The following is a 54,348-nucleotide window of genomic DNA, read 5'->3' on the forward strand; positions in this document are numbered from 1 at the left end:
AGCGGCAGAACACCACGGACGGCTTTATGGTCTGTCTCAGAGGCAACACCACCGAAATCAATCCCTAGGAGGCGATATGAGCTTTTTGAACCCCGTCCCCGTCCCGGCGACGTACTACTCCTCGGCAGATGCCGAGGCACCACAACTGGGCGCCGACCTCACCGGCGGCGTCAAGACCGTGCTTAAGGCCTGCCTGGTCACCGGCTACGGCACGAAACCGGGCGCCGGTTGGACCATGACCGGCGAGGAGGATCACAAGGCTGTCTTTACTGCGCCTGACCCCGCGCCGCAAGTATCCCTCACGGTGGACAGCAGCAACGCGCAATGGACGCTGTTTGACCTCCTGTGGCGCGGCCACAAACAGGGTCTGGTGCCGGCCAAGCACGGCTATATCAAGGCGGCACCCCACGGCGACATCAGCCTGCGCTGGCAGCTTGTCGCCACAAAACGCGGCTTTGCCTTTATCCCGGACTATGTGTACAACAGCCAGAGCAACCAAACCATCTGCTACTTTGGCGGTCTCAACCACAACCTCACCAACCCCGCCGGGCAGGACTTTGCCTTCTATTGCAGCACAAGGAACGGCGGTCTTTATGGCTCCGCCCTCATCAACGATTTACTGTCCGGCTCGCCGTGGGCACTTGGCGCCGGAGATCTGGTCGAGGATGGCAACATCCGGGCACTGGCAGGCTTGCGGTCCCTGATTACTGCGGCCACGGGCGGTGCGCAGGCCATACAGCCACAGGCGGGCGTCGCTGCCAAGACCTATGCCGAAATCTACCTCACCCGTGCCCCGCTTATCCTCGGCAAGCTGCCCGGCCTGATCCTGTGCTCGCATTACGACGACGTGCCCGGCATCACCACGATTGACGGCTCACCGCACCGCTGGATCTATACGCGGCAGAACAATCCCTTACGTGAGACTGAAAGCGACATGATCGGACTAGGCCTGCTGGTGAATCTCGACGAATGGGTGTACTGATGATAGACCGTCTCTATTACAGCACCGATGCCAAGCGCAAGGCCTACTTTGCCGGGTTGGAGGATGGCATTGTTACTGCCGGCGGACAAGCCGCGTGCAAACCGCTGCTGGTGCTGGACGCGCATACGATGGAAGTCGTTACCACTGCCCGCTCGCTGGATAACGGGCGCTACCTGGTGCGCGGTCTTGAGGCCGGCAAGGAGTACCTGCTGATGGCGCGCGACACGCAGCGCGGCTATGACCCCTGCTGCTACGACTACATCAAGCCCGCCACTACCCTTGACGGCAACGGACAAGTCGAGTTGTGGGCGTCATGGCTGTAACGCCCGACCGGTTGTCGCTGCCACTGACAGCAGCGGCAACCTCACCACCTGCCGACCACCTGCCGTTACCTCTGGGCGGAACGGCGCCACCACCGCCAAAGCCGCCACCCAAACCACAACCTAAATGGATAAAAATCAGCGGTTGCGCTGTCGTCACGACTGCGCCGACAGTAGATGTGACTGCCTGCCTCGAACAGCACACCCGCGTCGTCCCCGTCGCTACCTGCCTGGCCGCGAACCACACGCCGATGCTGGACGTCGTGCGCTGCCTGACCTTTGCTGTCGCCGGATTACCGTCGCTCACCGCCTGCACCCAGGCCGCAACCACACCGACCTACCGCCTCGCCACCTGCCTGCCGGTCACCCTCAACACCTATCCGCGCCTGGGTAACTGCGCCATCCCCCCAATCGGCACCGCGCCACCGCTTGCCAACTGCGCAAGCGCCATGCAGCCAGGCAACCCCCTGCTCAAAGGCTGCAAAACGCCACGCATCACCATCGCGCCGCCGCTTGTCAACTGCAACCGCCAGTACGGCTGGGGGCCGCTGCTCGCCCATTGCCACAGCCTGCGCTACCAGCGCGCCGTGCGTCCCCCCTGCGAGTACTACCCCATCCCGCTACCGCCACCGCCGCCGGACGTCTCGCCCTGCCGGGTGCGCCCGCCGCCGTACCGCCTGCCGCTGCCGTTTACGCGGCGCCGCATTAACCGCGACCCATCCCGTCTGCTACTGCCGCTGCGCTGCTGGCACGACAGCGACACCACCGACCTGCCCACCCTGCCCGGATACATCATGCACAACCGCATCACTGCCGAATTTAACGGCCAGACCTTACAAATCCTCGCCCTTAGCCTCAAAGCCGACACCGACGGCTACTGCTGGCAGGGCGACCTCACCCTCGCCCCCGCCGACTTCGCCAAGTTGCAAATGGACACACGCAAAGCGGGCGACGAGGCTGTCATCACCCTGCGCATCAACCACCAGCGCTGGGACATCCTCGCCGAAGACTACCGTGACACGCGGCGCTTCATCGGCCACAGCTACACCATTACGGGCAGATCCATCACTGCCAAACTGGGCGCGGACTACACGCAGGGGCGGCATATCAAGTACGAACAAAGCCGCTACGCACGGCAAATCGCCGACGAACAGTTACAGCCGACGCCCTACACCATCGCGGGCTGGGACGCGGTGGACTGGCTCGTCCCCGGTGACAACTACACCGTGAGCGGCCAAACCCCGATTGCCGTCGTGATGGACATCGCGCAGGCCATCGGTGCCTTTGTCGAGAGCCACCCCTATGAGCCGCAACTCTTCGTGCGCCCCGTCTGGCAAAAAGCGGCGTGGGAAAAACCGACACCGGCGCTCACCATTCCGTCCAACCTTATCCTCAGCGTCAGTGGGCAACGCCGCATCAGCGAGCGCTGCAACGGTGTGCGCGTGGTCGGCAAAGGCGCAACCGCCAAAGGCGCGCTGGTATGGCGTGAAGGCACGAACCAGACGCCGGAGGCAGCACTACGCGAACACGCCCTCTACACCGACGAAACCGCACACCGTGCCGCAGGCATCCATGCCCTGTCCGAAACCGGTACGCACAAAATCGAGACCGTCACCTTGCCCTGGGCAGAAAAATACCAACTGCCGCTGGCGAGCCTCGGCGCAGTGTGGGCATTCACCGAAGCGGGGAAAACATGGCAGGGCGTCATCAAGGGTATCCAGGTGGACGTGACACTGGATAACAACGCGCCTGTCGTTACACAAACGCTCACCATCGACCGCTACATGGGGGACTGATATGAACATCCGCCAGCAATTTGAGAGCCTGCTCAACCCCAAACGGCGCATGACCGCGAAAATCACCGGCGGCAAAGGCGCGAACGTGTGGGTAGCCGAGACCCCGACCGGCGCTGTGGTCGTCCTCACCGGACAAGGACAAATCGGGCAGCATGTGTACTACAACGCCTACACCCTGGAAATCGAAGGTGAAGCCCCGGCGGTGACGTGGGCGGAAATCAAGGTGTGATCAGGTGCCGCGTGGGCGTTTCCTGTTTTTCCTCCTCAAATGAGGCGATGATGCGCTTGCTCGCTGTGGCACAATAAGCGGGTACCCTTCCAAAGTACCTACCCATCCACAATACCTATTGCGGCCAAGCCGCAAATCCCAAACTAGTCTAATCGCCGCTTTATGCGGCGATTTTTATCATGGCCTTCAGTCAATCAACTGGAGACTCCCATGCCCAAAAAGCACAACAAAATGGCCATCTGGTACGTCATCAGCGCCGTGCTGCTCGTCGTCCTAGCCATCATCGCCCGCCAGCAAATTGGCCTCTTGCTGCTCAAAACCATCTACATCAGCATCGCTCTTGCCCTTGGCTACTACGCCGACCGCACCATCTTTGCCGCTTATCGCCCGTTTGAAATGCGCCAAGAGCCCATCGTCTTTGCGGCGGTCATGATTCGCCGCGCGTTGCTCGTCTCTGCCGTCGTCCTCGCCTTTGCCATCGGACTGTAATCATGCGGCGCACCCTACAACTCCTCGCGTTTGTCGTCGCGGCGGTCGGTTGCCAATGGGCAACCGCCGCCGATGACTGGCAGACCCGCTCCCGCGTCTGGCAGCGCGACCTCGTCCGCGAAGCGCGCGCCGTCTGGGGCATTGACGCGCCTGTGCCGGTGATGGCCGGGCAAATCCATCAGGAGAGCCTGTGGCGCGCGCACGCCCGCTCCAAGTACGCATCCGGCCTCGCCCAATTTACCCCGGACACCGAAGCGTGGATTAAAGCGGCCTATCCGCAGGCGCTTGCCGTCGGCAATGCCTTTGATCCGCGCTGGGCGATCCGTGCGCTCGTTACCTACGACCACCACCTCTATCAGCGCATCCGTGCAGCCAATGACTGCGAGCGCTGGGCGATGACGCTCTCGGCGTATAACGGCGGCCTCGGCTGGTTGCAACGTGACCAGCGCCTTGCCGCCCAGCGCGGCGCCGACCCGCTGCGCTGGTGGGGCAATGTCGAGCGCTACAGCCGCCGTGCCAAATGGGCGATTGCCGAGAACCGCGGCTACCCGCGCGCCATCATCTACCAGCATCAGGCGCTCTATCGCGATTGGGGCGGGGGGATGGTATGCGCACGCTGACCATCGTCCTGATTGCCACGGGCATCATCGCCACCCTCGGCGGTTATATCCACCGCCTACGCGGACAGCTTGCGAGCGAGCAGGCGACGGTGGCAGCACTCACCGCCGCCAACAAGGCGCTTGCCGATGAGTACGCCGCCGCCGATGCGGCTTATCAGGCGTTAATCGCAACCACGTCGCAAATAGCGACGCAATACCGCCCCGCCATCCACCGCGTGCAACAAGCCCCGGCGCATGACGATGCCCCGGTGGCGCCGGTATTGCGGCAAGCGCTGGAGGATTTGCCATGAGAGCCATTGCCCTGCTGCTTGCCATCAGTCTCACCGCCTGCGCGCGCGACATCCCGCGCTACCACCCCATCGCCGTGCCGACCGGCCTCACCGCGCCGGTTGTCACCCCCGAAAAACCCGACCCGCAGCGCGCGACGCAGCGCGATGTCGCCCGCTACCTCATCGAGCAGCATCAGGCGCTCACCACCTGCAACGCGCGCCTTACGGTCATCCGCCAATGGAGCGAGCAATGGACGAGGCCGACCGCGCCGCAGCGCTAATCGAGGCGACCACTGCCAACGCGCTTGCCCGCATTCAGGCGGCGCAACAGCAGGCCGGACAGGCGGAGTGCGCGGATTGCGGCGAACCCATACCCGCCGCACGTCGCGCCGCCAACCCCGCCGCCATCCGCTGCCGCGAATGCCAGGAAATCTACGAAAGGAGACACCGTGGGAAGCCCTAACATCCCGTTATGGAAGTTTATTTTTGACATTATCCAGACCACATTTACCGTCGGCATCACCATCTACGTCTGGATACTCTCGAAACACAAGGCGAATGCCAGCCGCATTGCCGCGCTGGAAGACAAGGCGACCGAAGAACTCGGCCAGGTCAAAAACCGCCTGACCGAACTGGAAACGCGCCTCGAGCACCTGCCGAACCGGGAAGCCATCGGCAACATCCACAAGCGCCTCGACCGGCAGGCGGAGACCCTGCACAAGATGGAGGGGGCGCTCGATGGTGTCAATGACACCAGCAAACTCATCCTCGAAGTGCTCTTGAAAGGAGACAAATCATGATGCAAGACGCCGTGCGCGCTTACCGCCGCCGCGCCATATTGAGCCTGCTTGAATACGACAGCGACTATCGCCTGTCGCTCGATATGCTCGACCTCTGCCTGGAACAAACCGGGCAGAACATCACCTACGACCAGCTGCAAACCGAAATCGGCTGGCTGGAAGAACAGGGCTATATCAGCCGCAGCCATCCGTCGCCGAACCTGACGATGGTGACATTGACCGACCGCGGCCTTGAAATCGCGCGTGGCAAAGCGCGGGCGCATGGCATCCGTGACCTGCGCCCGTCCGAACTGCGCGACATTGAGGCGCGTCGCTGATGGCGGCAAACAGCATCAAGACGTTGCCGCCTGCGCTCTTGGAACAGTTGCAGGGCTGGCTGCGCGACCCGGCCATCACCCAGCTGGAGGCGACCGAGCGGCTGAATGCCGTCCTCGCCGAGCTGGGCGAAAAACCGCGCAGCAAAAGCGCGGTCAATCGCTATGCGCTGAAAATGAGCGAGGTTGGCGCGAAAATCCAGCAATCGCGCGAGATTGCCGACATGTGGATTGCCCGCTTTGGTAACCAGCCACAAGGCAAGGTGGGCGCGCTTTTGAACGAACTGGTGCGCAACCTCGCCTTTGAAACCGCGTTGCAATTATCGGAAGACGAAGAACCGGCACACCCCGGCCTCTTGAAAGACTTGGCGCAGGCGATAGAAAAGCTGGAGCGCGCATCCACCATCAACGACAAACGCCAGCGCGAAATCGAGCAGGCCGCCTTGGCGCGTGCCGCCGCCGACGTCGAAGCCACCGCCAAATCGCAGGGGCTATCCGATGAGGCGGTCGAACTCATCAAACAGCGCATCTTGGGGGGCTGAGATGGCTGGCGTCCTCCTGCCCTACCAAATGCAATGGATTAACGACCCAACCCCGGTGCGTGTCTACGAAAAATCGCGGCGTATCGGTATCAGCTGGTCAACCGCCGCCGAGGCGGCATTGGTAGCGGCGGCTGCCTCCGGCATGGACGTCTGGTACATCGGCTACAACAAGGACATGGCCGAAGAATTTATCCGCGACAGCGCCGACTGGATTGGCCATTACCAGTTGGTCGCCGAGGCGGTCAGCGAGGAGATACTCAACGACGGCGACAAGGACATCCTGACCTTTGTCATCCGCTGCGCGTCGGGCTACCGCATCACCGCCTTATCGTCGCGCCCCTCCAACCTGCGCGGCAAACAGGGCTACGTCATCATTGACGAGGCCGCCTTCCACGACCAGCTCGACGAACTCATCAAAGCCGCCATTGCCCTGCTCATGTGGGGCGGCAAGGTCGCCATCATCAGTACCCACGACGGCGTCGATAACCCCTTCAACCAGCTCTGCCAGGACATCCGTGGCGGGCGAAAACCCTACGCCCTGCACCGCACCACCTTCGACGAGGCGGTCGCGCAAGGCCTCTACCGCCGCATTTGCCAAGTGCGCGGCATGGAGTGGACAGCGGCGGGGGAGGCGGCATGGACGGCGGGCATCTACGAACAATACGGCGCGGACGCCGACGAAGAGCTGCGCGTTATCCCTTCTAACAGCGGCGGCGCGGTACTCTCGCGCAGCCTGCTGGAGCTGCGTGCCGACCCCGTCCCCATCCTGCGCCTTGCCCAGCCCGACGGCTGGGCAGAATACCCGGCAGAGCTGCGCTCGGCCGATATCGCCGACTGGTGCGAGCGCGAATTGCGCCCGTTGCTGGCCACGCTAGACGGCACGCGCGAACACGTCTTTGGCATGGATTTCGCGCGGCACGGCGACCTCTCGGTACTGGTGCCGCTGCAAATCGCCGCCGATACCCGCCGCCATGTGCCGTTTGCGGTCGAGTTGCGCAACATCCCGCACGCGCAACAGCGGCAAATCGTCTATTACCTGCTCGACCGCCTGCCACGCCTGACTGCGGCGTGGTTTGACGCAAGCGGCAACGGCGAGTACCTCGCCGAGGCCGCACACGACCGCTACGGCAACCGCGTCGCACAAATCAAACTCTCCAACGCCTGGTACAGCGAGCATATGCCGCCGCTGGTGGCAGCACTGGAAGATGACGCGCTACGCATCCCCAAAGACGCCGACATCATCGACGACCTGCGCGCGCTGGAGCGCATCGACGGCGTCATCAAACTGGGACGGCGCAGCGGCAAAGCGGGCGAGCGCCACGGCGACGCCGCCATCGCCCTCTGCCTTGCCTACGCAGCATCCAGGAGTGACACCGTCCTGCCTGTCGAAGTTGTCGTTGAAGACCTGCCGCCACAAGCAACCGCAGACTATCCCGTACCGGTCTACCGGGATTACTGACCTCCAAGGAGCACCACATGTCCATCATTCACGGTACGTTTACCTATGACACCAGCGGCAAGCAGTTATGCTTGCATTCCGAACAGCCCCTGACCGTGCTTGACATCCGCCTGCCGGGTGATACGGCCAGCAGTGTTTATGACAACGACGGCATGGAAGTGCGGCAATACAGCCGCGTGACCCTGTGGCTGGAACAGACGGCTGACGGCACCATGCCGCGTTTGGCGACCGCCACCCCCGCCCCGCCGGCGCGGAGATGTCGCCCGGGCAATGCTCTGCTCAGGCTGCTGTGCCTGCCCTCCTGCCTAGCTCAGGCCGCTGCATTTACCCAAAAACAGCACCAGCAACCCTGCGGCGACGGTGAATATCAGCGCCCGCCCCGTGCTGCGTTCGTGCCAGAGTTTTGTGCTGTTTGGCGCTGCGCCCACCGTCGCATCATGGTCGGTTGGCTGCTGATTGCCACCATCCTGGGCACCCTGTTCCTCGGCAGTCAGTTGCTCTAAATAATCCAGCCCTGCTGCCGTGGGGCCACGGACCACCACATCCAGAATCCGGCCATAATCCTCACGCCGCTTGCTCCGCCGGGTGGCGGCATGCAGCAACCCCCGCTCTTGCAGATAGGCGACTTCGTCAAACATATCGGGGCTGGGCTGCACGCCACGCAGCAGCTGCACATGAATTTTTTGTCTGGGGGTCATGCGGTGTCCGGGGGAAGGGAAAAGGACATCATACCCAATATTTACAACCGCGTTGCAAATGGCGTATAGTGCTTCGCGAGGCGTCGAAAACCTCGTAAACAGCGGTCTCCCGCATCCGACATTGTGGTTTTTTTATGCCCGTATGGGCGACCCTGTTATGCCGGGGGGGCAGAGAATACAACACCCGCAAGGGGAATCATCTCGGCTGACTGTTTACAGCTTTCGAACGCCCCGGCACCCCTACAACAGGGAATCTTCGAAAAACTTAAACAGGAGTCAGTCATGACCAGCTACAAAGAACCCCTGGTTCGCTTCTCCGGTAACCGCCTGATTACCACCTCACTTGCCGTCTCTAATCACTTTCAGCGCAATCATCGAGATGTGCTTACCACTATCCGCTCACTTGATTGCTCGCCCGAATTTAGAGAGCGAAATTTTACGCTCTCCTCGTACACGACCAGTCAGGGCAAATCACAGCCGATGTACGAAATCACCCGCGACGGCTTTTCCTTCCTCTGCATGGGCTTTACCGGCGCGCAGGCGGCGGCGTGGAAAGAAAAATACATTGCCGCCTTCAATGTGATGGAGCAGGAACTGCAACAGCCCGCCAGCCGCCTTGAAACCCATATGGCGCAGCTGGCGGCCGGCATGAACACGCTGCTGGCGCAGAACCGGATGGTGCACAAATACATCGCCCTGCTGGAAATGAACCAGAAGGGCAGGCGCCGCATCAAGCGCGAAGACGAGGCCATCATCCTGCAATTGCGCGACGAGGGCTTGAGCCAGGCCGATATTGCCCGTCTCTTGCGTATTTCCGCCACCGCCGTCAACCGCATCATCCACGGCGAATACCGCTTTTCCGACAGCCCCGCCGGCAAGGGCATCAGCGAGCTGCTCGAAGAAATGCTGGCGCGCGAACAGCAGCAGCTGGCCGCCACCCTCGGCCTGCCGGAGGTGCCCCATGCCTAATGTTTCCCCCGACGACCGCGAAGACGCCCTGCGCATGGCTTCCGCCGTGCTGGCCCTGATTGAAGACCTGACCGCCAACCAGCGCGAAGATACCGTCACCATCCATGCCCCCGGCCTCTACTATCTCGCCAGCCTCACTCGCAGCGAGCTCGACAAGTACTACTGACCGCCCCGACAGCGCCCCTTTGTGGGGCGCTTTTTTTCGCAAACTGCTCTACTCGCCGCCCGGCTCCACCCGCCTTATCCTGCCGCAAACCCCAGGAGCCGTGCCATGTCCCGCAAGAAGAAACCTGCCCGTATCCCCGCCAAACCCACCTCGGCTTCCACCGAGGTGGCCATCGAACGCAACCTGACTACCCTGGAAAGCATCGACAAGGTGCTCACTGACCGCCTTGGCGGCGATAGCAGTGCCTACCGCGACCTGCTCACCGATACTACCGTCACCGGCACATGGACGCAGCGGCAGACGGCGCTAACCAAGATGGAGCGACAGATTGTCCCCTATGACGCCAACAATGCCGCCGATGTCGAGGCGGCAAAGTTTGTCGAGGCACAGTTGAGCCGCATCAACTTCGACCACATCCTCAAGGCTATGCACTGGGGCGTGTTCTACGGTCTGGCCGTAGGTGAAGCGATGTGGGATATTGAGGACGGCAAGGTGGTTTTGGCCGATGTGCTGGTGCGTGACCGTAGCAAATTCAAATTCGACATCAAGCAACAGCTGCTCTACACCGGCAACGGCGGCGACGAGGTCATGCCACCGCGCAAATTCTGGACGTTTTCCGCCGGCGGCGATACCACCGACAACCCCTACGGCTTGGGACTGGCGCACTACCTCTACTGGCCGGTGCTCTTCAAAAAGGCGAACGTGAAGTTTTGGCTGGTCGGCAACGAAAAGGCCGCCACCTCGGTACCGCATGGCAGCTTTGACCCGCGCTCGCCCACCGTTGAGCGCGACAAACAGCAACTGCTTGCCGCCCTGGTCGGCATCAAGAATGCCGCCGCGACAGTGACACCGCTGGGCACGACGATTGAACTGCTCAAGGGAGAATCCGGCAGCGCCGACTACAAGACCCTTTGCACCTACATGGACGAGGCCATTGCGCTCGTTACCCTCGGCCAGGTCATGACCTCGCAGGCTGTCGGCGGGCAGTACAAGGCCGAAGTGCAAAACGAAGTCAAGCAGGACATCATCAAGGCCGACGCCGATCTGCTCTGCGCTTCGTTTAACGCCAGCATTGCCACATGGCTCACCGAGTGGAATTTTCCGGGGGCGCGCCCGCCGAAGCTGTGGCTGCGTACCGAGGAAGTCAAGGACACCGCCACCATCGCCGCCACTTACGCCAAGCTGGCCGTCCTCGGCTACCGCCCGACACTGGAGACCATTGAGGAGACCTTTGGCGGCAAATGGGAAACCATGCAGCCGGTGGCATCAAGCCAAGCCGGAGAATCGGCTACCGACTTTGCCGAAGGAGACGACGAAGCCCCCGATACCGCCGATCACCTCGCCGACCGCCTCGCTCGCGAACTCGCCCCGCACGGGCAGGCGTGGCTGGACAAAATCGCCGCCGAACTCGCCGCATCGGAAACGCTGTTGCAATTCCGTGAGCGGCTGGACGCCCTGGCGCCGCAGCTCTCGCTGGATGATTATGCGGCGGTGCTGGCGCGCGCCTCGACCGTCGCCCATCTTGCCGGGCGCGCTGAAGTGCAGGACGAAGGTAGGGCACCATGACCGTCGCCTACGGCAAACTGCCGTTTGAGGAGCAGCTGCGTTTTTTCCGCAACAAGCTGAACATCCCGACTGAAAGCTATGCCGACATCTACGGCGCCGAACACGACCACGCCTTTGTCGTCGCCGGCGCCAACCGCCTCGACCTGCTGGCGGACTTCCGCACTGCCGTGGACAAGGCCATTGCCGACGGCACCACGCTGGAAGAATTCCGCCGCGACTTCGACGCCATCGTCGCCAAATACGGCTGGGAGTACAACGGCGGACGTGACTGGCGCAGCCGCATCATCTACGACACCAACCTGCACAGCAGCTATCAGGCCGGGCGCTACGAACAGCAGCGCGAGGCCAGCCACTACCGGCCCTACTGGGAATACAAGCACCGCGAGGGACAGCGTCACCCCCGCCCGGAACACGAAGCCTGGGATGGCCTTGTCTTGCACTGCGACGACCCGTGGTGGCAGACGCATTACCCCATCAACGCCTACGGCTGCAAATGCACGGTCATCGCGCACAACGCACGCAGCCTCGCCAAGCGCGGTCTGAAAGTCGGTACCGCGCCGCCAACCGAATATGAAGAGCGGGTCATCGGCAAGAATAGCGCCAACCCGCGCACGGTGCAGGTACCGAAAGGGCTGGACCCCGGCTTTGACCACATCCCCGGTGCCAGCCGCGACAAATCTCCGACACAGTTTTTCTTTGACAAGGCGAAGGGCTTGCCACCGCTGCTCAGTAGCACTTCGGTCTCTTCCCTGTTATCCAATCCCCAGGCACGCGGTATGCTCAACCGTGAAGTCGCGGCCATGGTGGACAAGCTCGTGCGGGATGGCGTATCACGAGGCGCCAGTCTCTCCGTTGGCGCCATCGCGCCGGGCATCATCAAGGCGCTGGATCAGCGCGGCCTGACACCGTCCACATCCGTCATCACCTTGCGCGATCAGGATGTTTTGCACGCGTTACGTCCGGGTAAACACCAGCCCTTGCCAGTGCAATTCTGGCGGGATCTCGCGGATCATCTGATGACCCCGGAACGCGTACTGCTGATGAAAAACGAGAATCCGCCGGTGCTGCTTTATGTGTACGACTTGGGCGGGGACAAGGGCAAGATTGCACTAAAAATGGATTACGACCTTGCAGTCAAAACGCCGCAAGGCAAAAGAAAGGTGAAGGGAAACATTGTGCGCACTGGCTCAATGTTGCTGACACAGGCCGAAATAAACAGCCTCAAAGGAGAAATAGCCATTTGGCAAAAATAAACAGTAACGGGAGCATCAGGACGGGCAGGATTCGAACCTGCACTATGAAGAAAGGCAGCTTGTTGTTTTACCCCGTTGTATAAAACAGCAAACCTTAAGCCAAGCTCCCCACTCACCTTAATTGGGCCCTTCGCCCTAATGCTTGCCTAGAAGTATACGCCAAAAACACACAGGAAATCATGAAGGGCTGCGGTTTGCCTGATTCGAACAGGATCATAGTGGCGATCACTAACCTTTCCAGTAGGAAACCCCCGCAGCCTGTGAATGCGATGCTGTGCCGGGGCGGATTCGAACCACCGTAACCGCACACCAGCCGCGTGAAAGTGCATTCCTGCTTCCAGCGCGTCCTTAAGGTGCCCGTCCCGTCTGCCTGAATGGGGCTCTACGGCGAAGCATCTGCCAGCCATACTACATCCTGAAAAACACCATGCCAACACTCACCATTACCAACCAGCAAATGGTCGCCGCCCTTGCCAAGCTCAAGGTGGCGGGATTTCTCGATAAGGCCTTCTTTTCCGCCATCGGTGAGGCACTGATGATTTCCACCGCCGAGCGTTTCGACCGCGAGGAAGCACCGGACGGCACACCGTGGGAACCTCTCTCGCCCAAGTACCGGCAGCGCAAGATGCAGATTTTCGGCGAGGACAAAATCCTGCGTTTGCGCGGCTATCTGCGCGACACCATCCGCTATCAGGCTTCCGATACCGAGCTGCGCCTCGGCAGCAACCGCGTCTATGCCGCTTTGCATCAATTCGGCGGCCCCTTCCGCGCCTTCGGTACGCATGATGCCGTCATGCCCGCCCGTCCCTATCTCGGTCTCTCGAACGAAGACCAGCAGGAAATCCTCGACACCGTGCAGGATGCCTTTACTGCCATGACGCCCTGAGCGGCGTTTTCAGGCGTTGTATGGCAAAAGGTGGGCAAGTATTGCCGCGCGTCCGTAAAACGCCGCCTGCCCCATTTAGCAAACGCCAGAAAAGCCCATCCGTCCCGCTTGCGTGACCGGCATTTTAACCATCCGGTTGAAATGGTCGCGCAGCTCGCGAAATCCCTGCTGCAATTCCCCAACTTGTCTAGTCGCTGCCCCCATGCGCCGTCCCGATAATCGGCGGCATGGACAGAATCGCAATTTTCAAAACCGGTCACCACGCCGCCACCTCCGGCGAGACGCTTGACGCCACAGCGGACTACGTCCGCGCCATCGCTGCCGCCTACGACCCTGCGCTGCACGAGGCGCCGGTCGTTATCGGCCATCCCAAGGACAACGCCCCGGCTTTCGGCTGGGTGCGCGCGCTTACCTTCGACGAAGGCAGCGGCACGCTCTATGCCGACCTTGCACAAGTCGAGCCGCAATTTGCCGCGCTACTGGCGGCTGGGCGCTTCAAGAAACGCAGCGCCTCCATCTACGACCCCGACCATCCCAACAACCCCACCCCCGGCAAGCCGTATCTGCGCCATGTCGGTTTCTTGGGCGCGCAGCCGCCGGCAGTCAAAGGCCTGGCCGATTTTGCCGCCGCCGCAGCGCCCGTGTACGAATTCGGCGATCCCGCCGCAACACCCCCACCCCCTACGGAGATGCCCATGAATGAAGACGAACTGAAGAAGAAAGAAGAGGAACTTGCCGCGCGCGAGAAAGAGCTCGCCGACCGCGAAGCTGCAGTGAAGCGGCGCGAAGAAGAACTCGCCGCCGAAGAAGCCGCGCGCGAGCAGGCCGAAGCCGATGACTATGCCGAAGGGCTGGTGAAGGCCGGCAAATTGCTGCCGGGTGAAAAAGCCGCCGTGGTCTCGGTACTGCTCACCGGCAAAGACGCCACCTTCGACTTCGCCGAGGGCGGCAAGAGGGTGCAGAAACGCACCAGCGACGGCATTAAAGCCGTGCTCGACCGCCTGCCGGCCACGGTGGACTTCGCCGAACGCACCCCGGAAGACCCGAACAAGCGCACCCTGCCACAAGCGGGCGACGGCAACGACGAAGACAAAGCCGCCGCTGCGCTGGAGAAGAAAATCCAGGACTTCGCCGATAAAAAAGGCCTGACCTTTGCCCAGGCTGCCGCCCAATTCCAGGAGTAACCCATGCCACAAGCCAACATCCTCTCCCTCGGCATCAACCTCAAAGAAGCCGTCAAGCGCGGCCAGCTCGTCAGCATGACCGGCGAACTCGCCACTACCGGCAGCAAAGAACCCATCGGCGTCGCGCAGTACGACGGCAAGGCGGGGGAGCGTATCCCGGCCATCGCCCTCGGCCTTGCCGACATCACCGCCAGCGGCCTTGCCGTCGGCGACGGAGTCAAGGCCAACGCCGGCAATGCGGAAAAGGCCACCGGCGCCGCTGAAGCCTTTGCCATCGTCCACAGCGTCGAGGGCAGCCGCGTCGAAATCTTCATCAAGTAAGGAGCATCCATGTCACAAAGTGAATTCAAGCGCCTGCGCGTCGTTGACACCATCCTCACCAAAGTCGTCCTCGGCTACAACCTCGACCAGGAATTTTCCGGTCACCATCTTTTCCCGGATGTCAGCGTCAGCGCAATGGGCGGCAAAATCATCAAATTCGGCAAAGAATCCTACATCGTCACCGATACCACCCGCGCCCCCGGCGAAACCGTGCGTAGTATCGGCATCATCTATAGCAGCGACGATTACGCCCTCGTCAACCGCCTCCTCGAAGGGACAGTGCCGGAAGAGTTTGCCACCGAGATGAACAAGGTGCCGGGCATCAACGCGCAAACCCTGGCCGTCAATCAGGTCATGCAAAAAATGCGTCTCGAAGGCGAGGTAAAAAAAGCCAAGCTGGCTACTACCGCCAGCCTCTATGCCACCGGCCACACCGAAGCGCTCACCGGCAACGATATGTGGGATAACGCTGCTTCCAAGCCGCTTGACGCCATCCGGGACGCCAAGGCAAAAATCCGCAAGGCAACCGGGCGCTATCCGAATGTGTTGCACCTCGATATCTACGCTTACGAGGCGCTGAAAACCCATCCAAAAATCCTGGAACAATTCAAATACACCGGCAAGACCAGTATTACCAGCGACATGCTTGCGTCCTACTTCGACATTGACACTGTCGTTGTCGCCAAGGCTGTTTCCGTCGCCGACAAGGATGCGCCCTTTGCCGAAGTGTGGGGCAACAACACCATCCTTGCCTACGTCCCCCCTGCTGCCATGCGCGCGCAGGCCGTGCCGTCCTTTGGCTACAACTACGTCCTCACCGGTACGCCCAAAGTGGAAAAGGGCTACTTCGAGAACAGCGACCGCTCGTGGCACTACCCGGTGGCAATGGCCGATCAGGCCGTTCTGACCGATAACAGCGCCGGTTTCCTCTTCACCAACACCGCCACCATCAAGTAAGGAGGCCATATGCGCTATACCGTATTGCAACCCCTGCGCCATAACGGCACACGCTACGAGGCCGGAGACGTGATAGACGACATTGACGATGCCGTTGCCGCCGGACTTATCGAACGCGGCCTTATCCTGCTCGCGGATATCGGCGAGGCCCTGCAACAGGACATCGCCCCGGCGCCGGCCAATGAACCGGAACCGGCCAATGCTCCCCCGGCAGAAGCCCATGAACCGACAGAAGCGGCCAACGACCCCGTAGCGGTAGAGGGCGAACTGGAACTGACGCCGGAAGTCGTCGTCGGCATCCTTTACGAAGAAAAACCGGACCGCAAACCGACGCTGAAAAAGGCCGTTGAAATGCTGGAAAGGCACCGCGACGCCGGCACAACCGAAGACGGCATCCGCCTTACCATCGACCCACAGACGCTCACGCAGGAAATGCTGGATACCGCCTGGATTCTCTACCTCGACCCCGGTGACGCGGCATGACCTACTGCACGCCGCTGGAACTCATCGCCCACGCCAACCGCGCCAGTCTCATCGGGCAGTTGGCGGGCAGCGACTACGCGCCGCTACCCGCCGCCGATGATGTGCAGCAATATTTCACGCAGGGCATCGTTGCGCCGGGCTACGAACAGGCGCTCTCCGACCTGAAAGCGCGCGTCGAGCAGGCCATCAGTCTTGCCGCTGGCGACATCGACGGCTACCTGACGCTATTGCCGGATATGCGCTTTCCAGTGGAAACGCTGAAAGCGGCGTGCATGGACATGGCGCTGTACCGCCTCTTCGACAGCCTTGACGACAAATCTGTGGTCAAGCAGCTCAACGATGCGCGCCACGCCTTCTTCAACCGCCTCATCACCGGCGCCGCCGCGAAAAGACAGGAGACCGCTTACGGCACTGCGCAAACCAGCGGCCCTGACGCCTACTGGACCGACGACCGACTGCGGGGGTACTGATATGACCAATTTCTTCGCCCCGCGCGACACACTCATCCGCCACCTGCGTCTGCTGATTGACAGCAACACCCTGCGCAGCGTCGAAAGCGCCAACGAATTTGCCGACTTGCTCGACGGCAAGCTGCCCTTTGTCCACCGCGCCGCCTATGTGGTTTATGACAAATACAGCAACGTTTCGGTGCAGGGCCGTACGCAGAAAATGACGCAGCATTACACCGTCTATCTCGTCATGCGCCACGCCCGCCGCGCCGAACCCGATATGGAGGCAGGCACCGTCCTGGCCGCGCTGATGGCGCACGTCGAAGGCCTTGCCGTCAGCGACGGCGACACCCACACCAATCCCGGATACGGCAAGCGCTTCACCCTCGGCGTTGCCGACGATGCCTTCTATCGCCCCGATGGCTGGGGCATCTATCCGGCCTCCTTCACCATTGACATCATCAACCTACGGAGCAGTTAAATGCCAACCCTCAACAGCATCCTTAACGACCACGGCTTTATCGGCACTGGTGTGCCGTATTTCATCCCGGACGACCCCAATACCCCGGCGTTTTACCTCGGTAATCCCGTCTCGGCCAAGATCGCGCAGTCCTCCGACGTCAAAACCCGCAAATCGCGGCGTAAACACGATGCCGGTGCCATTCTTGACAGTATCACCACCCCGAAAGCACCGGACGTCACCATTCAAACCGACACCTTCCAGCCGCTCACTTGGGCGATGGCGATGATGGGTAAGGCTGTGGATGTGACCACCACCGTGCAAACCGTCGCTGATGAACCCGTCAAAGCCCGCCTCAGCGGTTACCACAAACTGGCGCATGGCGACATTGACCCCGCTACCGTCGAAGTCAAAAAGGGCGGCTCAACCATCGCGGCGGCCAAGTACACCCTCAATACCGAGGTGGGCCTGCTGCAAATCACTGATGGCACGGCAGCCGCCGAAGGCGACGACATTACCGTCAGCTACAAGACCCTGGCCCTCAACAAAGTGGCCGTGGATGGTGCCCGTGTCAGCAGCTTCAAGGGAGCGCTCATCATCGACGGGCAAAACGAAGTGACCAAGAAACGCGCCAAACTCACCCTGCCGAACGTCTCGCTGGCCGTTGATGGCGAACTGGACTGGTTCAGTGACGACTTCAACAGCGTCACCATGAAAGGCACGGCGGCTGTCGGCAAAAACGGTGAAGCCCCATTTACCATTGAACTGTATGAATAAGAGGCACCCCCATGACTGGATTACCCACTACCACGCCAGCGGAGAACAGTGTGCCGGTGCGTCTCACCGCCGACACCACTATCGGCAATGTACCGATGAAAGCAGGCGCCACCGTCGCCGTCGCTCCCGACACCGCTGACTGGCTGGTGCAACACGGCGCGGCGGCCATCATCCGTGAAGAGCGGAAGGAGGACGGCTATCGAAAGAAGTGAATAACACAGCGCTTATATGAATTTACGTTAGGCGGCTGCAGCAATGTGGCCGCTTTTCCGGCGGCAGGATGGACAGCAAAACCGCCGACCGTCGGCAGTTTCTTACTGTTGTTTTTACCTATCCCTTTGTTTTTTGACGATATGATTTTTTTTGCAGTGCCGACCGTCGGCGTTTTGACTTTCATCACCGACCACGCCGGATGGTTCTCGATGCTCCTGCTCTATCCATTATGGCGGCGTCTGGCTGCGCTGGCATGGATAATGATCCGAGAATGGCTGCGCCCGACGCGCACGATTGTCATCCGCCACTGGCGCGGCAAACCCCTGCCACAGCCCGTTGTCCTTGACCTGAGCAGCAAAGAACCCCTGGTCAGTCAGCTCAAGAAAATAAGGCAGGAGGAGGATTGATGTTTTCCTGCAAAAACCGGCGACGTGCCGCCGCTTTTAATCCGCCATTTTTGGCTATCCTGTTGTTTTTACTGATTGTTGCAAAATAAAAGCGGCGACTGTCGCCGCTTTTGTTGGCATCCCTACTTCTTGCGCGAGACTGAGAGATGCCTTTCCAAAAACCGCCAGCAGATGGCGGTTTTTTTATGTTGCTTCTTCCAATCTATTGTTATTTATAGATTTACTGTTTTGACAAACCGCCAGCGCTGGCGGTTTTTACTTCTTGCGCAGCAGTTTCCGTAAGGATCCTGCCGCCACATCAATCGCATCATCATCCATTTGCGCAGCCAGTAGCATCAGATCCAGTAGCTTAGGGTTGCCAATCTCCTGCACCACCGCCCGCACAGCCTCGCGGCTGCGCAACAGGGCCAATTCTCGCCGCTCCTGCTGCACGCGGCGGTTGACCTCGGCATTCAGCGCCAGCTGGAAACGTTCGTCTTCGGGCACTTCTTCCCCGTCGCGCCAGTAGGGGGCGAGCATATTGGCGCGGAACAGCGCCTGTGCCTGCGCGTCCTGCCGCAGTCCGGTGAGGATGTAAGTCGCATCCGCACCTAGGTTAATGAAATTTCTCAGCACTTTGCCATCTAAGTCTGATGTGCCTTTCTCGTAGCGAATCCATTGCTGGCGCCTTATTCCGCATTTCTCTGCGACTTCTTCTTGGGTAAGTCCCAGTCTAAGCCTTTCTTCTTTAATGCGTTTTTCTTTGCTATCTTTCAATGTAACACCAATGGTACATAAATCATTTGACAATGTACGATGAATCGTACAAACTAACCTTATCCAAACAACAACCCATAAGCGAGAACACAACATGAACGCTCTGGAAATCAAACAAGCCCTTGGCGCCAAAGGCTACAGCCTGCGCATGCTGGCTGCCGCGCTGGATGTGCATCCGGCCACCGTCAGCCAGACCATCAACCGCAACGGCACCAGCCACCGTGTGGCGCGCGCCATTGCCAAGGTGCTGGACTGTGATCTCTATCAGGTTTTCCCCGACTACCGCGACTGCTACCCGATCCCGGAAAAGAAGAGCGAAGTCATAGAAAACCTTAGAAAAATCATAGGGTAATTATAGCAGAAAGCGCTATTTGCAACCACGTTTCAAATAAGGAAGCCACTATGTCCATCAAGCAATTAATCCCCGCTGAGCTGATCGAAACTGACGCCCACGGCAACAACTTCACCACCAGTCTCAAGGTGGCGGCCTATTTCGGCAAAAAACACCTGCACGTCCTGCGCGATATTGCCCACCGTATAGCCATCATCGCCGCCGTTAGCGGGGGCGGCAGTACATCTAAACCTGGATGCATTGAGGGTGAAGGACAATCCAAATCTGGATTGTCCCCGAACGGCGTAATTTTGCGCCGTCAGGCACGACTGCCTGGATTTTGGCTGTCCTCGTATCAAAACGAGCAAGGCAAGACGCAGCCGATGTATCGCCTTGACCGTGATGCCTTTGTCTTCTTGGTCATGCGCTGGAGCGGGGATCGGGCGGCGAAATGCCAGCTGGATTTCCTCGATGCCTTCAATGAAATGGAAGCGCGCCTGCACGCGCAGGAGAACCGCGAAGCAGCCGCCTTCTACCGCCTGCGCGCGCCGTGGCAGCAGGTGGTGGCGGGTACCCTGCTGGGGCGCAGCCGCAGCGAGATTGCTGCCGAAGCAGGCTATGCCTCGCCGCACAGCATCAGCGCCGTGCGCCGCCGCCTGCGTGAGCTGGGCGTGCTGCTTGAGGAAGAAGAGGAAGAACGGGCATGAACGCGGTTGAAGGCTTTTCCAGTACGCAGATGCGCGGCTACGCCGTCTTCAAGGCGCTGTTCGGCCACGAACAGAACGGTATCAGCTGCCAGCAGTTGGCCGAGCGTTTTGACACGGGGCGGGCAGTAATGCTGCGCGATTTGCAAACCCTCGCCGCCGCCGGCCTCGCCGAGCAACTGCCGAACAAGAATTGGCGCGTCTCGATGATGTACGGACGCGAGGCCGTCAAAATTTTCAACGCCATTCAAGCGGCGCGGACACGGCTGGAAGAAGCCAGCAAGCGCTACGGTGTGGATGAAATATCTGAAGAAACGTTTATCCGTTATCAATATTGAAACAGGAGGAATCCCCTATGGCTAAAGCGAAAGAAGTCCAGTTTGCGCAGGCCGCCGCCGCAGATGTCGCCGTCATGCAGGTATACGAGCAGAATGCCCGCCAGCTCAATCAGGAGCAGCTTGGCATGAACCGCCTGCTCGGGCGGATAGAGGCAACACAGGCCATATCCGCCTTTATCGAGACCGTCAGCCTGGCACAGATTGCCAAGATCAAGGAGGAGAAAGGTTATCGCGCCCTGAAGGATCAGGTGATGCTGATCGACGGGGTGGAAGTCCGTCTGGATACTTGGGAAGGCTTCTGCAAAGCACTGGGATCAAGTCGGGAGAACATGGACTTGAAATTAGGAAATTTGCGGGCTCTTGGTGAATCTGCTCTTGCGCGGGCACAAGAACTGGGCATGACCACACGTGATTTACGCAAGCTGCGTCAACTGGATGCCAGTGATCAGAAGGTCGTGATTGGTGAGCTGGAAGCAGCCGTCGGCGACAAGGACGCCATCATCGACCTGATTACCGACATGAGCGCGCGCCACGTCAAGGAGAAAGAAGCGATGCAAAAGGCGCTGGACGAGCAGCGCGCCGAGGCCAAGGCCACCGCCCGCATCCTCGCCGACAAGGACGAGCGCATCAAGACGCTGCAAAAGCAAATTGTCCGGCAGGAGAACCGCACGATGGACGAGCAGCAGGAGGACGACCTGCACGCCCTCGACCTCGCCGTGGTGGAGTTTCTGAAACCCCGCGCCGCGCTGGAGGATGCCATCGCCGCCTGTCTCAACTATGAAGACAACGCTATGCACCTGCACGCCGCCAATGCCCTGCATGAGCTGAAGGAAGCCATCGTGCAGATTCAAATCCGCTTTGCACTGGGTGATGTCACCAATCCGGATGACAGCTGGATGAATGTGACGGAAGAAGACATCCAGGCGGCCAATGAATTGAAGTAGTGATGCTATGAGCGCGGAGTACCTGATGGAACTGATCGCAAAACTCGACGCCGCACCGCACGGCGAGCGTGACGGCCTGGTCTGTGCCGCCGCCGCTGCACTTGGCAAATCCAAAATGACGGTGTACCGCATGCTGAAGAAACTGGGCTGGACGTCCGGGCGCAAGACCCGCACCGACCACGGCAAGAGCAGCATCAGTGATGACGCCATCAAGCAGGTGGCGGCGCTGAAGCGCGCCGCCGACCGCAAGAACGGCAAGGCAATGATGAGCACCAATCTCGCTGTGGAGATTGCCGCCGAAAACGGCATTCTCGATAAAAACTACCACCCCGCCACCGTCAACCGCGTCCTGCGCGAAAAGGGCATGACGCAGGCGCAGATGCGCCGCGCCACGCCGCATGTGACCCTGGCCACCGCCCACCCCAATCATATGTGGCAGGTGGACCCGTCTTTCTGTGTGCTCTATTACCTGCGCGACGGCGGCGGCATGGCGGTAATGGACGAGGCGCAATTCTACAAGAACAAGCCGGACAACTTCGCGAAGATAGCCAGCAAGCGTGTGCTGCGCTATGTCGCGGTGGACCATTGCAGCGGTGCTTTCTACTGCCGTTATTACAACGTCCCCGGCGAGAACGCCGAAACGATGTTTGATTTCCTGATGCATGCGATGGGGCCGAAAGACAAGCAGCACAACCCCTTCGAGGGTGTGCCACGCCTCTTGTACTGGGACAAGGGGAGCGCCAACGGCTCGTCGCTGATTATCAACCTGCTACGCGGCCTCGGCATTGAGTGGCACGCCCACATCAAGGGCAACAGCCGCGCCAAGGGTAGCGTTGAGAAGCACAACGACATCATCGAGCGCGCCTTTGAATCGCGTCTGGCCTTCACCCACATCCAGTCCATTGAGCAGTTGAATGCCTGCTGCGAGCAATGGCAACGCCGTTTTCAGGCCGAGCAGCGACACAGCCGCCACGGCATGACCCGCTTTGCCGCATGGCGCAGGATTACGCCGGAGCAGCTGATTGCCCGCCCACCTTTGGAAATCTGCCGCATTCTCCTCACCAGTGAACCGCAGGAACGCATGGTCGGCGGGAATTACCACATCAGCTTCGCTATTGACGGCTACGGCAGCCAGCAATACCGCGTCGCCGACGTGGATAACGTCCGCATCGGCGAGAAGGTGCTGGTGCAGGTCAACCCCTACGCCGCACCGAGCATTTGGGTATCGCACCCCGACCGCTTTGGCACGATGCAACGCTATGAAATCGCGCCGCTGGCCAAAGACGCATGGGGCTTCACCGCCGATGCTGTGCCGATGGACGGACACTTTCAGCAAGCCCCGCTCACCACGACCGACCGCATCCGTCAGGATCTGGACGAACTGGCATGGGGGACGCGCGACCAGCAGGCCATCGACAAGCTGCGCAACACGAAAAGCGCCCCGGCATTTGGCGGACGTGTGGACACGATGGACTACCTCGGCAAGCCCGCCGCGACACCATCCAAAATCCTGCACATGCCGCGCCACGGCAAGCCGCGTCAGGTTGAGCAGACCGCGCCGCAGGTGCTGGATGTCAATCCCGCCTTTGTCCCCGCAGAGGTCAAGCGCGAGGAGCGGGTGCTGCCCATCATCGAATTCATCCGCTACTGCGCGCGCGAGATGACCATTACCCCGGAACTTAGCGAGGAAATCCGCGCTGCTTACCCGAACGGCCTGCCGGAAAGCGCTTATGAAGACGCGCTCAAGTGCTTGTTGCAACCGAGCCTGCTGGAGGTGACCGCATGAACCTCGCCGCCATCCTCACCGCCTACGGCATCAGCCAGCCGCAGCTGGCCGCCGGGATCATGAAATCCGACGGCAAGCCGTACAGCACTGCCGCCATCAACCGCATTGTCCGCCACGGCGAATACCCGAAATCCGCTGACCGCGACGCCATCCGCGCACAGATACAAGACCGCCTTGCCGCCCTCGGTGTGACCGAGACCGTGGCATGGCCAACTGAAAAAACCAACACATGGGAGTACCCGGAAATGCAAGCCTTAACCCAACAAGCGCGGCAGGCCTTCGGCCTTTTTCGCAGCCCGTTTGTGGATGATGTCCAGACCCGCGAGGACGTCTATTTGAGCGACGAACAGCGCTACATACGCCAAAACATGCTTTTTGCCGCCAAGCAGTCGGGATTCATCGCCATCATCGGCGAATCCGGCGCCGGCAAGACCACGCTCAAGCGCGACCTGATCGAGGGCATCAAGCAGGAGAACGAGTCGGTCATCATCATCCAGCCGCAAAGCATTGATAAAACCCGCCTCACCGTCGCCCACCTGTGCGACGCCATCATTGAGGACGTCTCACAGGGAACGGCCACACCGCGCCGCACGATGGAAGCCAAGGCGCGGCAAATCCAGCGCCTGCTCACCGACAGCAGCCGTGCTGGCAATAAACACTGTCTCATCATTGACGAGGCGCACGACCTCACCATCGCCATGCTGAAGTACCTCAAACGCTTTTGGGAGCTGGAAGACGGGATGCGCCGCCTGCTCGGCATCGTCCTCATCGGCCAGCCGGAACTCAAACTGAAGCTGTCCGAACGCAACGCCGACCTGCGCGAAGTGGTGCGCCGCTGCGAGCAGATTGAGCTGCAGCCACTCAACGCCTACGTTGAGGACTACCTCAAGCACAAATTCAAACGCGCCGGCAAAGACTACGGCGAAATCTTCGCCGCTGACGCGGCAAGTGGCCTGACCCAGCGCCTGACGCGGCAGAACGGCAAGCAAACCGTCTCCATGCTCTATCCGCTGGTGGTCAACAACACCGTGATTTGCGCCCTCAACGAAGCGGCCAAACTAGGCTACCGCCAAGTCACCGCCGATATTTTCAACGCCATTTGAGGAGGCCATATGAATCAAAAAGACCTGGAAACCGTGCTGCAAGCATGGATAAACGCCTCGCTGGAACTGGCCGCAGTGATGGAGGCGCAAGGCATGACACGCATTGCCCCCGTCCTGCAACTCGCCAGCGGCAAAGACGGCGAGCTCTCGCTGCGCATCGTTACCCCCGAAGAGGAGGATGAAGATTGGGAAATGGATGACTTTTGGGAAGACGACGAGGAGGGCGACGCATGAACCGCGCAGATGCCGAGAAGCAATTGTGGGCGGATTACCGCCGCGCGTTACGAGAGCGCGATTACGACCCGCTCACCCCCTACCACGCAGACCTGTACCCCCTCGCAAACAAGCTCAACGCCATGCTGACCGATATCCAAAACCGCATGACGTGTGCGCTGCAAATTGCGCAGGGCATACAGGGCGAAGAACCGCGCGTTGAAGCCGTCCGCAATGAAGGGAAGTGGCAGGGCAGCGTTGTAGAGCTTGCCCTGACCTTTGGTAACAACATCAGGGCGGTGATGAACATCGGCGTAAGCAGTATCCACAGTCTCTTTTATTACGACAGCACTCTTGTAACCGCCAAAACCAGCCGCTATGCCGACATTACCGCCGGCGACAGCATCAGCATCATCGCCCACGGTCACCTTGACTGGCTGCGCGGCGAAAACCATGCCCTGCAACAGTATCTGGCCGAGCGTCGTGCCGCTCAGGCTGATTTGCCTTAACCGCCCATTAAAACCATCTTAACCGGAGACCGAACATGGCCAAAACCAGCAACAAACGCATCAAGGCGGCAACCCTTGAAACCCCGCAAACCCTTGAGCAAACCCAGTCATGGATTAAAGAACTCGGCGACACCCAGCGCGAACACGCGCGCGTTTCCGCCGCCCTCAATGACCAAATCGCCGCGCTCACTGAAGAGCACAAGCCCGCGCTGAACGCACTCGCCGACCGTATCAAAGAACTGCAACAGGGCGTGCAAACGTGGTGCGAAGCGCACCGCGCCGAACTCACCGCCAGCGGCGGCAAGACCGTCAACCTGATTACGGGCGAAGTGAGCTGGCGGCAACGCCCGTCATCCATCGCGGTGCGCGGCGCCGAGGCGGTATTGGAAAGTCTGCGTACCCTCGGCCTGCACCGCTTCATCAGGACGAAAGACGAGGTGAACAAAGAGGCAATGCTCAACGAACCCGAACTGGCGGCGACCGTCGCCGGTGTCAGCGTCATCAAGGGGAAGGAGGACTTTGCCATTACCCCGTTTGAAGTGGAGACGCAGCAATGACCGCCGAAGATCAGCTGGGGCTAGCCGAAGCCCAACTGCTCGGATACGGTCATCATCGTGCAGGATATGGCCTGACGGAGCTGGTTGACGCGATGGGCTTGTCCCTTGCCGAATGGGAACAGCTACAAAGCGACTATGTAATGCCCTATTTAGACGACGATGATCGCGCCACCATCACGCGTCATCTACGAAGCGAGGCAGTAGTCTGATGGGAATCAATCGCGAACACCCGGATTTTAACAGTGCCCTGAACGCTGCCATTGATGCCGTACAGAAACGAGGTGTGGAAATTAGTGATGTTGAAGCCTTCAAGCGCAATGTCGAGGCAATAGAAATCGTAGATACCCAACTACGTTTCAAAATAAAAGACCATGCAGAGGTGCAACAACCATGACTACCCACATCCATTGCAGCATCACCGAGCAGCCGGAGCTTTTCCACCCGATGCTGGGTTTCATGGAAAAAGCGCTGGTCGGTTTTGGGCTGACCTATGACCAGGCCAAAGACTTTTGCGGCAGCGTCATCGCCATCGATCTCAAAAGAGACGTGCAGCACAACGGCGAGCTGGTCTTTACCCGCAACGATGCAGACGGCACCTTCGCCCATACCTTCCTCACGTCACCGGAAGGGCGGGTGATGGACGTGCGCAAAGAGAGGCTGCCGTGAGAGTACGTTGTCCCTGCTGCGGCGCCACCAACAGCCTGGATGCGCTCATCGCTCACGACGATGCCCGCACCGTGCTGATGCTGCTGATCAAACTTGGTGGTGAATTACCCTCCCTGACCATGCGCTATCTCGGTCTGTTTCGTCCGGCACAAACCGAGCTGTCCTTTGCCCGCGTGGCCAAGCTGCTGAATGACCTGCTGCCGGATATGCAGGCGCAGCGCATTGAGCGTGACGGGCGTCTTTATGACGCCCCGCCCGCCGCGTGGGCATGGGCCATGCAGCAAACGCTGGCCGCGCGTGATGCCGGGCGCCTCAACACCCCGCTCAAAAACCACGGCTATCTGTATGAAGTGCTGACCGGCTACCGCTCCGCCGATGGGGGCGTGTCGCCGGTCATGACGGCGACCCCCAACCCGGCGACCCCGCTGACCGGTATCGCCGCCCTCGAAGCTATGAAACGCAGGGGATGATGATGTGGTGCAAGAACTGCCCTGCGAAGTCCACAACGCCATCCTCTACGGCCTGCAAAAGCTGGCGGTGTTGCGCCTCGCCTTTGCGCCCAACGAGCGACAACTGCCGGACACGGCAATGGTTTGGCTGGAAATGGCCGCGCGCAAAGGTGGCTGGATACCGGATGACGCGGCACGGGTGGAGCACGCCTTTGTCCGTCTTGCTATCGAGCTGGACAAATGGCCGACGCCGCACCAGTTTTTTGCCTACCTGCCGCCGCGTCCGGTATTGCCGCCACCCGATACCCCCCGCACTGCCGCCGATTACGCCGACGCTGCGCGTTTCTGGGGCGAAATCGCGCAACAACTGGACTGCCCTCCATCCAAACGCCCCCCACAAATCATCCGCAATGTGGCCGTGTGCGACTTCGCCCAAGCCGGCAGCGTGACGCACACCATCCTGCAAGACTGGCAACAAGGAGACGAACATGACGAAGAAAAAAGCCGCAGACGTCAAGGCCGCTAAAACCCTCGGCGCGCTGGTAGTGGAGCTGATGGATGCCGCCCTGACCCTGGGGCGCGATGACCGCAGCAAGGCACTGGTAAAGCTGCGCAACATCACTGCCGCGCTGCAAGAAGTATGCAAAGACCTGGAGGATTAACATGTATGCAGGCAACCAATCCGCGCGTATCCATATCGGCAAGAAAAAGCTGGGTATGGACGATGACACCTACCGTGCTTTCCTCCTCCGCCTGACCGGCAAGGACAGCAGCAAGCACATGACGATGAGAGAGCGTAGCCGCGTTATCTTTGAAATGACTCACCTTGGCGCCTTCAAGGACGGACGCCGTCCGCTGACCCGCCAGCAACGCGCCTGCATCGCCAAGTGGTACGACCTGCGCAAAATTGGCGCGATAGTAAGCAAGGACAAATCCAGCCTGAACCGCTACGTCAAAAAATTCCTGGGCAAATGGAACGTCGCCGATTTGACGGACGAAGAAACCAACAAGCTCTACAACATGCTGGAAGGCTGGCTGAGTGATGAACGCGCCAAGCGCGGCTTGGGGCAACCATGAGCGGGGACAATTTCAAATGGGGCGTCAGCATCCCCGAACCCCGGTTTGACGTGAGCGGCGAGTTTTTCGCCGCGCTCGCCGATCACCTCCATGCGATCCTGACGAGCGAGGGCATCACCGAAGCCACTGCCAGCAAAGCCATTCACGAAACGCTGGTGCGCCTGTCACAGGCATTCGCCGGCGAAAAAATCTACATCACCAAGAATCCGGCCAACTTCGCGCGTTGGCTGTGCGCGTATCACGACCTGCGCTACATGGACTACCGCGACGTGGACCGCAAATACGGCTGGAGCCAGGGCTACAGCCTCAAAATCAAAGAGAAGATACAGGCATTGATGCAGCGCCGCACGCAGCTGCGTCTGCCGATAGAGAAATCCTAAACGAGTCTGATCGCGGCCAAGCGCCGCTGCATGGATAATCCCGCCTCAAGCAAACGGACGACCGGCGCAGTGTGGGGACACCGCGCCAGCCCTCACAGCGAAAGCACCGCTGCAAGCAAGGCCCGCTCCTCTCGCGAGAGGGCGGCAAGCCTACAAGAAGAATCTCTACACTTGCAAGAGATATCCATGCCGACCAAAGCAGCGCCGCAACCGCGTCCCATCATCCCGTGGATGGGCGGCAAACGCCGCCTCGCCAAACACCTGCTGCCACTCTTCCCCGACCATTCCTGCTACATCGAACTCTTTGCCGGCGGCGCAGCGCTATTCTTCATGCGCGAGACGCCTGCCAAAGTCGAAGTGCTCAACGACATCAACGGCGACCTGACCAACCTCTACCGCGTCCTGCAACACCACTACGACGAATTCATGCGGCAGTTTGCATGGACCCTGACTAGCCGCCAAACCTTCGCTCTGCTGCAAAGCACCCCTCCCGAAACCCTCACCGACATCCGCGCACTCTTCAAAGCCTTCGAACAATCCCCGCTGCAACTAACCTACACCATGAGCCGGACGAAAGGAAAAGCACCCAGTGGCGAACTCGTCATCCGGAACTACCGCTAACAAAAAGAGCCGCCCTCACCGGCGGCCTTTGCCAACATTCGCAACAATGTTTCCATATTTGCGGATTTCCAAAATCCGATTTATAACGCGTTTCGCCCTGAATTATCACGCGCGGGATTACCGTATCATTTCTGTTTGAAGCGACTATACCAAAATCAAGAAACAGCCCTCCGCAGGACGGACTTCCGGCCCGCCCTGCGAAAACCGTTTTGTTTCTTGGGACCGGTCTTCGTGCACGATAAAAATGAATCATAAAAAAACCCGGCGCAAGGCCGGGTTTATTGTTGCCGCAATCAAAGCGTTCAGCTTTGTGCGGTCGCGGTTTTGGCAGCAGATGCCGCAGTATCCGTTTTGGTTGCCGGGGTGTCGCCGCCTTCGCGGTGCAGCAGGCCCTTGACGATTTGCGCGCCGAAGGCAACCGCGCCGATGATGAAGATGACGTCGCCGACGGTGCGGAACCAGCGCAGGGTGTGGATGATCGGGTTCTGTTCGATGAATTCCGCGCTGCGTGCCCACCACAGCCCTTCGTTGATGTTGGCGTTCGCCTGGATGATGCCGATTGGCAGCAGGCTGGTGAAGAGCATCAGGATGAGGCCGAGGTTCATTGACCAGAAGGCGGTAAACATCAGTTTTTCGTTCCATTTCATGGTCGGGCGGATGTAGCGCAGCACCATCAGGGTGAAGCCGAGGGCGAGGAAGCCATAGACCCCGAAGAGGGAAGCATGAGCATGGTTCGCCGTGGTGTTCAGGCCTTGCAGGTAGTAGAGCGAGATCGGTGGGTTGATGAGGAAGCCGAAGACGCCTGCGCCCAGCATGTTCCAGAAGGAGACGGCGATGAAGAAGGTCAGCGGCCAGCGCATCGGTTTCATCCATTCGGCTTTGTGTTGTGCCGTCCAGTTGTCGAAGGCTTCGTAGCCGAGGAGGACGAGCGGCACGACTTCCAGCGCCGAGAAGAGTGCGCCCACGGCCATGATCGGCGTGGTGGTGCCAGCGAAATAGATGTGGTGGAAGGTGCCGGGGATGCCGCCGATGAGGAACATCATCGCGGCAAGCAGCGCGGCGGCGGTGGCGGCGCGGCGGCTGACCATGCCGAGGTTGTAGAAGATGAAGCCGACGGCACTGGTCGCAAAGACTTCAAAGAAGCCTTCCACCCAGAGGTGCACCACCCACCAGCGCCAGTATTCCATGACGGAGATGTGGGTGTGCTCGCCGTAGAACAACGCCGGGGCGTAGAAGAGGCCGATGGCGGCGGCGGCGAGGGTGAAGAGGATGAGCAGGCTCTTGTCGCCGGGGGCTTTGAAGGCCGCCCAGATGCCGCGCAGCATGAGGAGGAGCCAGAAGACGAGGCCGGCAAAGAGTGCCGATTGCCAGATGCGGCCGATTTCGACGAATTCGTAGCCCTGATGGCCGAACCAGAAGTTCAGTTTTTCGTTCATCCAGCCTTTCAGCGCCACGAACTGGCCGAGGAAGGAACCGGCAACGACGACGATGAGCGCCCAGAAGAGCAGATCCACGCCGAGTTTCTGGAATTTCGGATCCTTGCCGCCGTTGATGATGGGCACGAGGAAGAGGCCGCCCGCCAGGAAGCCGGTCGCGATCCAGAAGATGGCGGACTGGATGTGCCAGGTGCGGGTCAGGCTGTATGGCAGCCAGTCGGCAACGGGAATGCCGTAGAAATCTTGTCCTTCAACGGTGTAGTGCGCGGTGAAGCCGCCGAGCATGACTTGCACGAAGAAGAGGGCGGCGACGATAAGCAGGTATTTGCCCAGCGCTTTTTGCGACGGGGTGAGTTTGACCAAAGTCAGCGGGTCCTGGGCGGGGACGGCCGGTTCTTCGTGTTCGTGGTGGGTGAAGAAGGCCCAGATCCAGATGACGCAGCCGATACCGAAGATGAGGGTAACGACGGAGATGATGGACCAGATGACGTTTTCGGCGGTCGGCTGGTTGCCAATGAGCGGTTCATGCGGCCAGTTGTTGGTGTAGGTAACGTTCTGGTCGGGGCGGTTGGTGGAGGCGGCCCAGGCAGACCAGAAGAAGAAGGCATTCAGCTTGGCGCGGCTTTCCGCTTTCGGCAGGGTGTTTTCTTTCATCGCGTAGGCTTCGCGCAGTTTGTGCAGGGACGGATCGTCACTGAACAGTTTGTCGTAGTACGCGGCCACCGCTTCAATGGAACGGACGCGGTCGGCGGAAAGGGTGACTTTGCCGGTTTCCTTGTTGTAGGTGTTCTTGCGGAAGGCTTGCTGGGCGTCGTAGTGCAGGGTGGCCTGATCACGTTCGGAAAGGTCGGCGTAGGATTTGCCGAACTCGCGCTGCGCCTGCTGTTCCAGCCAGCCGAGGACTTCGCGGTGAATCCAGTCGGCCGTCCAGTCCGGCGCCTGATAGGCGCCATGCCCCCACACAGTACCGACGGACATGCCGCCGATGGATTGCCAGGCGGATTGGCCCGCCATGATGTCGGCTTCGGTGTAAAGCACCTTGCCGTTTTCATCAACAAATTCCGCCGGAATGGGCGGGCGCTCGTTATAAACTTCTTTGCCGAAGTAGCCGAGCAGGATAAACGAGCCGATCGTAATCAGGCCGAGCGCTATCCACATTCGCTTGAATTCTTTCATGTTTTACCTCTCTGATGAATGGTGCTTACGGCGGGTGCCGTAATGGAGACATTTTCACAAAGGGGTAATGCGGCGCCCTTGATAAAGGTCAGGGTTGATAAATTTTTTTTAGCGTTTTCCCGTTTTCAAATGATAATTTCAATCATTGGAAATGAACCGGCATTGGGCATCCCGTCTGCCGCGTCTGAAAAAATCACAAGCGGTGCCGCCACACCGACATCCTCGCGGCAGCACGGTTTGCCAAGCTGCTTGATTCGTCAAACAGCCTTATGGTATCTACGCAGCCCTGCGCATTTATAGTCGCTTGGCGGGTGCAGCAGCCCCGCTTGGCACCCCAACCACAAACCACAAGGAAACCACATGAACAGCAGCCAATATCTCGCCTGGATCGAACGAAGCGCCGCCGCCCTTGCCGCAGCGCAAGACGCGCTTACCGCCCTCGACACCGCCATCGGCGACGGCGACCATGGCGCGAACATCCGGCGCGGCTTCGACAAGGCCGCCGAAAAACTGCGTGCCCAGGCCGGGCAAGACCTCGGCAGCCTCGCGAAAGCCACCGGCATGACCCTGCTTTCCTCCGTCGGCGGCGCGAGCGGCCCGCTCTACGGCACCCTCTTCCTCAAAGCCGCACCCGCGCTTACCGGCAAAACCGACATCGACACCGCCACCCTCGCCCACGCCATCGCCGACGGCGTCGCCGGGCTTGCCGCACGCGGCCAGGCGGCAGTGGGCGACAAAACCATGATTGACGTGTGGCAACCCGCCGCCGCAGCGCTGCAACAGGCGGCGGCAGACGGTGCAGCACCGGCAGCGGCCTGTGCCAAAGCCGCCGCCGTCGCGCAGGCAGCGGCGGAAAGCACCATCCCGCTTGTCGCCAGGAAAGGCCGCGCCAGCTATCTCGGCGAACGCAGCGCGGGCCACGAAGACCCCGGCGCGGCATCCAGCGCCATCATCCTGCAAGCGCTGGCCGAAGTGCTGGCCTGACATCCCTTCCCCCGTTTCAGGCCCCGCATTGACGCCGCCTGCTTTTGGCGTTCCGGCTAGGCGCGACGGCACGCGGGGAAACCGCGTCTTTCTTGATTTTGAGATGTTGCGGGCAGCGCCCCTATGGTATCTGCGCCGCTTGCCGGGCTTTTATGCCTGCCGGCGCAGGCGCAGGTTGACCGGGGCGAACGGCGCCGCCTGTTGCCATTCGAGCAGTTGCGAGCGGTCGAGTTCGAGCATCGCCATCAGGCTGACCACGAAGCCTTCACGTCCTTCGCCCGCGCCGCAGAAGGCGGTGAGCGGCTGCCAGCCGGGGTGGTTCCTGAGGCGCGCCTGCATGCTGTCCATGCGTTCGGCGAGCGAGTAGCTTTCGTTTTCGACTTCGTGCGCGCGGCGCAGGTCGTGGCGTTGCCAGAGTTTGCGCAACACGTCCGCCAGTTTGTGCGCGTCCGCTGGCGGCTTGATGACGGGTTGCGCGCCCGCCGGCGGCAGGTGTGCCGAGAGGGCGGTGCCGGCGCCGACGCGCGGCAGGGCGGCGAGGTTTTCCGCCGCCTTGCCGGTTTGAATGTAGGCCAGGATTTGTTCGGCAAGTCGGGCGCGCGGGTCGGCTTCCGGCTCGTCATCGTCGTTACGCGGCGGACGCGGCAGCATCATGCGCGCTTTGATTTCCGCCAGCGTTGCCGCCATGAGCAGGTATTCCGCCGCAAGGTTCATGTCCAGTTCTTCCATGAGATCGAGGTAAGCGAGGTACTGTTCGGTGATGAGGGTGACGGGGATGTCGAGGATGTCGATGTTCTGTTTGCGGATGAGGTACACGAGCAGGTCGAGCGGGCCGCTGAAAGTGTCGAGCAGGACGCGCAGGGCATCGGGCGGGATGTAGAGGTCCGGCGGCAGCTGGGTGACGGGTTCGCCGAAGAGGAAGACGGTCTGTTCCATGCGGGCGGTTTACGGGTGGATTTGGGGCGCGGGGTGGGGCTGTCCACCGGGCGGCGGGGCGTTTTTCGGGGCCAGCCACCAGCGCGGGCGGCCGTCGAGCGTGGGGACGGGGTAATCGCCGCTGTCGATGCCTTCGATGCTGCGCTGTTCGGCGGCAAGCGCCCAGTCGCAGAGGATTTGCGCGACGGCAAGGCGGTTCTTGGCGGCGATGTCGAGGGTGATGCTGCCGTCGCTGCCCGCAGGGCGCGCCTCGATGCAGGCGATGTCGCCGCCCACGCCGTCATCAAGCAGGGGACGCAGTTCGGCGGCGTCGGCGCAGCGCACGCGTGCGGTGTAGGTGGGATACGGCGAGGGTTTCCAGCGCGCGAGTTCGCTGTATATGGGGATGTCCATGCCGTTGTCGGTACGGTAGCCGATGGGGACGCTGTCGTGCAGGATGATGTCGCCGAAGCGGTGCCCGCTCGCGGGATGCGGCACGCCGAGCAGGCGCGCACGCACGGGGTCGATGCGCCGCGCCGGCACGGTTTCCGCCGTCGCCGCCCAGGGGTGCAGGCGGATGGCGGCGATGCCGTAGTTGCCGCTGATGGGGCCGGTGCCGTCGGGGACATTGATACCGCAGGCGCGCCACAGGCGGCGCGCTTTTATCCAGTCACCGAGGGCGGTGGCGGCGATGCCAGCGTTCCAGTAGGGGGCGTCGTCATGTTCGGCGGCGAGCGCGATGGCGCGCAGGTTGTGGGTGAGCGCGCCCTGCCAGTCGCCTCGGTATTTGCAGGCCAGCGCGTACATGTAGTGGTAGTGGCGGTTCTGCGGGGTGTCGCGGATGAGTTTGCCGAAATAGCGCTGCGCGGCGGCGAGGTCGCCGCGTTCCATGGCGGCGTAGGCGCGGGTGTAGAGGGGGTTGTCGGCGCGGGGTGGGGTCATCATGGCTCGGTGTCTGCTGGGCGGTAATGGTGTGCGGTGCAGGGCATCGCTTTATTACCGATTATACAGGTATGCGGCGCCCGGCAACCGCCGGTCGCGGGCATGGCGGCGGGGAAGCCACGCTCAATGCCCGCCCGCCCAGAAATACTGCACGCAGTGGAAGAATACCGGCGCGGCGAAGCACAGCGAATCCATGCGGTCAAGCATGCCGCCGTGGCCTTCGATCAGGTGCCCCCAGTCTTTCACGCCGCGATCGCGCTTGATGGCCGACATCACCAGTCCGCCAAGGAAGCCCATCACGCAGGTGAGGAAGGCAATGGCGACGGCTTCCGCCGGGCGGAACGGGGTGATGCCGTAGAGCGCGCCGCCGAGCAGCGCCGCGCTGCACACGCCGCCGACGGTGCCGATGACGGTTTTCGATGGCGACAGCGCGGGCAGGATTTTGCGCCTGCCGAACAGCTTGCCCCAGATGTATTGCAGCACGTCGCTCGCCTGCACCACCGCCACCAGGAAGAGCAGCAGCAGGATGTTGTGCGAGTAGCCGGGGACACGCAGGTTGAGCAGCGCCGGGATGTGCGAGATGCAATAGACGGCAATCATCACCGCCCATTGCGCCGTCGCCGCGCGGCTCAGAAAATAGCGGCTGTCGCCGGAGAGCGAGGCGGCAATCGGCATGAAGAGGAAGGCATAGACCGGGATAAAGGTGAGGAACAGGCTCGAACTGCCCAGGTACACCAGCAGGTATTGCAGCGGCAGGATGAAGTAGTAACACAGCACCAGCACGCGGTAATCGCTGCGGCGGCTGTACAAGAGCGACAGGAACTCGCGCAGCGCGAAGAACGACACCAGCCAGAAGAGCACGATGGTGCCGCCGCGCCCCAGGGCGAACGCCGCCGCCAGCACCGCCGACATCAGCCACCACGCCTGCACGCGCGCGCGCAGATTGAGCAGGGTCGGCGTTGCGCCGCAGCGGGCGAGGAGGACACGCGTCGTCACGCTTGCCGTGCACAGAATCGCCAGCATCGCCGCGAACAGCCACAGCACGGTATGTTCCGTCATAACCCACGCTCCTCATGCCGCAAGACTGGCTGCAAATTCAGCAGCGACGCCTGCGCGAAGGCGAGGAAATCCTCCTTCTCCGGGAAATCGCCGCCCCGGAACGGCTGGCCGAAGCGCACGCTGCACAGCATCGGCACCGGCAGCAGCCTGCCCTTCGGCAGCACGCGCTGAATATTGTGAATCCACACCGGCACCAGCGCGCATTCCGGCCGTGCCGTCGCTAGATGAAAAATCCCGCTTTTGAACGGCTGCAACAGCACATTGTCGCTGCCGTTGCGCGTCCCTTCCGGAAAGACCAGCAAATCCGCGCCGCCATCCAGCGCTGCCACCATCTGCTGCACCGCCGCCTGCGGCTCGCCGCTTTTGCGCGCAACCAGCACCATGTCGAACACCTGGCGGGCGATGAAGCGGCGCAGCGGCGAGGATTGCCAATAATCGGCAGCGGCGACCGGGCGCACCCGCCGCCGCAGGATGAGCGGCAGCGACACCCAGATAATCATGAAATCGCCGTGGCTGTTGTGGTTGGCGTAATAGACCCGCCCGCCGGGTGTGCGCTCGCGCAGGTGCGGCAGCGGCTGCGAACGCGCACCGGTCAGGAGAATCACCAGCCAGGACAGGCACTTGTCCAGCAACAGGGCGAGCCAGCCGCCCGCACGGCGCGATTTCAGACGCATGGAAATTCCCCCATGATAAAAACGGATATATGGCGATGACCGCGCGGGATGCGCTCAGAGGACAACGTAGTATTCGCGGTTGTAGTCGCGCAGCCCGCTGCCGTCGTAGGCCTTGCTGCAACCGCGCTGGTTGCTGACGAAGCGGGTGCCGTCGATATAGGTATTGATGTTGTCGTGGCTGTGGCCGTACACCCACAGGTCGGCGCGCGCGGTGAGTTCCGGCAGTTCGTTCGCCCAGTACGCCGAGCGGGTCAGCCCCTCTTTCTGGTGGTAATGGCGCTTGGCGATGAGGCCGCTGCGCGGCAGGAAATGGCTGATGACGATGTGTTTTTCCGCCGGTTTGCGCAGTGCGGCATCAAGAAAGAGGCAGCTTTGCCGGTGCAGGCCGGCCATTGTCGCCGGGGTCAGCGGTTCGCCGTCGTCGGCGTAGATTTCGCGGAAATCCGGCAGGACTTCTTCCGCCCAGCGCATGGCGTCGGCCGGATTGTCGGCGAGGGCGAAGTCGCTCCACAGCGTCGTGCCGCTGAAAATGATGCCGCCGATGGTGGTGCTTTCGTCATCGAGCAGAGTGACGCCGTATTCCTGGCTGATGCTGCGGTAGATGTCTTTCGCCTCGCTGATGGCGAAGCCGTAGTATTCGTGGTTGCCGAGGACGTAGAGCACTGGCAGTTTGGGCGCCTTGCGGCGCAGATAGTCGAAGAAGAGGCGGACGGTGGCCGGGTCGCCGATATCGCCTGCAAGAACGAGCACGTCCAGTTCGTTCAGGTTGCTGATGGTGCAGAGGCTGCACTCGGTGTGCAGGTCGCTGTGGATGCCGATGTTCATTGCGGGTCTCCCGGTTTTTTCAGGACAGGCGGGTTTTGAAATCGTCGTAGCCGAAGCTGCGCACGATGGTCAGGCTGTCGTCGCGGCTGTCCCAGGCGACGATGGCGGGCAGTTTGACGCCGTTGAAGGTGTTGGTCTTCACCATCGTGTAGTGGCTCATGTCCATGAACACAAGGCGTTTGCCGACGGTAAGCGGTTCGGCGAAGCTGTAATCGCCGATGACATCGCCCGCAAGGCAGGTCAGGCCGCCGATACGGTAGGTGTGGGCCTTGTCGCGCGGCAGACTGCCGCCGAGCACATCCGGGCGGTAGGGCATTTCCAGCACATCCGGCAGGTGCGCGCTGCAAGAGCCGTCGATGATGGCGATGTTGATGCCGTTTTTGGTGAGGTCCAGCACCTCGGTCACATACACCCCGGTGTTGATGGCGATCGCCTCGCCCGGCTCCAGGATGACCTCCACCCCCCAGCGGTCGCGGAAGGCGCGGATGAGGGCGATGAGTTCGTCCACCTGATAATCCTCGCGGGTGATGTGGTGCCCGCCGCCGAAATTCACCCACTGCATCTGCGGCAGGAATTCGCCGAACTGCCGCTCGACGGCGGCGAGGGTGCGTTGCAGCGGCGGCACGTCCTGCTCGCAAAGATTGTGGAAATGCAGGCCGCTGATGCCGTCCAGCAGTTCCGGGCGGAAGGCCTCGCGCACGATGCCGAGGCGTGAGCCGGGGGCGCTGGGATCGTAGATTTCTACTGTACCTTCCGATTGTTGTGGATTGATGCGCAGGCCAAAGTGCAGCGGCTTATGTTTGGCAGCAGTAAGCGCCTGCTCGCGGTAGCGCTGCCATTGGCTGAACGAGTTGAAGATGACGTGATCGGAGAGCGCCAGCACCTCCGCCATGTCCGCCGGCGGATAAGCGGCGGCGAAGGTGTGCACCTCGCCGCCGAAATACTCGCGGCCGAGTTTCGCTTCATGCAGGCCGCTGGCGCTCACGCCGGACAAATAGCGGGCAATGAGCGGCGCATAATGGAACATGGCGAAGCCTTTCAGCGCCAGCAGCACCTTCGCTCCGCTTTCCCGCTGCACGCGGTGCAGCAGTTGCAGATTGCGTTCGAGCAGGGCGGCATCGACGACGTAACACGGCGTCGGCAGGCGGCCGGTATCGAGGCGGCGAAAGGTATCGTGCAAAAGGGTCATGGCGGATTCCTGAATTGATGTAGCGCAAAGCGCGCATTATAAAAGTTCCGCCGCCGGGCGGCGGGGTTTGCCGCCGCTCATGAACGGCGGCGGGCGGCAAAGCGGCCGTGCCGTCCATCGTCTGCACGGCGGCTTGCGCCGCGCGCAAACGCAAAGAAAACCTCGCGTGGGCTTGGCGAATCCCCGGCATATTTCCGCAAGCGGTCTGTTTAAGGTCTGTTGACACGCAACATTGCGGCGGCTTTTTCGTCAAAATCCGGCATCTGCTGCGTTAAAAATGCTCGCAAGGTAGTCAACCTTACTGCGCTTTTTGCCTTGCACCTGCCGTTTTTGCCACAAAGTCCGCTGCGCAAGTCGAATGTCAGCAGACCCTAAGGCGGCCCCATGTCCTCCTTGCTTTATCCTTTATTGCGTCAGTGGTTGCCGTTCGGTTCGTCGGTGCCGGGGCTGTGGTGCGGGTTGCGGCGGCGGTTGCGGTGGTTTTCCGGCTTGCCGCGCGGCTGGCGGTCGCTGCGGCGGTTGCCGCTGCGCGTAAGGCGTTCGGCTTTTTGTTCGTTGAGCGCCTGCAAGGCTTCTTCGCTCGGCGGCACGACGTCGGCAAGCAGGTCTTCGTCCAGCGGCAGGGTCGGGATTTTGCCGTGAATGTAGTGTTCGATTTCCGGCAGGGAGTACACGTATTCTTCGCAGGCAAAGCTGATGGCGGTGCCGGAGGCACCGGCGCGCGCGGTGCGGCCGATGCGGTGTACATAATCTTCGGCGACTTGCGGCAGGTCGTAGTTGAAGACGTGGGTGATGTCGGGGATGTGCAGGCCGCGCGCAGCGACGTCGGTGGCAACGACGATGTTGATCGCGCCGCTCTGGAAGTCCTTGATGATTTTTTCGCGTTTTTTCTGCGGGATGTCGCCGGAGAGGGCGGCGTTAGGGTAGCCGTTCGCTTCCAGCACGATGGAGAGGCGTTCGAGGTCGCGCTTGGTGTTGAGGAAGATCATGCTGCGCGCCGGTTTTTCTTTGTTCAGGATGCCGATGAGCAGCGGCGTTTTTTCGTGCTTGGCGGTGTGGTAAAGACGCTGCTCGATGTTGTCGGCGGTGCCGTGTGCGCTGTCGATGCTGACGGTGTCCGGCGCGTTGAAGTATTCGTAGGCGAGTTCGCGCACTTTTTCCGCCATCGTCGCCGAGAAGAGGAGGTTGAGGCGTTCGTGCGCGGGCGGCATTTGCCGCAGCAGGTAGCGCACATCATCGATGAAGCCGAGGTCGAACATGCGGTCGGCTTCGTCCAGCACGCAGACTTCGATGTTTTTCAGGCGGATGCTTTTCTGTTTGTAGAGGTCGATGATGCGCCCCGGCGTGCCGATGATGATGTCGATGGGGGCGTTGTCGAGCAGGTTTTTCTGGTGTTCGATGTTGACACCGCCGTAGATGGCGAGGCTGTTCAGGCCGGTGTAAGCACCGATCTGGTCGGCGTCTTTCTTGATTTGCACGGCGAGTTCGCGCGTCGGCGCGAGCACGATCGCCCACGGGCCTTTGGCTTTGGGGTGGACGGGGTTGGTGAGCAGGTAGTGGTAGAGCGAGATGAGGAAGGCGGCGGTTTTGCCGGTACCGGTTTGCGCCAGCCCCATGACATCGTGCCCACTGAGGGTCAGTGGCAGGGTTCTTTCCTGTATCGGCGTGGTGTGGGTGAGGTGGTTGTCTTCCAGCGCTTCCTGGATGGCCTCGTGGATGGGCAGGCTGCTGAACGTGGTAGCGGTGGTGTGGTTTTCTGCCATGTGGTGTCCTTGTTTTTGGAAGGATTTTCGTAACGGAAAATTATACTGTTTTTTCATGTAGCGGTCATTTGCCCGCCCCGCCGGGCTTTTTGCGCGCGGGGTTTTGTGCCTCTGTTATACTGCCGCGCCAATTCCCTTTTCTTTTTTTCAGCCGGACTGCATTCATGAAAAAGCTGGTGTTTTTCGTTGTGTTGCCTCTGCTGGTGCAGGCGTGTGCCCTGCGTAGCGAGCAGGGGCTGTATGAGGTCAAGATGATGGCGGGCGATGTGCTTTATGCCAAAAATTCACCCAAGTTGGACGGTAAGGGTTTTTATCGTTTCCGCGATGTGAACGGGCGCGATTATAAGGTGAAGAGCAATCTTGTTCTTTATATCAAGCCCGCCAGGTTCAAGCGTTAAAGGAGTGTTTTGTGTCGGTTACCAGGGTTCCCCTCAGTTGCGAGTTTTTCCCGACGGCGACGCCGGAAGGGGCAGAGAAGCTGGCAGCAGTGCGCTGCGATTTGGCAGTATTTCAGTTTGAGTATTTTTCGGTAACGTATGGGGCAGGCGGCAGTACGCGTGACCGCACCATGAATCTGGTGGCCAGGATGTGCGCCGAGAATGGTCCGCCGGTGATGCCGCATTTGACCTGCGTCGCTTCAACGGAAGCGGAAATCCGCACCCTGCTCGATGATTATCAGGCACTGGGCATTAACCGCCTGATGGCATTGCGTGGCGATATGCCTTCCGGTGCATTTGAAAATGCCGGTTTTACGACGGCCACCCAGCTGGTGTCATACGTCCGCCAACTGTGGGGCGAGAACGCGCGCATTTGCGTTGCCGCCTACCCTGAGGTGCATCCGCGTGCGCGTACGCCCGCCGAGGATTTGCATGCTTTCCGCGAAAAGGTGATGGCTGGTGCGACCGACGCCGTCACCCAGTATTTTTACAACGCCGACGCCTATCTGCGTTTCCGTGACGATGTGCAGGCGTTGGGCGTCGAAATCCCACTGGTGCCGGGCATCATGCCGATCAGCAATTACGTGCAACTAAGCCGCTTCTCCGACGCCTGCGGGGCGGAAATCCCGCGCTGGCTGCGTAAACGTCTGGAAGCCTTGCAGGATGACATTCCCGCCCTCTGTGATTTTGGCGCAGACATAGTCGCTCAGATGTGTGAACGGCTGATTGGCGAAGGTGTGCCGGCGCTGCATTTTTACAGTATGAACCGCGCCGACCTTATTCACGAAATCTGCACCCGCCTGGGCTGGCACTGATGGCCGCATCGCTCGGCAGATCGTCCGCCGTCTTCGCCGTAATGACGCTTGCTTCACGCGTCCTCGGTCTGCTGCGCGATATGCTGGTGGCGCGTTACTTCGACGCCGTGGTCACGGATGCCTTCTACGCCGCGCTGCGCATCCCCAACACCCTGCGCCGCTTCTTCGCCGAAGGCAGCTTTGCCAACGCCTTTGTTCCCGTCTTCTCGGCGACGCGCACCGAGCACCCCGAAGAACTGAAAGACCTGCTGCGCCACACCAGCGGCACCCTGCTTGGCATCCTGCTGGCGGTAACGGCACTCGGCGTCCTCTTCTCCTCGACCGTCATTGCCCTGGTCGCCAGCGGCTTGAGCGAACGGCCCGACCAATACCTGCTGGCGAGCGACATGCTGCGCCTTATGTTCCCCTACATCCTGCTCATCTCGCTTACCGCAATGGCGGGCGGCGTCCTCAACACCTTCGGTCAGTTTGGCATCCCGGCGCTAACCCCCGTCCTCCTGAACATCACCCTCATCGCCGCCTGCCTGTGGCGACACTACCACGCTACCCCAACGCACGGCCTCTACGGCATGGAGCTCGCCTGGGCGGTGCTTATTGGCGGCATCGCCCAGCTTGCCCTGCAACTGCCCTTCCTGTGGAAATGCGGCATGCTGCTGCGCCCGCGCTGGGGCTGGCGGCACAGCGGTGTGCGCCGCATCCTCAAACTGATGCTGCCGACCCTCTTCGGCTCATCGGTCGGCCAGCTCACCGTGCTGATCAACACCTACCTTGCCTCCTGGCTCGTCACCGGCAGCATTTCCTGGCTGTACTACTCCGACCGCCTCGTCGAACTGCCTGTCGGTCTCATCGGCGTCGCCCTCGGCACCGTCATCCTGCCGCGCCTCAGTGCCCTGCGCGCTGCCGCCAACGACGCCCAATTCGCCCTCACCCTTGACTGGGCCCTGCGCTGGGGCTTTCTTGTCGGCAGCGCCGCTGCCGTTGGTCTCATCGCCCTTGCCCCTGCCATCATCTCCAGCCTGCTCTACGGCGGCCGTTTTGACGCCCACTACGTCGAAATGACCACCCTCAGCCTGCGCGCCTATGGCATCGGTGCCCTCTTTCACATCATGGTGAAAGTCCTCGCCCCCGCCTTCTACGCCCGCCACGACACCAAAACGCCGGTTAAAGCCGGCATCAGCGCCATGCTGCTGAACATCCTCTGCGCCCTCATCCTCAGCGGCCCCTACAAACACGTCGGCCTGGCGGCAGCAAGCAGCATCGCCGCACTGGCCAACATGGCCCTGCTCGCCTGGTACCTCTACCGTGCGGGCGTCAGCCTGAAAAGCGGCGCCTGGGGCTTCGCCCTGCGCGTCCTCATGGCCAACGCCGCCCTTGCCTCCATCCTCTACACCCTGCAAGGCGACCCCGCCGCCTGGCTGGACAAAACCGCCTTCCTGCGCCTGCGCGACCTCCTCCTGCTCATCGGCATCGGCATACTCGGCTACACCGCCGCCCTGCTCGCGCTCGGCCTGCGCTGGCGGCAACTCAAACTGGGCTGACCCAACCCAAGGAACGACACCATGCAACACCCCCTGCTCACCGCCTTCCTCACCGCCCTGCTCGCCCTGCCCCTGCACGCCAAACCGGCCAAACCCGCCGTCAAAGCCAAAACCGCAGACACCGCCGCGCCCGCGCAAACCGGCACCGCCGACCTCATGGGCAAAACCATCCTCGACATTGACATACGCGGCATTGACAACATCCAGCAACACGACAACGCCAAAACCTACCTCACCCTGGAAAAATCCGTCGGCGAAAAAATCGACCAACCCGACTACATCCAGTACCTCATCGAAAACGGCCGCGAAGAAATCCGCCGCTCCCAACAACCCTTCGGTTACTACAACAGCGAAGTGGACGCGCACGTTCAGGACGAAGGCGACGGCCTGCGCATCACCTACACCGTGCACCAGAACCGGGTCACCCAACTGAGCAAGGTCAACGTACAAATCACCGGAGAAGCGGCGCAGGACGAAGCCTTCCGGGAAGTACTCGCCGACAACCCCTTAAAACAGGGCGGCGCCCTCAACCACGAAACCTACGAAACCTACAAAGCGCGGCTCGCGGCGCTCGCCAGCGCGCGCGGCTACTTCGACGCCGAATTCCGCGAACACAACGTCCAGGTCAACCCGGCGGACAACACCGCCGAAGTCAACCTCATCCTCGACAGCGGTATGCGCTACACCTTCGAAGCGGTTGACTTCAACGACACCCCGCTTGACCCCGACCTGCTGCAACGCTTCGTCCAGTTCAAACCCGGCCAGCCCTACCTGTCTTCCGACGTCGCCACCCTGCAACAAGACCTGCAAGGCAGCGGCTACTTCGCCGAAGCCCTCGTGGGCGACGAACCCAACCGCACCACCAAAACCGTCCCCGTCAACGCCCAACTCACCATGGACGAAAACAAACACTACGTCCTCGGCGTCGGCTACTCCACCGACGGCGGCGTGCGCGGCAAAGTCGAATTCGACCGCCGCTGGGTGAACAGCCGGGGGCACCAGTTCAGCAGCAAACTCTACGCCTCCAAGAAAAACAGCAGCCTTGACACCCTCTACCGCATCCCCGCGCAAAACCCCACCAGCGACTACTACTACTTCCGCCTGGGCGGGCACATCAAAACCGACAACTACGACAGCCGCAAACTCTTCGGCGAAGGCGGCTACAACTTCCGCCTCGGCGACTGGGAGCACCGCTACGGCCTCGTCGCCGCCTGGGAAAAATACAAAATCGGCCAGACAGACGGCAAAACCCTGCTCGTTTACCCGCAAGGCCAGTGGACCTACACCTCGACCAAAAACCGCCTGAACCCCAAAGACGGCTACCAGTTCCGCTTCGGCCTGCTCGCCGCCGGCAAAGCCCTGCTCTCGGACGCTAACCTTGTCCAGGGCAACATCGACGCGCGCTACCTGCAAAGCATCGGCGAAAAACAGCGCCTCATTGCCCGCGCCGGCCTCGGCGCCAGCTGGACGGACAACTTTGACCGCATCCCGCCCAGCCTGCGCTACTTCGCAGGCGGCGACCGCAGCATCCGTGGCTATGCCTTCGAAAACATCGGCGCCCGCGATAGCGAAGGCAACAACATCGGCGGGCGCTACCTCGGCGTGGGCAGCCTCGAATACGAATACTACTTCAAGCCCGACTGGGCGGTAGCAGCCTTCGTGGACGGCGGCGACGCCTGGGTGGATGACTTCAAAATACGCGTCGGGGCGGGCGCGGGCGTACACTGGCAATCGCCCGTCGGCCCCATCAAAGTGGACGTCGGGCACGGCTTCGACAAACAATACGGCGACAACATCCGCCTGCACATCAGCATTGGCGCCGAACTCGACCTCTGACCACCACCGCGCGGCAGCGTGAACAACCGCCAGGCGGACAACCACAGCCTTCCCCCGCTTGCGAAGCCCGGAAGGGGAAACCCCGCCAAGCAGGATGACTGCGGACTTTCCCGCTTGCACAAGACAAAAACCCCTCTCCCGTGTGGGAGGATTTGGGGAGAGGGTGGCAAATTAAATCCGCGAAGCGACACCAACCGCGAAGCGGGATAAACATCGGCTTCCCGCCTGCCTTCAAATTCCGCCAAGCGGCACAACCGCGCACCTACCCGCCACAACCAGGAGAAACCCGCCATGACCACCGCCCAACTCATCGAAAGCGAACACGGCCAGACCGTGCGCCTGCCCGAAGAATACCGCTTCGCCGGGCACGAAGTCCGCATCCGCCGCGAAGGCAACCAGGTCATCCTCGAACCCCTCAGCGACGGCTGGGCATGGCTGGACGACCTGACCCCGTTTGATGACGACTTCATTGCCGCCGTCGAGGCTCTGCAACAAGAGCAGCGGGAACATCCGCAAGAACGCGACTTTGGGGACACCTTCAAATGAAATACTTGCTGGATACCAATAGCGTCATTGCCTTGAACAAGCGCCATCCCGAACTGACCGCACGCTTGCGACAAAGCCCACCCGAACAATTTGCCCTATCAAGCATCGTGCTAATGGAACTCTACTATGGTGCTTATAAAAGTATGAAAACGACGGAAAACCTGCGCAATATAGAAAAACTACCTTTCCCCGTCCTTCCTTTTACCGCCGAAGATGCGCAACGAGCAGGCCGTATCCGCACCGAACTCGAACGACTCGGCACACCTATCGGTAACTTCGACTTGCTGATTGCCGCGCAAACTCTCAGCCATCGCCTCACCCTTATCACCCACAACGTGCGCGAATTCTCACGCATCGCCGGACTGCAATGGGAAGACTGGCTGCACGACTGAAACCCCGCTCACACACAAGGACTGCCATGAAAAAAACCGCCCTCTGCCTGCTCGCCCTCCTCGCCGCCACCGCCCACGCCCTCAGTGAAGCGGAAGCAGAAGCCGAACTGACAGCCGCCGACACCGCCTGCGAACAGCGTGACTACAGCACCGCCTGCCAAAAATACGAACAACTGGCGCAAGCGGGCGATGCCGAAGCGCAATTTAAACTTGCCCGGATGTATCGCAAAGGACAGGGCGTCGTCCAGGATGGTGGCAAAGCCCTGATGTGGTACGAAAAATCCGCTGCACAAGGCGACGCTGCGGCACAAACCGCCCTGGGCGTGGCGTACTTCGCGGGGCGGGGTGTTGCCGGGGACTACGGTAAAGCGCGGGCATGGCTGGAAAAATCCGCCGCCCAAAACTTCCAAGCGGCGAAAGACGCGCTGAAAAGACTCGACAGCGGCAACCCGCTATAACCGCCCCGCGAGACCTGCCCACCCCCAACCAACCGCACACCCGCCATGACCACCACCCCGACCACCGCCGAGCAAGCCCCCATCCCTGCGCCGCGCCGCCCCCGCCGCTGGTGTCGCCTTATCAAGCGCACCCTGCTGACCCTGCTCACCCTCCTCCTCCTCACCCTCGCGCTCGCCTACTGGCTGCTCGGCACCTCCAGCGGCTACCGCCAACTGCCCAAACTTATCAACCGCTTCACCCCCTACACCCTCAGCTACGACCAGCTCGACGGCACCCTGCTCGGCAGCCAGCGCTGGCAGAACCTGCACCTCAGCGGCGGCGGCCTCGACATCCGCGCCGCCGAACTGCACCTCGACCTGCGCGCGGGCGAGTTGCTGCGCGGCAACATCCACCTGGCAGAAGTCGCCCTGAGCGACGCCGGCATCACCCTGCCGCCGGCGCGCGACACCGCAAAAAACGACGAAGCGGCGGGCATCCCCGCCCGACTGCCCGCCATCGACCTGCCCGTTACCCTCAACCTCGACCGCCTCAACCTCGCCAACATCACCATTCAGCAAGCCAACAAACCCCTGCTGCACATCGAGACCGCCGAACTTGCCGCCGCCTACCGCGACAGCACCCTCACCACGCGCGGCAGCGCCCGTACCGACAAAGGCAGCTTCGACCTCGACGCCACCCTCACCACCCGCGACGACTACCCGCTCACCCTCAAACTCGGCGGCGACACCCCGCTCACCACCCCGCCGCAAACCCTCGCCCTCGACTGGCAACAAAGCCTGCTCAAGCCCCGCCTCAGCCTCACCCTCGGCGGCACGGCGGCGGGCGGCATCGACCTTGACGGCAATATCGACCTCGCAAACCGCCGCCTGCACGGCACCCTCGCCTGGCACGGCCTCGCCTACGGGGAACACCGCAGCGACGGCAGCCTCACCCTCGGCGGCAACTTCGACGCCCTGCACGCCACCCTCGACGCCGCCTACAACCACCCCGACGCCCCGCCCGCGCACCTCACCCTCGACACCGACATCCACGGCGTTGCCCTGAAAAACACCCGCCTCAACCTCGCCGCCCTCGGCGGCAGCGTCGCATACAGCGGCGACGCCGATTTCAGCGGCAGCCCCGCCTGGCACGGCACCCTCAGCATCCGCGACATCGACAGCAGAAAATACAACACCAACCTCGACCTGCAACTCGACGGCGACATCACCACCCACGGCGGCGACGGCCGCGCCGCCCTCACCATCGAAAACCTCAAAGGCCGCTGGCAAAACCACCCCGTCAGCGGCGGCGGCAGCCTCGACTACCAAAACCGCCGCCTCGACATCCGCGCCCTGCAACTCACCCTTGCCGGCAACAGCCTGCGCGCCAACGGCAGCGCCGCGCCGGAGCGCGCCGACCTCGACCTCGACCTCAGCGCGCCCGCCCTCGAACGCCTCGTGCCCATCATCGCAGGCGACATCAAGGCGCGCGTCCACCTCGGCGGCAACCTCCTCGCCCCGACCCTCGACGGCGAGCTCAACTGGCAAAACCTCACCGTCGGCGACAAACAGCGCCCCATCACCGCCGCCAAACAGGGCAGCGCCCGCTTCACCGGCCCCTACAACCGCCTCGCCGTCAGCATCAGCGGCGACGCGCGCGGCAGACACTACCCGCCGCTCACCCTCAAAGGCACCGCCACCCTCGACCCGCTGCACCGCGTCGAAAACATCGACTTCGCCATCCGCAGCCTGCAAGGCAACCTCCACCTCACCGGCAGCGCCGACTACCTGCCGCACGTCGCCTGGGACGCCCGCGCGACTGCCGACAACCTGCACCCCGGCGACTGGCCGCTGCTCAAAGCCCTGCAAAACAGCAGCATCAGCGCCGAACTCGCGAGCAAAGGCGGCTACCGCGACCACAAAACCACCCTCACCGCCAGCATCACCAAACTGCGCGGCAACTGGCGCAAACAGCCGCTCAGCGGCAACGCCGCCATCACACTCGACGGCACAAACCTCGACCTCACCGCCCTCGACCTGCGCCTCGGCGACAACCACCTCACCGCCGGCGGCAAACTGCACGGCGACACCCTCGACCTCGACTACACCGCCGACGCCGGACAACTCGCCGCCTTCTACCCCGGCCTCGGCGGCAGCCTCAGCGGCAAAGGCAAACTCGGCGGCAGCCTGAAAACCCCCACCATCCGGAGCCAACTCAGCGGCAAAAACCTCGCCTGGGGCGCGCACAAAATCGCCAGCCTGCACGCCGACCTCGACACCGCGCACAAACCCGGCGGCAGCTACCGCAACGACATCCGGCTCGGCGGCGTACAAACGGGCGGCCAGCGCTGGCAGAGCATCCAGCTCACCACCGACGGCACCTACCAAAACCACCGCCTCAACCTCGCGACCACCGGCGGCGAAGCCAACCTCAAACTCGCCATGCAGGGCGGCTTCAGCGCTGCCGACCAATGGCGCGGCGACCTCAGCACCCTCGAACTCGCCGCCTACGACAACACCCTGCGCCTGCAACAGCGCGCCGCCCTGCAACTCGGCGCGAAAAACCTCGCCGTGCGCGACCTCTGCCTCGCCGACCAATACAGCAGCCTCTGCCTCGACCTCAAACACGACAAACAAACCGAACTCGCCTACCGCATCCGCGAAATCAACCCGAAAAGCCTCGGCAAACACCTGCCGGCCAGCGTCTCGCTCAACACCGTCCTCACCGGCAACGGCAACCTCACCCGCAGCGCCAGTGGCCAAATCCGGGGCGATGCCGACCTGCAACTCAAACCCGGCAACATCACCATCCGCGCCAAAGGCCAGCCGCCGCTCAACCTGCCGCTCAAAACCGCGCGCCTTGCCACCCGCTTCACCGACAAACAGGCCGAGAGCACCCTCGCCATCGACATGGGCGACAACGGCCAAATCAACGGCCACGCCCGCATCAGCGACTACCGCCGGCAAAACCTGAGCGGCGACATCAGCCTCAACCTGCCCGACATCGGCAAATACCGCGCCTTCATCCCCAAAGCGAGCGAACTCAAAGGCCGCGTCAGCGGCACCCTCAACCTCGGCGGCACCGTCCGCGCCCCGGTCGCGAGCGGCAGCCTGCAACTCGACGGCGGCAGCCTGAAAATCCCCGAATACGCCACCGAACTCAACAACATCCGCCTCAAACTCAGCGCCGCGCGCAGCGGGCAAATCGACATCAACGGCAACATCGGCACCCCGGACGGCAACCTCGACACCACGGGCAGCCTCAACCTCGCCCCCACCCGCCTCGACCTGCGCCTGAACGGGCGCAACATGCTGATTGCGAACAGCAAAAAAATGCAGATCACCATCAGCCCGGACTTCAAAATCCGCATCGACCCCACAGACGGCATCGACGTGCAGGGCAAAATCCACGTCCCCAAAGCCAACATCTCCATCCCCGACACCAGCAGCGGTGTGGACATCTCTGAAGACGTCGTCGTGCTTGGGGAAGGCGAAAGCAAAGAAGACGCCGCCAAAAAACGCCTGGCGGCCGCGCCGCCCGTGCCCTTCAAGGCGGACATCGCCGTGACCCTGGGCGACAAGGTGTACTTCAAAAGCAAAGACATCGACATCCGCCTGAAAGGCGGCATCACCATCAGCGAGCGCCCGAAACGCCCGCTCACCGCCAAAGGCACCATCGAAGTCGCGAGCGGCATCTACCAGCTCTACGGCCAGGAACTCGACATCAAGCACGGCCGCGCCACCTACAGTGGCGGCAGCATCGCCAACCCCACCATCGACATCCTCGCCCTGCGCAACATCGACAACAAAGACATCCAGGTCGGCGCCGCCATCACCGGCCAATTGGACCGCCTGCGCCTGAAACTCACCTCCACCCCGAAAATGCCGGATTCCGCCATCCTCTCCTACCTCCTCTTCGGCAAATCGCCGGACGGCACCATGGACAACGAAGCGCTCCTGCAAACCGCCGCCAGCCTGTCGCTGGGCGGCATCCTGCCCGGCGGCGGCATCGGCAAACAGACGGGGCTGGATGTGTTCGACCTCGGCGTCAGCGGCCTCAAAGCGGGCAAATACCTCACCGCCGACATCTACGTCGGCATGAAAAGCAACTTCTTCACCGGCGCGACCCAATTCATCGCCCGCTACCAGATCAACAAACGCTTCAGCGTTGAAGCCAGCGCGGGCGCAGGCGGCAAAGACGGCGGCAACGGCAACGCCATCGACTTCCTCTACGAATTTGAAAAAGACTGAACCGCCCGCAGGCGGGGCATACCGCCTGCCACACCCCCGCCACAGAAAAACAAACACCCCCTTGCCCTACAATGATCCCACATCCCAACCGGGAAGCCTCAATGACCGACATCATCGCCCTGTTACAGCCACACCTTCCCGCCGACGTACTCACGCAAATCCGCGCCACGGCGCGCCCCTCCGTCTCTTACCATCTGCGCGTGGCCGATGATTTGCCGCTCACCGCTTCACGCGTCGGCGGCATCGGTTACTGGCCGCAAGATCAATCCTGCCCCGTCAATGCCGCAGGGCGGCCGCTGGCGCTTTTGGCGCAAATTAACCTCGACGAACTGCCCAATGGCGCGGCGCAGGCGCTCGCTCTGCCGCCGCACGGCATTCTCGCTTTCTATATTGATGCTTACGACGATGTGCTGGGGCAGGATTTCGACGACCTGCGCAACAGCAGCGGCTACCGCTGTGTTTATTTCGCCGACACCGCCGTCCCGTCGCTGGATCGCACGGCGCAGCAGGCGCTGTTCGACCAAGTGCAGGGGGAAGAGTGGTATCACCCCGCCGCCGCCGAATACGCCATGCACTTCGCCCCGCCCGCGCCGCACTACCTCCTCAGCGAAACCGCCGATTTTGCCGCGCTCTACGACCTGGAATACGGACAATGGCTGAACCGCTGCGACAGCGATGTGATCAACGCCGCCTTCGCGCAACAGGGCACGAGCCATCTCGACGGTCACGCCTTTTTCACCCAGACCGACCCGCGTTTCTATCACAGCGGCCTCGCCGCTTCCGTCCTCCTCTTCCAGCTTGATTCCTGCGTCGGCGAAGGGGTGGAGGTGTGCTGGGGCGACATCGGCGTCGGCGCCTTCTTTATCGACCCGGACGACCTCACCGCCCGCCGCTTCGCGCGCGCCTGGTACAACTGGGACTGCGGCTAGCAAGCCATGTTTACCCTGAGCACCCTCCTCCCCCTGCTCGCCGTCGGCGCGCTGGCCCTCGGCACCGCCAGCCTCGCGCCGCTGGGTGTGAAAACCGCGCACTGCCTGCCCGATAGCGCCCTGCAACGCGCCCTCGGCCTCTATCTCCTCATCATTGCCGCCCATATGCTGTGGAAAGTGCATCCCCACCTCTAACCCCCAACCCCAGGAGTCCATCATGACGACTACGACAACCTCCGGCGAACACATCCGCTACGACAACGGTACATGGCACGTCCCCAATCACCCGCGCATCGGCTGCATCGCCGGCGACGGCATCGGCCCGGAAATCATGCAGGCGGCGCGGCGTGTCTGGGAGGCCGCCGTTGCCTGCGCCTACGGCGACACCCGCCGCATCCACTGGGTCGAACTGCCGCTCGGCGAAGCCGCCTACGCCCAAACCGGCAGCTACTATCCGGACAGCACCCGCGATGCCCTGCGCGAACTGCGCATCGCCATCAAAGGCCCCTTTACCACCCCCGTCGGCGGCGGTTTCCGCTCGCTCAACGTCAGCCTGCGGCAGACGCTCGACCTCTACGCCTGCGTCCGTCCCGTGCGCCACTACCCCGGCGTGCCTTCGCCGATGCTGCGCCCGCAAGAAGTGGATGTGGTCATCTACCGCGAAAACACCGAAGACGTCTATGCGGGCATCGAATACGCCACGGGTAGCGCCGAAAACCAGAAGCTCGCCGACTTCCTGCGCCACGAATTCGGCGCGCACTTCTTCGAGGGCGCGGGGCTCGGCATCAAGCCCATCTCCGCATTTGCCAGCAAACGCCTGGTGCGCATGGCCATCGAACACGCCATCGCCCACAAGCGCAAAAGCGTAACCCTGGTGCACAAGGGCAACATCATGAAATACACCGAAGGCGCCTTCCGCACCTGGGGCTACGAAGTGGCGCGCGACGAATTCCCGGCGCAGACCATCAGCGAAAAAGACGTGGAGGAAAAACACGGCGGCGTGGTGCCTGACGGCAAAATCGTCATCAAAGACCGCATCGCGGACGCCATGTTCCAGCAAATGCTGCTGCGCCCGGCGGAATACGATGTCATCGCCACCCCGAACCTCAACGGCGACTACCTCTCGGACGCCCTCGCCGCCCAGGTGGGTGGCATCGGCATCGCGCCGGGGGCGAACATCGGCGCGGGGCTGGCCATCTTTGAGGCCACCCACGGCAGCGCACCGAAACACGCCGGGAAAAACCGCGTCAACCCCAGCTCGCTGCTGCTCTCCGGGGTGATGATGCTGGAATACCTCGGCTGGCAGGAAGCCGCCGACATCATCAACCGCGCCTTTACGGCGGTGATTGCCGCCAAAACCGTCACCTACGACTTCGCCCGCCTGATGAAAGGCGCAACCGAAGTCTCGACCAGCGGCTTCGCCGACGCGCTGATTGCAAACATCAACGGCTAAACAGCCCGCTTGGGCGGCAAAAAGGCAGACCGTGAGGTCTGCCTTTTTTGTGGCGGTGGTTGCCGCGTATGAATCAACCGACCACCGGCGGCAGCCATCCCGCCTGCACGAAGAAGGGGATGATGGCGACGATGATGCCGATGATGAGGGCGACGATAAGCGCGATGTCGCCGCCCGGCACGCGGTAGGGCAGGTGCGGGTGGCGGCGGCGCGCTTTCCAGACGAGGCCGACCGGCAGCACCACCGCGAAGAAGGCGAACATTTGCCCGGCATAACTCAGCGCGGCGATGAAGTCGGGGTAGAAGTAGGCGAACAGCACCGGCGGCAGGAAGGTGATGGCACCCAGCAGGAAGCGGCCTGCCTTGATGTTCAGCCCCTTGCGCAGCATGTCTTCGACGCAGTCGAAGAGGCCCAGCGCCACGCCGAGGAAGGAGGTAATGAGGGCGAGGGCGGAGAAGATTTGCACGGCACCGGCGATGATGTTGCTGCCGGTGATTTGCCGGCTGGCTTCGATCAGGCCGTAGAGGGTCGGGTTTTCTTTGAGGATTTCGGTGAACCGGGCCTGGCTCAGCACACCGTGGGTGGAAAGCTGCCACAGGATATAGACGCACAGGGTGATGGCCGAGCCGCCGATGATGGCGATGCGCAGCGCGCGCACGTCGCCTTCGAGGTATTTGTTCAGCGAGGGGATGGAGCCGTGGAAGCCGTAGGAAGTGAAGAAAATGGGCGCAGCCGAGATGATCAGGGCGTTATCCAGCGGCATTGCGGTGAGGTTATGCAGGCTTGCTTTCGGGAACATCACGCACATGACGACGACGAGCGCCAGCAGCATGGCGAAGAAGTGCAGGCGGTTGAAACCGTCCACCGCCTTGGTGCTGATGATGACGAAGGAGCCGAAGAAGACAGTGAAGATGCCGATGAAGATTTTCAGCGTGGTCTCGGGCGAGATTCCGGCGAAGATGACCGGCCGGCTGTCGAGTTCCAGGGCATGGATGGCACTGACGATGTTGCCGCCGCCCTGTATCCGGAAGGGGACGGAAGCCGCCAGTCTGGCAAAAATGCCGGAATCGCCGACCAGCCCGGAGTTTTGCGTCGCCTGCATCAGGATTTCACCGCCGCCGCTGATGTAGGCGGAGAGCAGGGCGTAGAGGAAGATGAACATCACGGTGGTGGCGATGATGCGTCCGGCGTGGCCGTAGTAGAGGGCAGCGAGGGTGCCAATGCCGGCGTCGCTTTCCGTCGTCTGGTACACCTCGACGAAGAGCAGCGCGCTGTATGTGAGCAGCGCCCACAGGGAAAGCAGCAGGACGACGGTGAAGGTGAAGCCGATGCCCGCCGAGGTCAGCGGCATGGCCAGCATCCCGGCACCAATCATGGTGCCGGATACCAGCAGGGCGGTGCCCAGTGTCTTGTTCACGATAAAGCTCCTGAATGTTGATGCTTTGGGGTGGTCACGCGGAATGGATACATCCACAGCAAGGCGCGGCGTGATCCGGCGCACCGGCCCGGATTCCGGCTTGTGGCTTTCGCCAGTACCCTTGTCGCGAGCGGTCAGACCGCATAAGAAGGCATGCCTGCATAGCCACAGCCCGCTTTCTGGTACTTCTACAACAGGCGCAGGTGCACGGTTTGCCCGTTGGCGACGGCCTGTTGCAGCACGGGTTCGAGCTTCTCGATGTCGTCCAGCACGTCTTCCAGGGCGCAGGCT

The 54,348-nt window shown here is 61.6% G+C and carries 68 protein-coding genes and 1 pseudogene (1 of these 69 only partly in view); 58 read left to right on the forward strand and 11 right to left on the reverse strand.

Features of this window, described 5'->3' with window-relative positions; all coding sequences use genetic code 11:
* The first annotated feature begins 76 nt into the window (after window positions 1-76).
* The 28 genes from Q0562_RS01915 (at window position 77) to Q0562_RS02050 (ending at window position 18,609) form a co-directional block, all read left to right on the forward strand.
* Window positions 77-982: a hypothetical protein gene (locus Q0562_RS01915; protein WP_298640405.1), complete on the forward strand. Its 906-nt coding sequence runs from the start codon at window positions 77-79 to the stop codon at window positions 980-982.
* The gene (locus Q0562_RS01920; RefSeq protein WP_298640408.1) at window positions 982-1,305 is read left to right on the forward strand and encodes a hypothetical protein; all 324 of its coding nucleotides are present in this window, start codon (window positions 982-984) and stop codon (window positions 1,303-1,305) included. Before Q0562_RS01915 ends, Q0562_RS01920 begins: the two co-directional genes overlap by 1 nt.
* Window positions 1,296-3,098, forward strand: a complete 1,803-nt coding sequence (locus Q0562_RS01925; RefSeq protein ID WP_298640411.1) for a hypothetical protein — start codon at window positions 1,296-1,298, stop codon at window positions 3,096-3,098. The genes Q0562_RS01920 and Q0562_RS01925 overlap by 10 nt, the downstream gene beginning before the upstream one ends.
* A 1-nt stretch (window position 3,099) precedes the next feature.
* Window positions 3,100-3,327, forward strand: a complete 228-nt coding sequence (locus Q0562_RS01930) for a hypothetical protein (protein WP_298640413.1) — start codon at window positions 3,100-3,102, stop codon at window positions 3,325-3,327.
* 210 nt (window positions 3,328-3,537) lie between these two features.
* Window positions 3,538-3,816, forward strand: coding sequence for a lipoprotein (locus Q0562_RS01935; protein ID WP_004141446.1), 279 nt, complete (start codon window positions 3,538-3,540; stop codon window positions 3,814-3,816).
* Window positions 3,817-3,818: 2 nt separating this feature from the next.
* Window positions 3,819-4,436 carry a transglycosylase SLT domain-containing protein gene (locus Q0562_RS01940; protein WP_298640422.1) on the forward strand — a complete coding sequence of 206 codons (618 nt, stop codon included), beginning with the start codon at window positions 3,819-3,821 and terminating at the stop codon, window positions 4,434-4,436.
* Window positions 4,424-4,726 carry a hypothetical protein gene (locus Q0562_RS01945; protein WP_298640425.1) on the forward strand — a complete coding sequence of 101 codons (303 nt, stop codon included), beginning with the start codon at window positions 4,424-4,426 and terminating at the stop codon, window positions 4,724-4,726. Before Q0562_RS01940 ends, Q0562_RS01945 begins: the two co-directional genes overlap by 13 nt.
* Window positions 4,723-4,986 (forward strand): hypothetical protein, encoded by a 264-nt coding sequence (locus Q0562_RS01950; RefSeq protein WP_281838005.1) that lies wholly within the window; start codon window positions 4,723-4,725, stop codon window positions 4,984-4,986. Before Q0562_RS01945 ends, Q0562_RS01950 begins: the two co-directional genes overlap by 4 nt.
* A complete protein-coding gene (locus tag Q0562_RS01955; protein ID WP_281838007.1) occupies window positions 4,956-5,168 on the forward strand; it encodes a TraR/DksA C4-type zinc finger protein in 213 nt (70 codons plus the stop codon). The genes Q0562_RS01950 and Q0562_RS01955 overlap by 31 nt, the downstream gene beginning before the upstream one ends.
* Window positions 5,155-5,505 carry a DUF2730 family protein gene (locus Q0562_RS01960; RefSeq protein ID WP_004141457.1) on the forward strand — a complete coding sequence of 117 codons (351 nt, stop codon included), beginning with the start codon at window positions 5,155-5,157 and terminating at the stop codon, window positions 5,503-5,505. Before Q0562_RS01955 ends, Q0562_RS01960 begins: the two co-directional genes overlap by 14 nt.
* Window positions 5,502-5,822 (forward strand): hypothetical protein, encoded by a 321-nt coding sequence (locus Q0562_RS01965; RefSeq protein WP_048713041.1) that lies wholly within the window; start codon window positions 5,502-5,504, stop codon window positions 5,820-5,822. The genes Q0562_RS01960 and Q0562_RS01965 overlap by 4 nt, the downstream gene beginning before the upstream one ends.
* Window positions 5,822-6,361, forward strand: a complete 540-nt coding sequence (locus Q0562_RS01970; RefSeq protein ID WP_004141461.1) for a DUF3486 family protein — start codon at window positions 5,822-5,824, stop codon at window positions 6,359-6,361. Before Q0562_RS01965 ends, Q0562_RS01970 begins: the two co-directional genes overlap by 1 nt.
* A 1-nt stretch (window position 6,362) precedes the next feature.
* A complete protein-coding gene (locus Q0562_RS01975; protein WP_298640441.1) occupies window positions 6,363-7,820 on the forward strand; it encodes a hypothetical protein in 1,458 nt (485 codons plus the stop codon).
* Window positions 7,821-7,837: 17 nt separating this feature from the next.
* Window positions 7,838-8,323, forward strand: a complete 486-nt coding sequence (locus tag Q0562_RS01980; protein ID WP_298640443.1) for a hypothetical protein — start codon at window positions 7,838-7,840, stop codon at window positions 8,321-8,323.
* A 477-nt stretch (window positions 8,324-8,800) separates the two neighbouring features.
* On the forward strand, window positions 8,801-9,487 hold the full coding sequence (locus Q0562_RS01985) for a Rha family transcriptional regulator (protein WP_298640445.1): 687 nt from the start codon (window positions 8,801-8,803) through the stop codon (window positions 9,485-9,487).
* Window positions 9,480-9,653 (forward strand): hypothetical protein, encoded by a 174-nt coding sequence (locus Q0562_RS01990; protein ID WP_298640447.1) that lies wholly within the window; start codon window positions 9,480-9,482, stop codon window positions 9,651-9,653. Before Q0562_RS01985 ends, Q0562_RS01990 begins: the two co-directional genes overlap by 8 nt.
* Before the next feature lie 105 nt (window positions 9,654-9,758).
* On the forward strand, window positions 9,759-11,219 hold the full coding sequence (locus Q0562_RS01995; RefSeq protein WP_298640451.1) for a DUF935 family protein: 1,461 nt from the start codon (window positions 9,759-9,761) through the stop codon (window positions 11,217-11,219).
* A complete protein-coding gene (locus Q0562_RS02000; protein WP_298640454.1) occupies window positions 11,216-12,472 on the forward strand; it encodes a phage minor head protein in 1,257 nt (418 codons plus the stop codon). The genes Q0562_RS01995 and Q0562_RS02000 overlap by 4 nt, the downstream gene beginning before the upstream one ends.
* Window positions 12,473-12,899: 427 nt before the next feature.
* Window positions 12,900-13,358, forward strand: a complete 459-nt coding sequence (locus Q0562_RS02005; RefSeq protein ID WP_298640457.1) for a phage virion morphogenesis protein — start codon at window positions 12,900-12,902, stop codon at window positions 13,356-13,358.
* A gap of 227 nt (window positions 13,359-13,585) precedes the next feature.
* Window positions 13,586-14,542 (forward strand): hypothetical protein, encoded by a 957-nt coding sequence (locus Q0562_RS02010; RefSeq protein WP_298640460.1) that lies wholly within the window; start codon window positions 13,586-13,588, stop codon window positions 14,540-14,542.
* Between the two features lie 3 nt (window positions 14,543-14,545).
* A complete protein-coding gene (locus tag Q0562_RS02015) occupies window positions 14,546-14,863 on the forward strand; it encodes a capsid cement protein (protein WP_298640462.1) in 318 nt (105 codons plus the stop codon).
* Window positions 14,864-14,872: 9 nt separating this feature from the next.
* On the forward strand, window positions 14,873-15,820 hold the full coding sequence (locus Q0562_RS02020; protein ID WP_298640464.1) for a major capsid protein: 948 nt from the start codon (window positions 14,873-14,875) through the stop codon (window positions 15,818-15,820).
* Between the two features lie 9 nt (window positions 15,821-15,829).
* Window positions 15,830-16,303 (forward strand): hypothetical protein, encoded by a 474-nt coding sequence (locus Q0562_RS02025; RefSeq protein ID WP_298640466.1) that lies wholly within the window; start codon window positions 15,830-15,832, stop codon window positions 16,301-16,303.
* A complete protein-coding gene (locus tag Q0562_RS02030) occupies window positions 16,300-16,773 on the forward strand; it encodes a phage protein Gp36 family protein (RefSeq protein WP_298640468.1) in 474 nt (157 codons plus the stop codon). The genes Q0562_RS02025 and Q0562_RS02030 overlap by 4 nt, the downstream gene beginning before the upstream one ends.
* A gap of 1 nt (window position 16,774) precedes the next feature.
* On the forward strand, window positions 16,775-17,233 hold the full coding sequence (locus Q0562_RS02035; protein WP_298640471.1) for a hypothetical protein: 459 nt from the start codon (window positions 16,775-16,777) through the stop codon (window positions 17,231-17,233).
* Window positions 17,234-17,989 (forward strand): hypothetical protein, encoded by a 756-nt coding sequence (locus Q0562_RS02040; RefSeq protein WP_298640473.1) that lies wholly within the window; start codon window positions 17,234-17,236, stop codon window positions 17,987-17,989.
* 11 nt (window positions 17,990-18,000) lie between these two features.
* On the forward strand, window positions 18,001-18,201 hold the full coding sequence (locus Q0562_RS02045) for a hypothetical protein (protein ID WP_147293446.1): 201 nt from the start codon (window positions 18,001-18,003) through the stop codon (window positions 18,199-18,201).
* A gap of 45 nt (window positions 18,202-18,246) precedes the next feature.
* Entirely contained in the window at window positions 18,247-18,609 is a 363-nt protein-coding gene (locus Q0562_RS02050; RefSeq protein WP_298640480.1) for a hypothetical protein, read from the forward strand.
* Window positions 18,610-18,864: 255 nt separating this feature from the next.
* On the opposite strand, the gene Q0562_RS02055 is transcribed toward Q0562_RS02050, so the two are convergent.
* Entirely contained in the window at window positions 18,865-19,365 is a 501-nt protein-coding gene (locus tag Q0562_RS02055; protein ID WP_298640483.1) for a helix-turn-helix domain-containing protein, read from the reverse strand.
* Window positions 19,366-19,459: 94 nt separating this feature from the next.
* On the opposite strand from Q0562_RS02055, the gene Q0562_RS02060 reads away from it, so the two are divergent.
* From Q0562_RS02060 to Q0562_RS02145, 18 genes and pseudogenes are all read left to right on the forward strand, one after another.
* Window positions 19,460-19,717, forward strand: coding sequence for a helix-turn-helix transcriptional regulator (locus tag Q0562_RS02060; protein WP_298640485.1), 258 nt, complete (start codon window positions 19,460-19,462; stop codon window positions 19,715-19,717).
* 50 nt (window positions 19,718-19,767) lie between these two features.
* Complete coding sequence (locus Q0562_RS02065) at window positions 19,768-20,403, forward strand: Rha family transcriptional regulator (protein ID WP_298640488.1); 636 nt, start codon at window positions 19,768-19,770, stop codon at window positions 20,401-20,403.
* Window positions 20,400-20,738, forward strand: coding sequence for a hypothetical protein (locus tag Q0562_RS02070; protein ID WP_298640491.1), 339 nt, complete (start codon window positions 20,400-20,402; stop codon window positions 20,736-20,738). The genes Q0562_RS02065 and Q0562_RS02070 overlap by 4 nt, the downstream gene beginning before the upstream one ends.
* A gap of 17 nt (window positions 20,739-20,755) precedes the next feature.
* Window positions 20,756-21,682: a hypothetical protein gene (locus tag Q0562_RS02075; RefSeq protein WP_298640494.1), complete on the forward strand. Its 927-nt coding sequence runs from the start codon at window positions 20,756-20,758 to the stop codon at window positions 21,680-21,682.
* 25 nt (window positions 21,683-21,707) lie between these two features.
* On the forward strand, window positions 21,708-23,468 hold the full coding sequence (locus tag Q0562_RS02080; protein WP_298640497.1) for a hypothetical protein: 1,761 nt from the start codon (window positions 21,708-21,710) through the stop codon (window positions 23,466-23,468).
* Entirely contained in the window at window positions 23,465-24,571 is a 1,107-nt protein-coding gene (locus tag Q0562_RS02085; protein WP_298640500.1) for an AAA family ATPase, read from the forward strand. Before Q0562_RS02080 ends, Q0562_RS02085 begins: the two co-directional genes overlap by 4 nt.
* 9 nt (window positions 24,572-24,580) lie before the next feature.
* Entirely contained in the window at window positions 24,581-24,805 is a 225-nt protein-coding gene (locus Q0562_RS02090) for a molybdopterin biosynthesis protein MoeC (RefSeq protein ID WP_115611112.1), read from the forward strand.
* Window positions 24,802-25,293, forward strand: coding sequence for a hypothetical protein (locus Q0562_RS02095; RefSeq protein ID WP_298640511.1), 492 nt, complete (start codon window positions 24,802-24,804; stop codon window positions 25,291-25,293). The genes Q0562_RS02090 and Q0562_RS02095 overlap by 4 nt, the downstream gene beginning before the upstream one ends.
* Window positions 25,294-25,328: 35 nt before the next feature.
* The gene (locus Q0562_RS02100) at window positions 25,329-25,850 is read left to right on the forward strand and encodes a host-nuclease inhibitor Gam family protein (RefSeq protein WP_298640513.1); all 522 of its coding nucleotides are present in this window, start codon (window positions 25,329-25,331) and stop codon (window positions 25,848-25,850) included.
* A complete protein-coding gene (locus Q0562_RS02105) occupies window positions 25,847-26,059 on the forward strand; it encodes a hypothetical protein (RefSeq protein WP_115611118.1) in 213 nt (70 codons plus the stop codon). The genes Q0562_RS02100 and Q0562_RS02105 overlap by 4 nt, the downstream gene beginning before the upstream one ends.
* Entirely contained in the window at window positions 26,059-26,244 is a 186-nt protein-coding gene (locus Q0562_RS02110; protein ID WP_298640517.1) for a hypothetical protein, read from the forward strand. Before Q0562_RS02105 ends, Q0562_RS02110 begins: the two co-directional genes overlap by 1 nt.
* A complete protein-coding gene (locus Q0562_RS02115) occupies window positions 26,241-26,516 on the forward strand; it encodes a hypothetical protein (protein WP_298640520.1) in 276 nt (91 codons plus the stop codon). Before Q0562_RS02110 ends, Q0562_RS02115 begins: the two co-directional genes overlap by 4 nt.
* Entirely contained in the window at window positions 26,513-26,986 is a 474-nt protein-coding gene (locus Q0562_RS02120) for a hypothetical protein (protein WP_298640526.1), read from the forward strand. Before Q0562_RS02115 ends, Q0562_RS02120 begins: the two co-directional genes overlap by 4 nt.
* Before the next feature lie 4 nt (window positions 26,987-26,990).
* Window positions 26,991-27,491: a hypothetical protein gene (locus tag Q0562_RS02125; RefSeq protein WP_298640531.1), complete on the forward strand. Its 501-nt coding sequence runs from the start codon at window positions 26,991-26,993 to the stop codon at window positions 27,489-27,491.
* Window positions 27,454-27,627, forward strand: coding sequence for a hypothetical protein (locus Q0562_RS02130; RefSeq protein ID WP_298640534.1), 174 nt, complete (start codon window positions 27,454-27,456; stop codon window positions 27,625-27,627). The genes Q0562_RS02125 and Q0562_RS02130 overlap by 38 nt, the downstream gene beginning before the upstream one ends.
* Window position 27,628: 1 nt before the next feature.
* Window positions 27,629-28,042, forward strand: a complete 414-nt coding sequence (locus Q0562_RS02135) for a regulatory protein GemA (RefSeq protein WP_298640537.1) — start codon at window positions 27,629-27,631, stop codon at window positions 28,040-28,042.
* The gene (locus Q0562_RS02140; RefSeq protein ID WP_115611129.1) at window positions 28,039-28,422 is read left to right on the forward strand and encodes a Mor transcription activator family protein; all 384 of its coding nucleotides are present in this window, start codon (window positions 28,039-28,041) and stop codon (window positions 28,420-28,422) included. The genes Q0562_RS02135 and Q0562_RS02140 overlap by 4 nt, the downstream gene beginning before the upstream one ends.
* A 186-nt stretch (window positions 28,423-28,608) precedes the next feature.
* Window positions 28,609-28,935 (forward strand): annotated as a pseudogene (locus Q0562_RS02145) (DNA adenine methylase); the annotation flags it as partial.
* A 410-nt stretch (window positions 28,936-29,345) separates the two neighbouring features.
* Here the strand turns inward: Q0562_RS02145 and Q0562_RS02150 are convergent.
* The gene (locus Q0562_RS02150; RefSeq protein ID WP_298640544.1) at window positions 29,346-31,655 is read right to left on the reverse strand and encodes a nitric-oxide reductase large subunit; all 2,310 of its coding nucleotides are present in this window, start codon (window positions 31,653-31,655) and stop codon (window positions 29,346-29,348) included.
* A 360-nt stretch (window positions 31,656-32,015) separates the two neighbouring features.
* On the opposite strand from Q0562_RS02150, the gene dhaL reads away from it, so the two are divergent.
* Window positions 32,016-32,639 (forward strand): dihydroxyacetone kinase subunit DhaL, encoded by a 624-nt coding sequence (dhaL, locus tag Q0562_RS02155; RefSeq protein ID WP_298640547.1) that lies wholly within the window; start codon window positions 32,016-32,018, stop codon window positions 32,637-32,639.
* 150 nt (window positions 32,640-32,789) lie between these two features.
* Here the strand turns inward: dhaL and Q0562_RS02160 are convergent, their stop codons facing one another.
* From Q0562_RS02160 to Q0562_RS02190, 7 genes are all read right to left on the reverse strand, one after another.
* Entirely contained in the window at window positions 32,790-33,575 is a 786-nt protein-coding gene (locus Q0562_RS02160; protein ID WP_298640549.1) for a ScpA family protein, read from the reverse strand.
* 9 nt (window positions 33,576-33,584) lie between these two features.
* Window positions 33,585-34,499, reverse strand: a complete 915-nt coding sequence (locus tag Q0562_RS02165; protein WP_298640552.1) for a hypothetical protein — start codon at window positions 34,497-34,499, stop codon at window positions 33,585-33,587.
* Between the two features lie 120 nt (window positions 34,500-34,619).
* Window positions 34,620-35,555: a phosphatidate cytidylyltransferase gene (locus Q0562_RS02170; protein ID WP_298640555.1), complete on the reverse strand. Its 936-nt coding sequence runs from the start codon at window positions 35,553-35,555 to the stop codon at window positions 34,620-34,622.
* The gene (locus Q0562_RS02175) at window positions 35,552-36,229 is read right to left on the reverse strand and encodes a lysophospholipid acyltransferase family protein (protein ID WP_298640557.1); all 678 of its coding nucleotides are present in this window, start codon (window positions 36,227-36,229) and stop codon (window positions 35,552-35,554) included. Before Q0562_RS02175 ends, Q0562_RS02170 begins: the two co-directional genes overlap by 4 nt.
* A 54-nt stretch (window positions 36,230-36,283) precedes the next feature.
* Window positions 36,284-37,054, reverse strand: a complete 771-nt coding sequence (locus Q0562_RS02180) for a metallophosphoesterase (protein ID WP_298640560.1) — start codon at window positions 37,052-37,054, stop codon at window positions 36,284-36,286.
* A 19-nt stretch (window positions 37,055-37,073) separates the two neighbouring features.
* Window positions 37,074-38,243, reverse strand: a complete 1,170-nt coding sequence (gene nspC / locus Q0562_RS02185; protein ID WP_298640563.1) for a carboxynorspermidine decarboxylase — start codon at window positions 38,241-38,243, stop codon at window positions 37,074-37,076.
* Window positions 38,244-38,656: 413 nt separating this feature from the next.
* Entirely contained in the window at window positions 38,657-40,006 is a 1,350-nt protein-coding gene (locus Q0562_RS02190; protein WP_298640566.1) for a DEAD/DEAH box helicase, read from the reverse strand.
* A gap of 164 nt (window positions 40,007-40,170) precedes the next feature.
* Between Q0562_RS02190 and Q0562_RS02195 the strand changes: the two genes are divergently transcribed.
* From Q0562_RS02195 to icd, 11 genes are all read left to right on the forward strand, one after another.
* Window positions 40,171-40,404 (forward strand): hypothetical protein, encoded by a 234-nt coding sequence (locus Q0562_RS02195; protein ID WP_298640569.1) that lies wholly within the window; start codon window positions 40,171-40,173, stop codon window positions 40,402-40,404.
* A gap of 11 nt (window positions 40,405-40,415) precedes the next feature.
* Window positions 40,416-41,258 (forward strand): methylenetetrahydrofolate reductase [NAD(P)H], encoded by an 843-nt coding sequence (gene metF / locus Q0562_RS02200; RefSeq protein ID WP_298640572.1) that lies wholly within the window; start codon window positions 40,416-40,418, stop codon window positions 41,256-41,258.
* Window positions 41,258-42,796: a murein biosynthesis integral membrane protein MurJ gene (murJ, locus tag Q0562_RS02205; RefSeq protein ID WP_298640574.1), complete on the forward strand. Its 1,539-nt coding sequence runs from the start codon at window positions 41,258-41,260 to the stop codon at window positions 42,794-42,796. Before metF ends, murJ begins: the two co-directional genes overlap by 1 nt.
* 21 nt (window positions 42,797-42,817) lie before the next feature.
* Window positions 42,818-44,632, forward strand: a complete 1,815-nt coding sequence (locus tag Q0562_RS02210) for an autotransporter assembly complex family protein (protein WP_298640577.1) — start codon at window positions 42,818-42,820, stop codon at window positions 44,630-44,632.
* Between the two features lie 291 nt (window positions 44,633-44,923).
* On the forward strand, window positions 44,924-45,178 hold the full coding sequence (locus tag Q0562_RS02215) for a hypothetical protein (protein WP_298640580.1): 255 nt from the start codon (window positions 44,924-44,926) through the stop codon (window positions 45,176-45,178).
* Window positions 45,175-45,570, forward strand: coding sequence for a type II toxin-antitoxin system VapC family toxin (locus tag Q0562_RS02220; protein WP_298640583.1), 396 nt, complete (start codon window positions 45,175-45,177; stop codon window positions 45,568-45,570). The genes Q0562_RS02215 and Q0562_RS02220 overlap by 4 nt, the downstream gene beginning before the upstream one ends.
* Window positions 45,571-45,596: 26 nt before the next feature.
* Window positions 45,597-46,028 carry a tetratricopeptide repeat protein gene (locus tag Q0562_RS02225; RefSeq protein ID WP_298640587.1) on the forward strand — a complete coding sequence of 144 codons (432 nt, stop codon included), beginning with the start codon at window positions 45,597-45,599 and terminating at the stop codon, window positions 46,026-46,028.
* Between the two features lie 45 nt (window positions 46,029-46,073).
* Window positions 46,074-50,258, forward strand: coding sequence for a translocation/assembly module TamB domain-containing protein (locus Q0562_RS02230; RefSeq protein WP_298640590.1), 4,185 nt, complete (start codon window positions 46,074-46,076; stop codon window positions 50,256-50,258).
* A gap of 101 nt (window positions 50,259-50,359) precedes the next feature.
* On the forward strand, window positions 50,360-51,187 hold the full coding sequence (locus Q0562_RS02235) for a DUF1963 domain-containing protein (RefSeq protein WP_298640593.1): 828 nt from the start codon (window positions 50,360-50,362) through the stop codon (window positions 51,185-51,187).
* Between the two features lie 6 nt (window positions 51,188-51,193).
* A complete protein-coding gene (locus Q0562_RS02240; RefSeq protein WP_298640595.1) occupies window positions 51,194-51,382 on the forward strand; it encodes a hypothetical protein in 189 nt (62 codons plus the stop codon).
* 22 nt (window positions 51,383-51,404) lie between these two features.
* Window positions 51,405-52,640, forward strand: a complete 1,236-nt coding sequence (icd, locus tag Q0562_RS02245; RefSeq protein ID WP_298640598.1) for an isocitrate dehydrogenase (NADP(+)) — start codon at window positions 51,405-51,407, stop codon at window positions 52,638-52,640.
* A gap of 73 nt (window positions 52,641-52,713) precedes the next feature.
* Here icd and Q0562_RS02250 read toward each other — a convergent pair whose 3' ends face one another.
* Window positions 52,714-54,057, reverse strand: a complete 1,344-nt coding sequence (locus Q0562_RS02250) for an aromatic amino acid transport family protein (protein WP_298640600.1) — start codon at window positions 54,055-54,057, stop codon at window positions 52,714-52,716.
* A 188-nt stretch (window positions 54,058-54,245) separates the two neighbouring features.
* On the reverse strand, window positions 54,246-54,348 hold the 3' end of the coding sequence (locus Q0562_RS02255; RefSeq protein WP_298640603.1) for a hypothetical protein. The gene runs 389 nt beyond the window's last position; 103 of the gene's 492 nt are visible here — the last part of the coding sequence; the start codon falls outside the window, past its right edge — the gene reads right to left on this strand; it ends in the stop codon at window positions 54,246-54,248.

The sequence above is a fragment of the uncultured Cardiobacterium sp. genome, assembly GCF_938028825.1.
Classification (GTDB): Bacteria; Pseudomonadota; Gammaproteobacteria; order Cardiobacteriales; family Cardiobacteriaceae; genus Cardiobacterium.

Excerpts from the sequence above, each read along its gene's own strand:
- Q0562_RS01915 (WP_298640405.1), top strand. The coding sequence starts at position 77 with ATGAGCTTTTTGAACCCCGTCCCCGTCCCGGCGACGTACTACTCCTCG.
- Q0562_RS01920 (WP_298640408.1), top strand. The coding sequence starts at position 982 with ATGATAGACCGTCTCTATTACAGCACCGATGCCAAGCGCAAGGCCTAC.
- Q0562_RS01925 (WP_298640411.1), top strand. The coding sequence starts at position 1,296 with ATGGCTGTAACGCCCGACCGGTTGTCGCTGCCACTGACAGCAGCGGCA.
- Q0562_RS01930 (WP_298640413.1), top strand. The coding sequence starts at position 3,100 with ATGAACATCCGCCAGCAATTTGAGAGCCTGCTCAACCCCAAACGGCGC.
- Q0562_RS01935 (WP_004141446.1), top strand. The coding sequence starts at position 3,538 with ATGCCCAAAAAGCACAACAAAATGGCCATCTGGTACGTCATCAGCGCC.
- Q0562_RS01940 (WP_298640422.1), top strand. The coding sequence starts at position 3,819 with ATGCGGCGCACCCTACAACTCCTCGCGTTTGTCGTCGCGGCGGTCGGT.
- Q0562_RS01945 (WP_298640425.1), top strand. The coding sequence starts at position 4,424 with ATGCGCACGCTGACCATCGTCCTGATTGCCACGGGCATCATCGCCACC.
- Q0562_RS01950 (WP_281838005.1), top strand. The coding sequence starts at position 4,723 with ATGAGAGCCATTGCCCTGCTGCTTGCCATCAGTCTCACCGCCTGCGCG.
- Q0562_RS01955 (WP_281838007.1), top strand. The coding sequence starts at position 4,956 with ATGGACGAGGCCGACCGCGCCGCAGCGCTAATCGAGGCGACCACTGCC.
- Q0562_RS01965 (WP_048713041.1), top strand. The coding sequence starts at position 5,502 with ATGATGCAAGACGCCGTGCGCGCTTACCGCCGCCGCGCCATATTGAGC.
- Q0562_RS01970 (WP_004141461.1), top strand. The coding sequence starts at position 5,822 with ATGGCGGCAAACAGCATCAAGACGTTGCCGCCTGCGCTCTTGGAACAG.
- Q0562_RS01975 (WP_298640441.1), top strand. The coding sequence starts at position 6,363 with ATGGCTGGCGTCCTCCTGCCCTACCAAATGCAATGGATTAACGACCCA.
- Q0562_RS01980 (WP_298640443.1), top strand. The coding sequence starts at position 7,838 with ATGTCCATCATTCACGGTACGTTTACCTATGACACCAGCGGCAAGCAG.
- Q0562_RS01985 (WP_298640445.1), top strand. The coding sequence starts at position 8,801 with ATGACCAGCTACAAAGAACCCCTGGTTCGCTTCTCCGGTAACCGCCTG.
- Q0562_RS01990 (WP_298640447.1), top strand. The coding sequence starts at position 9,480 with ATGCCTAATGTTTCCCCCGACGACCGCGAAGACGCCCTGCGCATGGCT.
- Q0562_RS01995 (WP_298640451.1), top strand. The coding sequence starts at position 9,759 with ATGTCCCGCAAGAAGAAACCTGCCCGTATCCCCGCCAAACCCACCTCG.
- Q0562_RS02000 (WP_298640454.1), top strand. The coding sequence starts at position 11,216 with ATGACCGTCGCCTACGGCAAACTGCCGTTTGAGGAGCAGCTGCGTTTT.
- Q0562_RS02005 (WP_298640457.1), top strand. The coding sequence starts at position 12,900 with ATGCCAACACTCACCATTACCAACCAGCAAATGGTCGCCGCCCTTGCC.
- Q0562_RS02010 (WP_298640460.1), top strand. The coding sequence starts at position 13,586 with ATGGACAGAATCGCAATTTTCAAAACCGGTCACCACGCCGCCACCTCC.
- Q0562_RS02015 (WP_298640462.1), top strand. The coding sequence starts at position 14,546 with ATGCCACAAGCCAACATCCTCTCCCTCGGCATCAACCTCAAAGAAGCC.
- Q0562_RS02020 (WP_298640464.1), top strand. The coding sequence starts at position 14,873 with ATGTCACAAAGTGAATTCAAGCGCCTGCGCGTCGTTGACACCATCCTC.
- Q0562_RS02025 (WP_298640466.1), top strand. The coding sequence starts at position 15,830 with ATGCGCTATACCGTATTGCAACCCCTGCGCCATAACGGCACACGCTAC.
- Q0562_RS02030 (WP_298640468.1), top strand. The coding sequence starts at position 16,300 with ATGACCTACTGCACGCCGCTGGAACTCATCGCCCACGCCAACCGCGCC.
- Q0562_RS02035 (WP_298640471.1), top strand. The coding sequence starts at position 16,775 with ATGACCAATTTCTTCGCCCCGCGCGACACACTCATCCGCCACCTGCGT.
- Q0562_RS02040 (WP_298640473.1), top strand. The coding sequence starts at position 17,234 with ATGCCAACCCTCAACAGCATCCTTAACGACCACGGCTTTATCGGCACT.
- Q0562_RS02045 (WP_147293446.1), top strand. The coding sequence starts at position 18,001 with ATGACTGGATTACCCACTACCACGCCAGCGGAGAACAGTGTGCCGGTG.
- Q0562_RS02060 (WP_298640485.1), top strand. The coding sequence starts at position 19,460 with ATGAACGCTCTGGAAATCAAACAAGCCCTTGGCGCCAAAGGCTACAGC.
- Q0562_RS02065 (WP_298640488.1), top strand. The coding sequence starts at position 19,768 with ATGTCCATCAAGCAATTAATCCCCGCTGAGCTGATCGAAACTGACGCC.
- Q0562_RS02070 (WP_298640491.1), top strand. The coding sequence starts at position 20,400 with ATGAACGCGGTTGAAGGCTTTTCCAGTACGCAGATGCGCGGCTACGCC.
- Q0562_RS02075 (WP_298640494.1), top strand. The coding sequence starts at position 20,756 with ATGGCTAAAGCGAAAGAAGTCCAGTTTGCGCAGGCCGCCGCCGCAGAT.
- Q0562_RS02080 (WP_298640497.1), top strand. The coding sequence starts at position 21,708 with ATGGAACTGATCGCAAAACTCGACGCCGCACCGCACGGCGAGCGTGAC.
- Q0562_RS02085 (WP_298640500.1), top strand. The coding sequence starts at position 23,465 with ATGAACCTCGCCGCCATCCTCACCGCCTACGGCATCAGCCAGCCGCAG.
- Q0562_RS02090 (WP_115611112.1), top strand. The coding sequence starts at position 24,581 with ATGAATCAAAAAGACCTGGAAACCGTGCTGCAAGCATGGATAAACGCC.
- Q0562_RS02095 (WP_298640511.1), top strand. The coding sequence starts at position 24,802 with ATGAACCGCGCAGATGCCGAGAAGCAATTGTGGGCGGATTACCGCCGC.
- Q0562_RS02100 (WP_298640513.1), top strand. The coding sequence starts at position 25,329 with ATGGCCAAAACCAGCAACAAACGCATCAAGGCGGCAACCCTTGAAACC.
- Q0562_RS02105 (WP_115611118.1), top strand. The coding sequence starts at position 25,847 with ATGACCGCCGAAGATCAGCTGGGGCTAGCCGAAGCCCAACTGCTCGGA.
- Q0562_RS02110 (WP_298640517.1), top strand. The coding sequence starts at position 26,059 with ATGGGAATCAATCGCGAACACCCGGATTTTAACAGTGCCCTGAACGCT.
- Q0562_RS02115 (WP_298640520.1), top strand. The coding sequence starts at position 26,241 with ATGACTACCCACATCCATTGCAGCATCACCGAGCAGCCGGAGCTTTTC.
- Q0562_RS02130 (WP_298640534.1), top strand. The coding sequence starts at position 27,454 with ATGACGAAGAAAAAAGCCGCAGACGTCAAGGCCGCTAAAACCCTCGGC.
- Q0562_RS02135 (WP_298640537.1), top strand. The coding sequence starts at position 27,629 with ATGTATGCAGGCAACCAATCCGCGCGTATCCATATCGGCAAGAAAAAG.
- Q0562_RS02140 (WP_115611129.1), top strand. The coding sequence starts at position 28,039 with ATGAGCGGGGACAATTTCAAATGGGGCGTCAGCATCCCCGAACCCCGG.
- Q0562_RS02150 (WP_298640544.1), bottom strand. The coding sequence starts at position 31,655 with ATGAAAGAATTCAAGCGAATGTGGATAGCGCTCGGCCTGATTACGATC.
- dhaL (WP_298640547.1), top strand. The coding sequence starts at position 32,016 with ATGAACAGCAGCCAATATCTCGCCTGGATCGAACGAAGCGCCGCCGCC.
- Q0562_RS02160 (WP_298640549.1), bottom strand. The coding sequence starts at position 33,575 with ATGGAACAGACCGTCTTCCTCTTCGGCGAACCCGTCACCCAGCTGCCG.
- Q0562_RS02165 (WP_298640552.1), bottom strand. The coding sequence starts at position 34,499 with ATGATGACCCCACCCCGCGCCGACAACCCCCTCTACACCCGCGCCTAC.
- Q0562_RS02170 (WP_298640555.1), bottom strand. The coding sequence starts at position 35,555 with ATGACGGAACATACCGTGCTGTGGCTGTTCGCGGCGATGCTGGCGATT.
- Q0562_RS02175 (WP_298640557.1), bottom strand. The coding sequence starts at position 36,229 with ATGCGTCTGAAATCGCGCCGTGCGGGCGGCTGGCTCGCCCTGTTGCTG.
- Q0562_RS02180 (WP_298640560.1), bottom strand. The coding sequence starts at position 37,054 with ATGAACATCGGCATCCACAGCGACCTGCACACCGAGTGCAGCCTCTGC.
- nspC (WP_298640563.1), bottom strand. The coding sequence starts at position 38,243 with ATGACCCTTTTGCACGATACCTTTCGCCGCCTCGATACCGGCCGCCTG.
- Q0562_RS02190 (WP_298640566.1), bottom strand. The coding sequence starts at position 40,006 with ATGGCAGAAAACCACACCACCGCTACCACGTTCAGCAGCCTGCCCATC.
- Q0562_RS02195 (WP_298640569.1), top strand. The coding sequence starts at position 40,171 with ATGAAAAAGCTGGTGTTTTTCGTTGTGTTGCCTCTGCTGGTGCAGGCG.
- murJ (WP_298640574.1), top strand. The coding sequence starts at position 41,258 with ATGGCCGCATCGCTCGGCAGATCGTCCGCCGTCTTCGCCGTAATGACG.
- Q0562_RS02210 (WP_298640577.1), top strand. The coding sequence starts at position 42,818 with ATGCAACACCCCCTGCTCACCGCCTTCCTCACCGCCCTGCTCGCCCTG.
- Q0562_RS02215 (WP_298640580.1), top strand. The coding sequence starts at position 44,924 with ATGACCACCGCCCAACTCATCGAAAGCGAACACGGCCAGACCGTGCGC.
- Q0562_RS02220 (WP_298640583.1), top strand. The coding sequence starts at position 45,175 with ATGAAATACTTGCTGGATACCAATAGCGTCATTGCCTTGAACAAGCGC.
- Q0562_RS02225 (WP_298640587.1), top strand. The coding sequence starts at position 45,597 with ATGAAAAAAACCGCCCTCTGCCTGCTCGCCCTCCTCGCCGCCACCGCC.
- Q0562_RS02230 (WP_298640590.1), top strand. The coding sequence starts at position 46,074 with ATGACCACCACCCCGACCACCGCCGAGCAAGCCCCCATCCCTGCGCCG.
- Q0562_RS02235 (WP_298640593.1), top strand. The coding sequence starts at position 50,360 with ATGACCGACATCATCGCCCTGTTACAGCCACACCTTCCCGCCGACGTA.
- Q0562_RS02240 (WP_298640595.1), top strand. The coding sequence starts at position 51,194 with ATGTTTACCCTGAGCACCCTCCTCCCCCTGCTCGCCGTCGGCGCGCTG.
- icd (WP_298640598.1), top strand. The coding sequence starts at position 51,405 with ATGACGACTACGACAACCTCCGGCGAACACATCCGCTACGACAACGGT.